General features: G+C 75.5%; 48 protein-coding genes (1 of these 48 running past the window's edge). 15 read left to right on the top strand and 33 right to left on the bottom strand.

What is annotated here, in order from left to right:
• Positions 1-331, top strand: partial view of a serine hydrolase domain-containing protein gene (locus tag ACFY61_RS26720; RefSeq protein WP_389475897.1) — the end only. The gene continues 746 nt to the left of window position 1, outside the view; the window shows 331 of its 1077 coding nt (coding positions 747-1077); its start codon lies beyond the left edge, outside the window; it ends in the stop codon at positions 329-331.
• Positions 332-338: 7 nt separating this feature from the next.
• Entirely contained in the window at positions 339-1100 is a 762-nt protein-coding gene (locus ACFY61_RS26715; RefSeq protein WP_389475896.1) for an SDR family NAD(P)-dependent oxidoreductase, read from the top strand.
• A 513-nt stretch (positions 1101-1613) separates the two neighbouring features.
• On the opposite strand, the gene ACFY61_RS26710 is transcribed toward ACFY61_RS26715, so the two are convergent.
• From ACFY61_RS26710 to ACFY61_RS26645, 14 genes are all read right to left on the bottom strand, one after another.
• Complete coding sequence (locus ACFY61_RS26710) at positions 1614-2471, bottom strand: class I SAM-dependent methyltransferase (RefSeq protein WP_389475894.1); 858 nt, start codon at positions 2469-2471, stop codon at positions 1614-1616.
• Positions 2472-2601: 130 nt separating this feature from the next.
• Entirely contained in the window at positions 2602-3285 is a 684-nt protein-coding gene (locus ACFY61_RS26705; RefSeq protein ID WP_389475893.1) for an indole-3-glycerol-phosphate synthase, read from the bottom strand.
• Positions 3282-3950: an N-(5'-phosphoribosyl)anthranilate isomerase gene (locus ACFY61_RS26700; protein WP_389475891.1), complete on the bottom strand. Its 669-nt coding sequence runs from the start codon at positions 3948-3950 to the stop codon at positions 3282-3284. Before ACFY61_RS26700 ends, ACFY61_RS26705 begins: the two co-directional genes overlap by 4 nt.
• Positions 3950-4663: a transglutaminase family protein gene (locus tag ACFY61_RS26695; protein WP_389475889.1), complete on the bottom strand. Its 714-nt coding sequence runs from the start codon at positions 4661-4663 to the stop codon at positions 3950-3952. Before ACFY61_RS26695 ends, ACFY61_RS26700 begins: the two co-directional genes overlap by 1 nt.
• Positions 4664-4700: 37 nt before the next feature.
• Positions 4701-5840: an acyl-CoA dehydrogenase family protein gene (locus tag ACFY61_RS26690; RefSeq protein WP_389475887.1), complete on the bottom strand. Its 1140-nt coding sequence runs from the start codon at positions 5838-5840 to the stop codon at positions 4701-4703.
• Positions 5840-6214, bottom strand: a complete 375-nt coding sequence (locus tag ACFY61_RS26685; protein WP_389475885.1) for an ectoine synthase — start codon at positions 6212-6214, stop codon at positions 5840-5842. Before ACFY61_RS26685 ends, ACFY61_RS26690 begins: the two co-directional genes overlap by 1 nt.
• Positions 6215-6239: 25 nt before the next feature.
• A complete protein-coding gene (gene trpA, locus ACFY61_RS26680; protein ID WP_389475883.1) occupies positions 6240-7082 on the bottom strand; it encodes a tryptophan synthase subunit alpha in 843 nt (280 codons plus the stop codon).
• Complete coding sequence (locus ACFY61_RS26675; RefSeq protein ID WP_389475881.1) at positions 7075-8118, bottom strand: anthranilate phosphoribosyltransferase; 1044 nt, start codon at positions 8116-8118, stop codon at positions 7075-7077. The genes trpA and ACFY61_RS26675 overlap by 8 nt, the downstream gene beginning before the upstream one ends.
• A gap of 2 nt (positions 8119-8120) precedes the next feature.
• Positions 8121-8384: a phosphopantetheine-binding protein gene (locus ACFY61_RS26670; RefSeq protein ID WP_389475879.1), complete on the bottom strand. Its 264-nt coding sequence runs from the start codon at positions 8382-8384 to the stop codon at positions 8121-8123.
• A gap of 1 nt (position 8385) precedes the next feature.
• The gene (locus ACFY61_RS26665) at positions 8386-9924 is read right to left on the bottom strand and encodes an AMP-binding protein (RefSeq protein ID WP_389475877.1); all 1539 of its coding nucleotides are present in this window, start codon (positions 9922-9924) and stop codon (positions 8386-8388) included.
• A 333-nt stretch (positions 9925-10257) separates the two neighbouring features.
• Positions 10258-10521: an acyl carrier protein gene (locus ACFY61_RS26660; protein ID WP_389475875.1), complete on the bottom strand. Its 264-nt coding sequence runs from the start codon at positions 10519-10521 to the stop codon at positions 10258-10260.
• An 85-nt stretch (positions 10522-10606) separates the two neighbouring features.
• Entirely contained in the window at positions 10607-11875 is a 1269-nt protein-coding gene (locus ACFY61_RS26655) for a ketosynthase chain-length factor (RefSeq protein WP_389475873.1), read from the bottom strand.
• Complete coding sequence (locus tag ACFY61_RS26650) at positions 11872-13137, bottom strand: beta-ketoacyl-[acyl-carrier-protein] synthase family protein (RefSeq protein ID WP_389475871.1); 1266 nt, start codon at positions 13135-13137, stop codon at positions 11872-11874. The genes ACFY61_RS26655 and ACFY61_RS26650 overlap by 4 nt, the downstream gene beginning before the upstream one ends.
• A 216-nt stretch (positions 13138-13353) precedes the next feature.
• Positions 13354-14313 (bottom strand): aromatase/cyclase, encoded by a 960-nt coding sequence (locus ACFY61_RS26645; RefSeq protein ID WP_389475869.1) that lies wholly within the window; start codon positions 14311-14313, stop codon positions 13354-13356.
• 203 nt (positions 14314-14516) lie between these two features.
• On the opposite strand from ACFY61_RS26645, the gene ACFY61_RS26640 reads away from it, so the two are divergent.
• Positions 14517-14972: a nuclear transport factor 2 family protein gene (locus tag ACFY61_RS26640; protein WP_389475867.1), complete on the top strand. Its 456-nt coding sequence runs from the start codon at positions 14517-14519 to the stop codon at positions 14970-14972.
• 76 nt (positions 14973-15048) lie between these two features.
• Here ACFY61_RS26640 and ACFY61_RS26635 read toward each other — a convergent pair whose 3' ends face one another.
• The 6 genes from ACFY61_RS26635 to ACFY61_RS26610 all read right to left on the bottom strand — a co-directional run bounded on the left by ACFY61_RS26635 (position 15049) and on the right by ACFY61_RS26610 (position 20811).
• Entirely contained in the window at positions 15049-15510 is a 462-nt protein-coding gene (locus ACFY61_RS26635) for an ester cyclase (RefSeq protein WP_389475865.1), read from the bottom strand.
• 38 nt (positions 15511-15548) lie between these two features.
• Complete coding sequence (locus ACFY61_RS26630) at positions 15549-16619, bottom strand: alcohol dehydrogenase catalytic domain-containing protein (protein ID WP_389475863.1); 1071 nt, start codon at positions 16617-16619, stop codon at positions 15549-15551.
• Positions 16616-17476: an NAD(P)H-binding protein gene (locus ACFY61_RS26625; RefSeq protein WP_389475861.1), complete on the bottom strand. Its 861-nt coding sequence runs from the start codon at positions 17474-17476 to the stop codon at positions 16616-16618. Before ACFY61_RS26625 ends, ACFY61_RS26630 begins: the two co-directional genes overlap by 4 nt.
• Positions 17477-17699: 223 nt before the next feature.
• A complete protein-coding gene (gene rsgA / locus ACFY61_RS26620; protein WP_389475859.1) occupies positions 17700-18812 on the bottom strand; it encodes a ribosome small subunit-dependent GTPase A in 1113 nt (370 codons plus the stop codon).
• A complete protein-coding gene (locus ACFY61_RS26615; protein ID WP_389475857.1) occupies positions 18809-19015 on the bottom strand; it encodes a hypothetical protein in 207 nt (68 codons plus the stop codon). The genes rsgA and ACFY61_RS26615 overlap by 4 nt, the downstream gene beginning before the upstream one ends.
• Entirely contained in the window at positions 19012-20811 is a 1800-nt protein-coding gene (locus tag ACFY61_RS26610) for a prolyl oligopeptidase family serine peptidase (RefSeq protein ID WP_389475855.1), read from the bottom strand. Before ACFY61_RS26610 ends, ACFY61_RS26615 begins: the two co-directional genes overlap by 4 nt.
• 298 nt (positions 20812-21109) lie before the next feature.
• Here ACFY61_RS26610 and ACFY61_RS26605 point away from each other — a divergent pair, with 298 nt between their 5' ends.
• Positions 21110-21865: a 2OG-Fe dioxygenase family protein gene (locus ACFY61_RS26605; protein WP_389475853.1), complete on the top strand. Its 756-nt coding sequence runs from the start codon at positions 21110-21112 to the stop codon at positions 21863-21865.
• Here the strand turns inward: ACFY61_RS26605 and ACFY61_RS26600 are convergent.
• Genes ACFY61_RS26600 through ACFY61_RS26585 form a run of 4 tightly spaced genes read right to left on the bottom strand, consistent with a single transcriptional unit; the run spans position 21847 to position 39953 of the window.
• Positions 21847-23289 carry a cation:proton antiporter gene (locus ACFY61_RS26600; protein ID WP_389475851.1) on the bottom strand — a complete coding sequence of 481 codons (1443 nt, stop codon included), beginning with the start codon at positions 23287-23289 and terminating at the stop codon, positions 21847-21849. The two genes, ACFY61_RS26605 and ACFY61_RS26600, sit on opposite strands and share 19 nt — an antisense overlap.
• A 25-nt stretch (positions 23290-23314) precedes the next feature.
• Positions 23315-26611, bottom strand: coding sequence for an amino acid adenylation domain-containing protein (locus ACFY61_RS26595; protein ID WP_389475849.1), 3297 nt, complete (start codon positions 26609-26611; stop codon positions 23315-23317).
• Positions 26608-32646: an amino acid adenylation domain-containing protein gene (locus tag ACFY61_RS26590; protein ID WP_389475847.1), complete on the bottom strand. Its 6039-nt coding sequence runs from the start codon at positions 32644-32646 to the stop codon at positions 26608-26610. Before ACFY61_RS26590 ends, ACFY61_RS26595 begins: the two co-directional genes overlap by 4 nt.
• On the bottom strand, positions 32643-39953 hold the full coding sequence (locus tag ACFY61_RS26585) for an amino acid adenylation domain-containing protein (RefSeq protein WP_389475845.1): 7311 nt from the start codon (positions 39951-39953) through the stop codon (positions 32643-32645). The genes ACFY61_RS26590 and ACFY61_RS26585 overlap by 4 nt, the downstream gene beginning before the upstream one ends.
• On the opposite strand from ACFY61_RS26585, the gene ACFY61_RS26580 reads away from it, so the two are divergent.
• Positions 39918-40319, top strand: coding sequence for an ACT domain-containing protein (locus tag ACFY61_RS26580; protein WP_389475843.1), 402 nt, complete (start codon positions 39918-39920; stop codon positions 40317-40319). The genes ACFY61_RS26585 and ACFY61_RS26580 overlap by 36 nt on opposite strands.
• Positions 40320-40326: 7 nt before the next feature.
• Here the strand turns inward: ACFY61_RS26580 and ACFY61_RS26575 are convergent, their stop codons facing one another.
• From ACFY61_RS26575 to ACFY61_RS26550, 6 genes are all read right to left on the bottom strand, one after another.
• Positions 40327-41409 carry a hypothetical protein gene (locus ACFY61_RS26575; protein ID WP_389475841.1) on the bottom strand — a complete coding sequence of 361 codons (1083 nt, stop codon included), beginning with the start codon at positions 41407-41409 and terminating at the stop codon, positions 40327-40329.
• Positions 41410-41491: 82 nt separating this feature from the next.
• Positions 41492-41614 (bottom strand): hypothetical protein, encoded by a 123-nt coding sequence (locus tag ACFY61_RS26570; protein ID WP_389475839.1) that lies wholly within the window; start codon positions 41612-41614, stop codon positions 41492-41494.
• Positions 41615-41678: 64 nt separating this feature from the next.
• Entirely contained in the window at positions 41679-41876 is a 198-nt protein-coding gene (locus ACFY61_RS26565) for a hypothetical protein (protein ID WP_389475837.1), read from the bottom strand.
• Positions 41873-42559 (bottom strand): hypothetical protein, encoded by a 687-nt coding sequence (locus ACFY61_RS26560; protein ID WP_389475835.1) that lies wholly within the window; start codon positions 42557-42559, stop codon positions 41873-41875. Before ACFY61_RS26560 ends, ACFY61_RS26565 begins: the two co-directional genes overlap by 4 nt.
• Positions 42556-44121, bottom strand: a complete 1566-nt coding sequence (locus ACFY61_RS26555; protein ID WP_389475833.1) for an amino acid adenylation domain-containing protein — start codon at positions 44119-44121, stop codon at positions 42556-42558. The genes ACFY61_RS26560 and ACFY61_RS26555 overlap by 4 nt, the downstream gene beginning before the upstream one ends.
• Positions 44121-45998 (bottom strand): B12-binding domain-containing radical SAM protein, encoded by a 1878-nt coding sequence (locus ACFY61_RS26550; protein WP_389475832.1) that lies wholly within the window; start codon positions 45996-45998, stop codon positions 44121-44123. Before ACFY61_RS26550 ends, ACFY61_RS26555 begins: the two co-directional genes overlap by 1 nt.
• 292 nt (positions 45999-46290) lie before the next feature.
• Between ACFY61_RS26550 and gntD the strand changes: the two genes are divergently transcribed.
• From gntD to ACFY61_RS26535, 3 genes are all read left to right on the top strand, one after another.
• A complete protein-coding gene (gene gntD, locus ACFY61_RS26545; protein WP_389475830.1) occupies positions 46291-47373 on the top strand; it encodes a guanitoxin biosynthesis L-enduracididine beta-hydroxylase GntD in 1083 nt (360 codons plus the stop codon).
• 115 nt (positions 47374-47488) lie between these two features.
• Positions 47489-48880, top strand: coding sequence for an MFS transporter (locus ACFY61_RS26540; protein WP_389475828.1), 1392 nt, complete (start codon positions 47489-47491; stop codon positions 48878-48880).
• Entirely contained in the window at positions 48877-50511 is a 1635-nt protein-coding gene (locus ACFY61_RS26535) for an MBL fold metallo-hydrolase (RefSeq protein ID WP_389475826.1), read from the top strand. Before ACFY61_RS26540 ends, ACFY61_RS26535 begins: the two co-directional genes overlap by 4 nt.
• Before the next feature lie 187 nt (positions 50512-50698).
• Here the strand turns inward: ACFY61_RS26535 and ACFY61_RS26530 are convergent, their stop codons facing one another.
• Both ACFY61_RS26530 and ACFY61_RS26525 read right to left on the bottom strand, forming a co-directional pair.
• Complete coding sequence (locus ACFY61_RS26530; protein WP_389475824.1) at positions 50699-51166, bottom strand: NUDIX domain-containing protein; 468 nt, start codon at positions 51164-51166, stop codon at positions 50699-50701.
• A complete protein-coding gene (locus ACFY61_RS26525; protein WP_389475822.1) occupies positions 51153-51914 on the bottom strand; it encodes an XRE family transcriptional regulator in 762 nt (253 codons plus the stop codon). Before ACFY61_RS26525 ends, ACFY61_RS26530 begins: the two co-directional genes overlap by 14 nt.
• 163 nt (positions 51915-52077) lie before the next feature.
• On the opposite strand from ACFY61_RS26525, the gene ACFY61_RS26520 reads away from it, so the two are divergent.
• The 6 genes from ACFY61_RS26520 to ACFY61_RS26495 all read left to right on the top strand — a co-directional run bounded on the left by ACFY61_RS26520 (position 52078) and on the right by ACFY61_RS26495 (position 54652).
• Positions 52078-52293, top strand: coding sequence for a hypothetical protein (locus tag ACFY61_RS26520; RefSeq protein ID WP_389475820.1), 216 nt, complete (start codon positions 52078-52080; stop codon positions 52291-52293).
• Positions 52280-52501, top strand: coding sequence for a hypothetical protein (locus ACFY61_RS26515; protein ID WP_389475818.1), 222 nt, complete (start codon positions 52280-52282; stop codon positions 52499-52501). Before ACFY61_RS26520 ends, ACFY61_RS26515 begins: the two co-directional genes overlap by 14 nt.
• A complete protein-coding gene (locus ACFY61_RS26510) occupies positions 52494-52775 on the top strand; it encodes a hypothetical protein (RefSeq protein WP_389475816.1) in 282 nt (93 codons plus the stop codon). Before ACFY61_RS26515 ends, ACFY61_RS26510 begins: the two co-directional genes overlap by 8 nt.
• Positions 52772-53059, top strand: coding sequence for a hypothetical protein (locus ACFY61_RS26505; protein ID WP_389475814.1), 288 nt, complete (start codon positions 52772-52774; stop codon positions 53057-53059). The genes ACFY61_RS26510 and ACFY61_RS26505 overlap by 4 nt, the downstream gene beginning before the upstream one ends.
• A 256-nt stretch (positions 53060-53315) precedes the next feature.
• The gene (locus ACFY61_RS26500; RefSeq protein WP_389475812.1) at positions 53316-53480 is read left to right on the top strand and encodes a hypothetical protein; all 165 of its coding nucleotides are present in this window, start codon (positions 53316-53318) and stop codon (positions 53478-53480) included.
• Positions 53477-54652, top strand: a complete 1176-nt coding sequence (locus tag ACFY61_RS26495) for a methyltransferase domain-containing protein (RefSeq protein ID WP_389475810.1) — start codon at positions 53477-53479, stop codon at positions 54650-54652. Before ACFY61_RS26500 ends, ACFY61_RS26495 begins: the two co-directional genes overlap by 4 nt.
• 120 nt (positions 54653-54772) lie before the next feature.
• Here ACFY61_RS26495 and ACFY61_RS26490 read toward each other — a convergent pair whose 3' ends face one another.
• Positions 54773-55294, bottom strand: coding sequence for a MarR family winged helix-turn-helix transcriptional regulator (locus tag ACFY61_RS26490; protein WP_389475808.1), 522 nt, complete (start codon positions 55292-55294; stop codon positions 54773-54775).
• Positions 55295-55512: 218 nt separating this feature from the next.
• Between ACFY61_RS26490 and ACFY61_RS26485 the strand changes: the two genes are divergently transcribed.
• Positions 55513-55887, top strand: coding sequence for a cupin domain-containing protein (locus tag ACFY61_RS26485; RefSeq protein WP_389475806.1), 375 nt, complete (start codon positions 55513-55515; stop codon positions 55885-55887).
• Positions 55888-56038 lie beyond the last annotated feature (151 nt).

The raw sequence follows: 56038 nt of genomic DNA, 5'->3' as shown, positions 1-56038 counted from the left end.
CGACCTGGACACCTTCTTCTCGGCGCTGTTCTCCGGCAAGCTGCTGGACGAGGCGGAGTTCACCGAGATGACCACCGCGCTGCCCCCGGAGATGATCGAGAACCTCCCCATGGGCATCGGCTACGGCCTGGGCATCATGAAGCTGGAGAACGACGCCGACCTCGACCTGTGGGGTCACGGCGCCGGCATCCCCGGGTACGCCACCTTCGCCGCCACCACCCGCGACCTGTCCGCCCGCGTGCAGCTGTCGTTCACCATCGGCGACAAGGACTTCGGCCCGGAGGCCGAGCAGGCCGTCATCCGCGGCGTCAACATCGCCCTGTGCTCCTGAGGCGACGATGACCCAGACGCATTCCGACGGCAAGGCCGTCATCGTCACGGGCGGCGGCACCGGCATCGGCGCGGCCACCGCGCTCGCGTTCGCCGAGGACGGCGCGCAGGTGCTGGTCGTCGGCCGCACCGAGGCGACGCTGAAGGAGACCGCGGCCGGTCACGAGCGGATCCGCACCCTCGCCGTGGACATCCACGACGAGGACGCGCCCCGGCTGATCGTGGACCGGGCCCTGGAGGAGTTCGGCCGGCTCGACGTCCTGGTCAACAACGCGGCCGTCACCGGCTTCGTCGCCCTGGACGGCCTGCGGCGGGACGCGGTACGGGCGCAGCTCGGCACCAACCTGATGGCGCCGGTCTTCCTGACGCAGGCCGCGCTGGACGCCCTGGAGGCGGCCAAGGGCGTGGTCGTCAACGTCAGCTCGGCGGGCTCGCTGGGCCTGCGGGCGTGGCCGGAGAACTCCGTCTACGGCATGGCCAAGGTGGCGATGGACTTCCTCACCCGCACCTGGGCGGTGGAGCTGGCGCCGCGCGGCATCCGCTCGGTGGGCATCGCGCCCGGTGTCGTCGACACCGGCGTCGGTGTCCGGGCGGGCATGCCCGAGGAGGCCTACCGGGGCTTCCTGGAGCAGATGGCCGGGCGGATCCCGTCCGGCCGGGTGGGCCGCCCGGAGGACATCGCCTGGTGGATCGTGCAGCTGGCACGGCCGGAGGCGGCGTACGCGAACGGCACGGTGCTGGCGGTGGACGGCGCGCTCTCGGTGACCTGACCGCTTCCGCCGGCCCCGGCCGGCGGAAGCGGTCACGCGGCGCCCCGGCCGGACCACCGGCCGGGGCGCCGCGCCATGCCCCGACCCGGGCGCCGGTCGGCGACGCCTCCGCCAGGTCCTCGGGCGGGGCGCGGGCCGGACCCGCTCAATCGCCGCTCGGGCTGGAATGGGCCGACCAGGTCTGGCCCTGCGAGCCGGCTCCGGTGGGCAATCCAGCCCCGCCGGCGATTGAGGCGCAGGGTACGGGGCGGAGCCCCGTGTCATCGGGCGGAGCGCTGCCCGCGCGGCCGTGGCTCCGCCGGGACCCGCTCGAACGCCGCTCGGGCTGGATGGCGCGACCCTGCTTCATCGTGCCCCGGGCCGGGGCCGGGCCCGCTCGAACGCCGCTCGGGCTGGATGGCGCGGCCCCGTTTCGCCGCCCCGGGCCGGGGCCGAGCACGCTCGAACGCCGCTCGGGAGCGACGGTGCAGGGCGGCGCCCCCGGGGGGTGCCGCCCTGCAGGTGGGGTGGGGGTCAGGCCGCGGTGGCCGTGACGTAGCGGACCGGGACCTGGATGTTGACCGGGCCGCCGTCGGCGCGCATGGCGTCGAGCGCGGCGATGAGACGGGCGCGCAGCGCCGCGGCCTCGTCCTCGGGCAGGTGCTGCCACAGCAGCCGCATGCCCTGGGTGTGCGACCAGTCCACCCAGGCCTCACCGGACACCGCGGTCATGTGGACGTCCTCGTCGGTGATCCGGACGTCCTTGAAGCCGGCCTTCTCCAGGGCGGCCGTGAGGTCCGCCGGGTCCTCCAGCCAGGAGTGCAGCTGGCGGTGGAGCTGCTCGGGGTGCCAGGCCTCGGGCAGGTGCTCCAGCAGGGAGAGCGGGATCAGCTCGGTGAACATCGGGGGCAGGAACGGGAAGGTGTCGCGGGTGAAGACGGGGCTGGTGAACGCGATGCGGCCGCCCTCGCGCAGCAGGCCGGCGTAGCGGGCGAGTGCCGCCCGCGCGTCCGGCAGGAAGATGACGCTGTAGCTACCGAGCACGAGGTCGAAGGAGCCCGCCGGAAGGTCGGGGTGCTCGCCGTCCATCACGCGCAGTTCGACGTTCCCGATGCCCTGGCGCGCGGCCTCGCGGCCGGCCTCCTCGATCATCGCCTCGGCGATGTCGATGCCCAGCGCGGTGCCCTCGGGGCCGATCTCGCGGGCGGCGGGCAGCAGGGTAGCGCCGAGACCGCAGCCGACGTCCAGGAGCCGCTGTCCGGGCTGCGGCTCGGCCAGTTCCACCAGCCGCCGGCCCATCGGCGTGAAGAACTCCACGCCCAGCCGGTCGTAGGTCGCCGCTGCCCCGTTGAAGGCGTCGGTGACTTTCGTCTTGTACAGCGTGCTGTCCACATTCAACTCCGGATGGTCATGGTGGTCGGGCGCCCACGGCGGGGGAACCACTGCTCGCCCCATCCTGCGGACCGCGGCACGGGGCGTACTGGAGCGTTCGTCGAGGCGCGGTCGACGCGCGCCGGGCGGTTCAGGCGCGGGCCTCGTCCAGCCGCGCGCACCAGTCGGTGAGGCTGGGGGCGCGCAGCAGGCCGGTGCCGATCAGCAGGCCCTGGAACCCGGCGTCGAGCAGCCGGGCGGCCCGTACGGGGTCGGTGATGCCGCTGGCGCTGACGGCGCAGCGGGTGCCGGTGCGGCGGACGGCGGGCAGCAGGGCGGTGCTGCGGTCGAGGTCGCCGGGGAGCCGTTCGCGGGTGGCGATGTCCTTGTTGTTGACGGCCACCACGCAGTGCGGTCCGGGTGGTACGGCGGCCGCCTCCGCCTCGTCGGCGATCTCCACGAACGGGGTGAGGCCGAGGTCGAGGGCGTGCCGGGCCAGCCGGGCCAGTACGCCCGCGGGCAGCAGTTTCGCGGTCAGCAGCACCGCGGAGGCGCCGAGTTCGCGGGTGCGGGCGAGCTGGGCGCGGCTGGTGACGAAGTCCTTGCGCAGCAGGGGCAGGTCGGTGAGGGCGGCGACCTCGGCGAGGAGTTGCTCGGTGCCGCCGAACCAGTGTCCGGTGACCACCGAGACGCAGGGCGCGCCCGCCTCCTCGTAGCGGGCGACGACCTCGGCGACGGTGCGGCCGCCCAGCAGGTCGTTGCCGTCGGCGTCCTGCCGTTTGACCTCCATGATCAGGGGGCGGGCGGCCGAGGCGAGGGCTTCGGTGAAGCTCATGGTGTCCTCCAGGCGCGGACCAGGTCCGCCGTCCGGGCGGCGTCGAGCAGGCCGGCGTCCCCGCGGGCGGCGGAGTCGGCGTCGATGCCGAGGAAGCCGGGGTGCGCGAGGGTCGCGGGGTAGCGGTCGCGGTTGTCCGGGCGCAGGCCGCCGGCGAGCAGGAAGGGGCGTTCCATGCGGTCGGCCAGGGCGGCCGCGACGGAGTCGTCGAGGGTGTGGGCGGTGCTGCCGAGGCGGCCGTCGGCGGTGGTGGCGTCCAGCAGGAACAGGTCGGTGCCGGCGCGTTCGTAGGCGCGGATCAGGCCCGCTTCGGGGCTGGTGTCGCCGTGGACGTGGAGCACCTTGACGATGCGGGTCCCCTCGGGGAGTTCCGCGCGCAGGGAGCGGACCAGGGCGGGCCGCTGGTAGCCGTGGAGCTGGATCCAGCCGGTCCCGGCGTGGGCGGCGGTGGCGGCGAGGGCGGCCGCGTCGGTGCCGAAGGTGACGAGTACGGGTTCCAGCCGGCCGGTGGCGCGGGCGGCGGCGGCCAGTTCGGCGAGCCGGTCCGCGGGCAGGTCGGCGCGGCCGCCGGGGACCTCGTGCCACAGGCCGAGGAGGTCGGCGCCGGCGTCGGCGACGGCGTGGACCTCCTCGGCCGTGGTGGCACCGCAGATCTTGACGAACACTAGGCCGTCGCCGCCATGTCGCGGGCGTCGCGGACGAGGGAGCCGCCGGCGAACCGGACGCCGTCGCCCTGGAACAGCCCGGGGTGGGCGGCGCGCAGGTCGGCGACGACCCATTCGTAGGGCAGGTCGTCGAACTCGCCGTGGAAGCGGAGGAACTCCATCTGCTTGCGTCCGTGCTCGTCGAAGGGGTGGTGCAGGCTGTCGGCCGTGCCGTCGAACTCCAGCGGCGCCATCCGGTACAGCCGGCACAGGGTGCGGTTGAAGACGGGGGTCGCCTTCACCCAGCGGCCGTCGAGGTGGACGGAGGTCAGCCCGTGCTGGTGGAAGACGTCGCCGCCGAGGAGCTGCTTGAGGCGGTCGGAGGCGAGGTGGTTGCGGACGTCGGTGAGGACCAGGCGGGCCGGGATCCCCAGCGAGCGCAGTCCGGCGGCGTACAGCACCGACTTGTGGAGGCACATGCCGGAGCCGGTGGCCGCGACCCGGCCGGCGCGCAGCCCTTCCCGGGAGAGGTCCGCGCCGTACACCTCGTAGCGGATTCCGTCGCGGACGGCGTAGTACAGGGCCACCGCCCGCTCGGTGGGGGTGGTGGCGCTCGCCGGGACGGCGTCGCGGACGAAGGCGCGGACCTCGGGGCTCTCGTGGTCGATGAACTCGGTCGCGGCGAGGGCCTCGTCGGGCACGGCTGCGGTGCCGGTTCCGGACTGGGGGTTCATGTGGCGTGATCCGCTTTCCGTCGGGGTCGGGTCGGTGTCAGAGGCCGAGCATCGAGGCGATGCGGTTGCGCTGGATCTCGGAGGTGCCGGAGTAGATGGTTCCGCCGACCGAGTTGCGCAGCTCCTTCTCGATGCCGTACTCGGCCATGTAGCCGTTGCCGCCGAAGATCTGTACGGCGGCGAGTGCGGACGCGAGGTTCGCCTCGCTGGTGACGAGTTTGGCGATGGCCACGTCCTTGGCCGCGTTCTCGCCGGCGACGAGCTTGCGCGCGGCGGAGTACAGCCAGTGGCGGGCGGTCTCCACGCCGATCTCCATGTCCACGAGCTTGTGGGAGACGGCCTGGTAGGTGCCGATCGGTTTGCCGAACTGGGTACGGGTGCGCGCGTACTCGGCGCACCGGTCGGCCCGGTCGCGCATCTCGCCCGCGTTGACGGCGAAGGAGCAGAGGATCTCCCAGCGCATCACGTGGTCCAGGACGAGGAAGCCGCCGCCGGTCCGGCCGAGCACCCGTGAGGCGGGCACGCGGCAGCCGTCGAGGAACAGCTCGCACAGGGGGGAGGTGCGCAGCCCCATCTTGGGGATGGGGTTGCCGAACGTCAGGCCCGGGGTGTCGCGGTCCACGAGGAACGCGGTGATGCTGAGGGGTCCGGGCCGGTCGCTGGTGCGGGCGTAGACGGTGATCAGGTCGGCGACGGGCCCGTTGCTGACGAAGGCCTTGCTGCCGTCGAGGACGAAGGTGTCGCCGTCGCGGACGGCCCGGGTGCGCATGGCGAGCGCGTCGGAGCCGCTGTCCGGCTCGCTGATGGCGTGGGCGCCGATCAGCTCGCCGGCGCACAGGCGCGGCAGCAGGGCCTCCTTGAGGGCGTCCGAGCCGAACCGCTGGAGCGGGACTCCGGTGCTGACCATGTGGCTGGTCACGGAGAAGTTCAGCCCCGCGTCCCGGCAGCCCTGTCCCAGGCCTTCCAGGACGTACATGGTGGTCACCAGGTCCTGGCCGAGTCCGCCCCAGCGCTCCTCGAAGGGCAGGCCGAGGATGCCCGTGGCGGCGAGCAGGTCCCACTGCTCGCGGGGGAAGACGGCCCGGGCGTCGCGTTCGACGTGCCCGTCGCTGATCTTGCCCAGCAGCGGCTGCAGGCCTTCCCGCAGCCGCTGCTGGTCTTCGGTCCAGTTCGTCATCAGTACTGGGAGAACTCGGGGGAGTCGAGGTTGTGGACCTCGTCGCCGCGCAGCGCCGGGGTGAACATGCAGACCAGGCGCAGGTCCTCGTGCGGGCTGGCGATCAGCCAGTGGGCGTCGTGCTTGTCGAGGGCGTAGAGGGTGCCGGGGGTGATGGGGTGGGAGTCGCCGGCCATGTCGACGACCTCGCCGCTGCCCTCGATGCAGTAGCAGGCCTCCAGGTGGCGGCGGTACTCCAGGCGGGACTTGGTGCCGGCGCGGACGATGGTGTCGGTGACGGTGTAGCCGAGGCCGTCGGACTCGGTGAGGAACCGGCGGCTGAGGCCGTTGCCCCAGTCGACGCAGCGGACGTCGTCGAGCTTGCGGACGATCATGATCGGGTTCCTTTCGCGGGGGTGGTCAGGGTGAGGGGCGGCGCAGTTCCCGTACGAAGGAGGCGAACTCCCCTACGGCGTCGCGCCCTTCGGTGACGGCTCGTTCGATGCGGGCGACGCCGGCGCTGCCGACGACGGCCGCGTCCGCGCCGAGCTGTTCCAGCGCGGCGATGTCGGCCCGGGTGCGGATGCCGAAGCCGACCGCCACGGGGGCGGTGGCCTCGGCGCGCAGCGCGGCGAGCGCGGCGGCCAGGCGGTCCGGGTCGGCGGCCGCGGTGGTGCCGCTGCGGCCGTAGTGGGCGACCAGGTAGACGTAGGCGGAGGCGTGCCGGGCGGCTTCGGAGACCGTCCCCGGGTCGGAGACGGCGTAGCAGGTGGTGACGAGGGGCAGTGCGGCCGCGCGGGCCGCCTCGTAGTGGGCGGTGCGCAGCCGGGGCGGCAGTCCGTGCAGCAGCAGTCCGTCGCAGCCTGCGTCGGCGACGGAGCGCGCGAAGTCGCCCAGGTCGGTGCCCTTGACGCTGTGGCTCCAGTCGGCGAGCAGGGCGATGCGCAGCCGGCGCAGGCCGGGCCGGACGGCGGCCACCGCGTCCAGGACGGAGCGCAGGGTGGTGCCGGCGGCCAGTGCGCGGTCGGCGGAGCGGCGGATCACCGGGCCGTCGGTGACGGATCCGGGGAACGGGACGGCGAGCTCCAGGCAGTCGACGTCGTTCTCGTCGAGCATGGCGGCGAGTTCCGGGAGCGCGGCGAGCGGGGGGTCGCCGGCGTTGGCGAAGACGGCCAGCCCGGGCCGCCCGGGGCGCCGCCCGGCGAAGAACGCGGGGCGGGTGCCGGGGTCGGCCGGGGCGGTGGCGGGCACGGCGTCAGGCATGGACGGCCTCCAGGGACCGCAGCCGTTCGACCCGGGCGAGGGCGGAGCCGTCGCGCAGGGCGGCGTCCGCGGCGGCCAGTGCCTCGTGCCAGTCGCCGGTGAGCCGTCCGGCCACGGCGAGCGCGGCGGCGTTGAGGCAGACCGTCTCGCGGACGGCGGGGGCGCACCGGCCGGCGAGGACGTCGAGGAAGAGTTCGGCGGCCCGGTCGGCGCCGCCCGTGGGGACGGCGAGGTCGGGCAGGGCGCCGGTGCCGAGTCCGAGGGCGCCGGGGAGCAGTTCGAACTCGCTGTCGGCTCCGTCCTCGTAGGCCCGGACCCGGTTGGCGGTGAACCCGAGCAGCTCGTCGGCGCCGGCGTCGTTGGAGACCAGCCACACGGTCCGGCCGGTGGTGCGCGAGACGTGGGCGGCGGCGTGCTGCAGTCCTTCCAGGTGCCGGGGCCGGGAGACGCCGGTGACCTGTGCGCGGACCGGCATGTCGGCGAGGAGGGGGCCGAGGGTGTTGACGAAGGAGCCGAGGCGGCGCATGTCGAGCGGCACGGAGGCCCGGGCGAGCAGGCCGATCTCGGCCGGGTAGACGAAGAAGCCGGCGAAGGCGATGCCGCAGCGGTCCAGGACGTCGCGGGTGTGCTCGTAGGAGGTGGTGGGCTTGATGCCGAGCCGTTCGAGCAGGTCGATGGAGCCGAGGCGGCTGGTGTAGGCGCGGGAGCCGGTCTTGACGACGGGGACGCCCATCGCCGCGGCGACGAAGGCGGCCGCCGTGGAGATGTTGAGGGTGGCCGGGCCGCCGCCGGTGCCGACGATGTTGACGGCACCGGCGAAGGCGTCGGCGGGGCGGGGCGGCCGGCGCTCGTCCAGCGACTCCAGCAGCCCGTGGAGGGTGACGCGGTCGGGCATCCGGGTGGAGAGCGAGGCCAGCAGGGCCGCGGCTTCTCCCCGGAGCAGGTCACCGGCGTGCAGCCGGTCCCAGAACGACCGCCACACCGGCAGTTCCACGGGACGGTCGCGGCCGATGAGCGAGACGACGGCCTCGTGCATGGCTACGCGGCCCCCGCGGTCTTGGGCGCGGACTCCTCGATGAACGCGGCGATCGCCGCGACCGTGGTGAAGGACTCCGGGTCGAGGTCGACGGTGTCGGCGTCGATGCCGTAGCGGTCCTCCAGCCAGGCGATCACCTTGAGCAGCCCGAGGCTGTCGACGACGCCGTTCTCCAGGAGGTCGTAATCGTCGGCCAGTTCGCCGGCGGTCACGTCGGGCAGGAACTCCTCGACGATGAACGCCTTGACGGCCTGGGCGTGGGTCATGTCAGTTCTCCTTGGTGAGGTGGGCCTTGGCGACGAGGTCGCGGTCGACCTTGCCGGTGGAGGTCCGGGGAAGCGGATCGTCGGTGATCCGCAGCGTCGACGGGACGGCGGCACGGGGCAGCCGGCGGGCCAGGTGCCCGCGCAGCGTCAGGCTGTTGAGGCCGGAGCCGGGGGTGCGCCGTGCGACGGCGTGCAGCAGGCGTCCGGCGACGGGGTCGGGCAGGGCGAGCACGGCCGCCTCGGTGACGTCGGGGTGGGCGAGCAGGACGCTCTCCACTTCCTGGGCGTTGACGCGGACGCCCCGGATCTTGACCTGGTAGTCGGTGCGGCCCTCGAGGGTGAGGGAGCCGTCGGGGTGCCTGCGCACGAGGTCGCCGCTGCGGAAGTAGCGGCGGGTGTCCGCGCCGTCCGGACGCGGTGCGAAGACCTGTGCGGCGGCGGCCGCCCCGAGGTAGCCGTCGGTCTGGAAGGGGGTGGAGACGAGGAGTTCGCCGGTGCCGGGTCCGGTGAGGACGCCGCCGTCGCCGTCGGCGAGGAAGTGGTGCACGCCGGGGAGGGGGCGGCCGAGCGGCAGCGGGGCGCCGGCCTCGGTCCGGGCGTCGGTCACCTCGTACGCGAAGCTGTCGTTGGTCTCGGTGCACCCGTAGACGTTGTGCAGCCTGGCGGCGGGCATCAGGTGCGGCAGCCGGGCCAGCACCGGCCCGGGCAGGGTGTCGCCGGTGAAGACGGCGTGGCGTACGGCGGGCAGGACGGAGCCGGTGTCCTCGGCGGCGTCGGTGACCAGCCGGAAGAACATGGGGACGCCCTGCACGACCTCGGCGCGGTGGCGTTCGAGCAGGGCGAGCAGGCGGGGGCCGCTCAGCGCCTGGTCGGGGTCGACGAGGACGACCCGGCCGCCGTGGGCGAGGGTGGCCCAGACGTCCAGCAGGCACAGGTCGAAGTTGAGCGGGGCGTAGTTGAGGACGGTGGTGCCGGGGCCGATGCCGAAGGCGTCGGCGGCCCAGCCGGTGAAGGCGTCGACGGCGTCCGCGCCCAGCGGGACGATCTTGGGGAGTCCGGTGGAGCCGGAGGTGGTCAGCAGGAGGGCGGGGCGGCCGGCGGGCGGCGCGGGCGGCCTTTCCGTACCGGTGTCGGTGCCGGTGGCGGGGCCGGCGGGTGCCTCCGGGTCCAGCACCGCGTCCACGCCGGCCTCGGCGTACAGGCGCTCGAGGGCGTCGGCGCCGAGGGTGGCGGAGGGCAGCAGGACCGGCCGGCGTTCCAGCAGGCAGGCGAGGACCAGCGCGACCGTGCCGGGCGACTTCACGGCGGGGACGCCGACCGGCCCGTCGCCGGGGGCGGCGGCCACGCGGGCGCGGAGGGCCTGGGCGCGGCCCAGCAGGGTGCCGTAGTCGGTCTCCTCGTCGCGCCAGACCAGGGCCGTCGCACCGGGGTGCCGGCGGGCGTGGGCGAGGAATCCGTCGACGAGGCCGCCCGGGGTGGTGGTCCGGGCCGTCCCCTCGGCCCCGTAGGTGTCCGGCACCGTGTCCGTGCTGCTGCCCACAGCCCCTCCCCCCTCGTCACAAACCGGTCGTAGGAATCCGATGGTGGTTTTGCGGTCTTGAGGCCGAATGGAGCCCTGCTGAACTCCTGTGCGGCCGAGTCCGGTGCCGTGTCCGGTGCCGTGTCCGTGCCTGTCCGGTGCCGCGGCCGGGCACGGCGGAGCGGGCGGCCCCCCGGTTCGGGGGCCGCCCGCTCCTCGCCGCGCGGGGCGGCACGGCCTCGGCGTGCCGCGGCCCGCGGGGCGGCGTCCCCGGTCCGGGGCGGCGGCCCCGGCGGCCGGACGACCGCTCGCGGCGGTCCCCTGCCGGGGGCCGTCGCCGCCCCCGGCGGGAGTTCAGGCGGCGGTGCGCTCGGACAGGGCCCGGTTGACGAGCTCCAGGTACTGGCGCGGGGTCTCGGCCTCGGAGACGGCCTCCTCGTCCAGGAGGACCTCCCACTCGCGCTCCACGCGGCCCGTGGTCTGGAGCATGGCCAGCGAGTCGTAGCCGAGGTCGGCGAACGGGACGTCCTGGATGTCGCCGTCCAGGTCGACGCCCTCGTCCTCGCCGGCGCACTCGCGCAGCAGGGCGGTCAGGTCGGTGAGTTCGAACCGGGTCACGTCATACCTCGTGTTTCGTCTGTACGGACGCGCGGGCGTCCGTGGCGGTCTGCTTCGGTACGGCGGGGGTTGGCGCCGGCGGGGTTCAGGCGCGGACCACGGCGGCGGCGTTGAAACCGCCCCGGCCGCGCGCCAGTACCAGCGCCGTCCGCAGCTCCACACCGGTGCGGGGGGTACCCGTGACCAGGTCCAGAGGGCAGTCCTCGGCCGGGCGGTCGGTACCGGTGGTGGGCGGGATGACCTGGTCGCGCAGCGAGAACAGGGCCGCGGCCAGGTCGAGGGAGGACCCTCCGGCGGAGAGCCGGCCGGTCATGCTCTTCGGAGCGGTGACGGGCACGCCCCGCTCGCCGAACAGCTCGGAGATCGCGCGCGCCTCGGCACGGTCGGCCTCCCGCTCACCGGCGGCGTCGGCGAAGACCACGTCGACCTGGTCGGGCCGTACCCCGGCGTCGGCGAGGGCGAGCCGGGCCGCGGCGCCGAGCCGGCTGCCGCCGCCGGCCTGCGGGGAGGGGTCGAAGGTGGCGGCGTAGCCGGCGACCGACCCGTAGACGCGGGCGCCGCGGGCGCGGGCGGCCTCGGCGTCCTCCAGGACCAGGAGCGCGCCGCCCTCGCCGGGCACGTACCCGGAGGCGTCCTCGGAGAAGGGCAGGAAGGCGCGGTCGGGGTCCTCGGTCGTGCTCATCCGCCCCTCGGCGACGTGCGCGACCCAGCCCCACGGGCACAGGGCGGAGTCGACGCCTCCGGTGATCACGAGCGAGGAGCCCTTGCGGAGCTGGCGGCGGGCCTGGGCGACGGCGTCGAGGCCGCCGGCCTGTTCGGTGACCAGGACGCCGCTGGCGCCGCGCAGCCCGTGCCGGATGGAGATCTGGCCGGTGTTGACGGCGTAGAACCAGGCGAAGGACTGGTAGGCGCTGACGTACTGGCCGCCCTGGCTCCAGAGGGCCTGGAGCTCGCGCTGGCCGAACTCGAAGCCGCCCGCGGAGCTGGCGGTGACCACGCCGCCCGCGTAGTCGGGGAGTTCGGCGGGGTCCACGCCGGCGTCGTCCAGGGCCTCCTGCGCGACCGCCAGGGACAGCCGGGTGACCTGGTCGGTCTGGGCCATCAGCCGGCTGGGCACGTGGTCCTCGGCGACGAAGCCGGGGACCTCGCCGGCGAGCCTGGCCGGGTAGCCGGAGGCGTCGAAGCGGGTCAGCGGGCCGATGCCGTTCTCGCCCCGCAGGACGGCGTCCCACCAGGCGCGGGCGCCGAGGCCGTTGGGGGCGGCGACGCCGATGCCGGTGACCACGGCCTGCGGGCGGCGGGCGGTGTCCCCGCCGTCTTCGCGGGTGCGGTCGAGGGTGGACGTGGCGGTCATGCGGTCGCTCCCAGCTGGGGACGGGTCAGGATCATGGCGCTCTGGAAGCCGCCGAAGCCGCTGCCCACGGTGAGGACCGTGTCGGTCTTCTGCTCGCGGGCCACGAGCGGGGTGTAGTCCAGGTCGCACGCCGGGTCGGCCTCGTGCAGGTTGGCCGTGGGCGGCACGGTGTCGTGCGCGATGGCCAGGGCGCTGGCGGCCACCTCCAGGGAGCCGATCGCGCCGAGGGAGTGGCCGATCATCGACTTGATGGAGCTGACCGGCACCTCGTAGGCGTGCCGGCCGAGGCTGCGCTTGAACGCGGCGGTCTCGTGCCGGTCGTTCTGCTTGGTGCCCGAGCCGTGGGCGTTGACGTAGTCCACGGCTTCCGGGTTCAGCCGGGCCTCGTCCAGGGCGGCGGTGATGGCCTCGGCCATCTCCACGCCGTCGGTCCGCAGGCCGGTCATGTGGTAGGCGTTGCTGCGGCTGGCGAAGCCGGCGATCTCGGCGTAGACCTGCGCGCCGCGGCGGCGGGCGTGTTCGAGTTCCTCGATGACGAGGACGGCCGAGCCCTCCCCGAGCACGAATCCGTTGCGGGTGCGGTCGAAGGGCCGGGAGGCGGTCTGGGGCTCGTCGTTGCGGGGGCTGGTGGCCTTGATGGCGTCGAAGCAGGCCACGGTGATCGGGGAGATGGGGGCCTCGGTGGCGCCGGTGACCATGACGTCGGCGCTGCCTTCGCGGATCAGCTCCACCGCGTGGCCGACGGAGTCCAGGCCCGAGGTGCATCCGGTGGAGACCAGAGAGACGGGGCCCTGGGCGCCGGCCAGGTGGGCGACCTCGGTGGCCATCGAGCTGGGCACGAAGTAGTCGAACAGGTGGGGGACGGCCCGGGTGGGATCCAGGACCCAGTCCGCGCCGTTGCGGCTGACCTGGGCGTACTCCACGTCGAGGCCGGTGGTGCAGCCGACCGCGCTGCCCAGGGTGACGCCGGTGCGCAGCGGGTCCAGCTCTCCGGTGAGACCGCTGTCGGCCAGCGCTTCGCGTGCGCTGACCAGGGCGAACTGGGTGGCGCGGTCCAGGCGTGCCACATCGTCGGGGGTGAATCCGTGGGCGGCGGGGTCGAAATCCGCCTCCGCGGCGATCCGCGAGCGGAACTGCGACGGGTCGAACAAGGTGATGCCGCGGGTGGCGGTACGGCCGGAGGTGAGCACCGACCAGAACTCCTTGGTACCCACGCCGCCGGGGGCAACCACTCCGATTCCGGTGATGACTACCCGCCTCATCGGCTGTCCTTCACAGTTGTCCTCCTGAGGTCACGACGACAGTGCGATCGCCGCCGAACACGCGACGCAATCACCGCATGTGTTTCGAAAGGCTCGCCGACGTGCCTGGAGAACGACTCGATCCGGCCGGTCCCCGGCGCCGGCCGGGCACACACGGGGGTGCACCCCGCCGGCCGGGGCCGGCGGGGTGCCGTGGGGGGTGGGAACGGGGGCGGGTCAGCGGCCGGCCGGGGCGGCGGTCTCGGCGAACTTCCTGGCGAGTTCGAGGGTGGCGCCGGAGTTGCGGCCGAGGGCCTCGCGGACGTAGCGGCGGGCGGTGGCGACGTCGGCCTCCGGGCCGAGGATCCGCGCGATGTTCTCCGGGCGCAGGACGACGCCGTGGCGGGAGGTGACGGTCAGGCCGGTTCCGTCCGGCTTCACGGTCCACTCGCCGGTGTGCGCGGCCATCAGGGCCGGGGTGGCGGTCTGCTTGTAGACGATGCGCCGGTCCTCGGGGAAGCAGACGCGGACCGATTCGGTGGTGTGGACCGACCCGTCGGCGGTGCGGGTGTCCATGGACATGACCTGTACGCCGGGGGTCTCCTCGACCAGGTCCAGGCGGTCCACGTGGGGGACGCGTTCGGGCCAGTCGCCCACCCGGTAGAGGAAGTCGTAGACGAGCTCGGCGGGGCCGTCGACGTGCACGGAGTCCTCGAAGTCGAGGACGAGGTCGTCGAGTTCGGTCCAGCGCTCGGCGAGGGCCTTCAGCCGGCCCAGCTCGGCCCCGCTGTTGGTGTCGGTGGCGCGCAGGACCCATTCGACGTCCTCGGCGCGGTCGTCGGCCACGGTGAAGTCGTGGAGCAGGGTCAGCCGGGTGGAGGTCTCGCCGAGCTCCTCGACGATCCAGGTGCCGCCCATGCCGGTCAGCGGCGCGGCCGGGACCTCCTGGCGGAACTCGACGCGGCGGCGGACGGCGTCCAGCTCGCGGCGCGAGGTCCAGGTCTTGACGGTGCCGTTGGCGGTGGCCCAGATGCGCAGCCGCTCGTTGCGGCCGTCGAACTCCAGGCGCTCCACGTGGACGTTGGGCGGGAAGTACAGCGGCCACTTCTCCGTGTCCGCGACGATCCCGTAGACGATCCCCGCGGGTGCGTCGATCTCGACCTCGTGCGACGTGCGGTGCACCTGTTCTGCGGACACCTTCCCCACCCTTCACTGCTCGGCTCTGCGGTGGGTCCGACGGTCCACCGGGCCGCTGGAGGGCGGGCGGAAGGCGGCTGGAGGGGCCGGAGGGGCGGGCGGCCCGGCCGGCCGGAGGGGCGGGGCGGTCGAGGGATCCTCGAAGGGGGTGCGACCCGCGGCGCACAGCATGGGCGGCAACCGAGGAACCGAATGGAGACCACATGACCACCGCGCCCGACCTCGCGACCGGGACCACCGCCTGGACCGCCGAGCTGCACGCCGAGGTTCAGCAGTTCTACGCGCACCAGATGCAGCTCCTCGACCTCGCCGAGGCGGAGCGCTGGGCTGCGACGTTCACCGAGGACGCGACCTTCGCCGTGCCGACCCTGCCGGAGCCCGTGCGGGGCCGCGCCGGGCTGGTCGCGGCGACGAGCCGCAGCCACGCGGAGCTCGCCGCGGCCGGGCAGCGGCACCGGCACTTCATGGGCATGCTGGACGTCCGGCAGCGGCCCGACGGTGCCGTGGACGTCCGTTCGTACGCCATCGTGTACGCCTCCGAGATCGGCGGCGAGTCGCGGGTGCACCGGGTGTGCGTCTGCGAGGACGTGCTGGTCCGCGGCGAGGACGGCGTGCTGCGCGTGTCGGCCCGCGTGGTGACCCGGGACGACCTGGCCTGAGCGGCCGGGGGCGGCGGGCCCGCCACCGACGAGCCCCCGCGGGAACCGGAAGGTTCCCGCGGGGGCTCGTCCGCGCTCAGATGGACATGGCGTCGGCGGGGATGAACTCCAGCTCCTTGAGCATCGGGATGTAGTTGAACACGTCGTAGTGCTCGATGATCTGGCCCTCCTCGTTGAAGCGGAGCTCCTCCAGCATGTACCAGCTGACCTTGCGGCCGGTGGGGGCCTTGCCGAAGAACTCGCCGAGGTGGGTGGCGGTGACGGTGATGCGCAGGATGACGCGGTCGTCCTCGGCCACGGCGCTCTTGACGTCGAGGTGGAGGTCGGGGAAGGCGGCGAGGCCGCCCTTCATGGCGCCGATCATCTGCTGGGTGTCGACGGGGCGGTCCTCGGAGAAGTGCTTGATCTCCGGGTGCCAGTACTTGAGGATGCCGTCCAGCTCCCAGCGGTTCCAGGCGGCGGCGCAGTCGAGCGCGATCCACTTGTTGCGGGCCTGGATGCTGTCGTGGGCCGGAAGCTCGTTCAGCGTTGCGGTCATGGTGGGAGTTCCCTCGTCCGGTACGGAGTTCTGATGGTTCAGGGGGTCAGGACGTGCTTGCCGACGCTGGTGCCGTCCAGCAGGGCGCGCACGGCGGCGGCGGCTCCGCCCAGGGGGTGGCGGCCGGCGATGGCGGGGGTGAGGACGCCCTCCGTGGCGAGCCGGCACAGCTCCGCGTAGTCGGTGTTGAAGTCCGGGCCGGGCTTGACGTAGTACATGCTCATCCGGCGGCCCCCGGTGAGGCCGAGGAGCCGGGCGAAGAAGCGGGCCACGGTGCGGCGCAGGGCCGGGACGTGCGGCCGGAACCACTGCCCGGGGCGGTAGCCGGCCACGGAGGAGTCGAAGGAGACCAGGGTGCCGCCGCGGGCGAGCATCGCCCAGCCGGCGTCGAGGCCTCGGCCGCCGATGTGGTCGAAGACGGCCTGGACGCCACCGGGGGCGAGTTCGCGGACGGCCGCCGCGATGTCGGGGGTGCGGTAGTCGAGCGGTTCGGCGCCGAGCTCGCGCACGGCGTCGTGCTTGGCGGGGGAGGCGGTGCCGATGACCCGCAGGCCGTGGTGGACGGCGAGCCGGGTGAGCAGGGCGCCGACGCCGCCGCTGGCCCCGTGCACGAGGACGGTCTGGCCCGCCTTCAGGCGGGTGAGGCGGTGCAGCATCTGGTAGGCGGTGACCCCGTTGGTGACGAGCGCGACCGCCACGGCCGCGTCCAGCTCCTCGGGGGCGGCGGCCAGGGTCTTGGCGGGCAGTTCGACGAAGCGCTGCCAGGCGCCCTGGCGGGGCATGGCGGCGACGCGGTCGCCGGTCTTCCAGCCGGTGACGCCGGGGCCGACCTCGACGATCCGCCCGACCAGGTCGTAGCCGGGCACGAAGGGGAACTTGGGCGGGAACGGGTGGAGGTGCTGGAGCATCTGCACCTCGGCGTAGGAGACGCCGGCGGCTTCCACCTCGACCAGGACGCGGTCCTTGCCGGCGGTGGGCCGGGGGCCTTCGGCGGTGTGGATGCGCGCCTCGGGCTCGCCGCTGCCGGTCATCCGGACGAACGTGTTGGCGCCTGCGCGGGGGGCGCCGGCGGCGTCCGGGGCGGGGCGCTCGGTGGAGTCGAGGCTCATGCCGCGGTCTCCGAGGACTGGGGGGCGAAGTCGGCGGCGTGGTCGGCCGCCCAGCGGGCGAAGGTCAGGGCGGGGCGGCCGGTGACCTTCTCGACGGTGTCGACCGGGACGGGCGGGTTGGCGACGGCGTCGGCGAGGTAGCCCAGGACCATCTCGACCACCGGGGCGGGCATGGCCTGGCCCATGTACTCGCGGGCCTGGTCGGGGGTGATCTCCTGGAAGGCGACGGGGCGGCCGATGGCCCGGGCGATCTGCTCGACCTGCTCGGCCTGGGTGACGGCCTCCGGGCCGGTGACGACGTAGGCCTGGCCGGCGTGCCCGTCCTGGAGGAGGGCGGTGACGGCCACGGCCGCGACGTCGGCCTCGTGGATGAGGACGCGGGGGGCGTTGCCGTAGGGGGCGCGGACGACGCCCTCGGTGCGGATGGAGTGGGCCCACTTCCACAGCACGTTGGTGGCGAACTCGTCGGCGCGGACGAAGGTCCACTCGATGCCGGACTCCTCGACGGCGCGCTCGACGGCGCGGTGGTGCTCGCCGCTGTGGTTGTCGCCGGAGGTGTCGAGGACCGAGGAGGAGGAGAGGACCACGATGCGGCGGACGCCGGCCTCCTTGGCCAGGGCGACGACCTCACGGGCGGTTTCCGGTACGGGGAAGAGGTAGAGGCGGTCGACGCCGTCGAACGCGGCGCGCAGGCTCTCGGGCTTCTCCAGGTCGCCCTCGAACACCTCGACCGGCTCCGGCAGGCCCGCGGTGGCCGGGGTCCGGGTCACCGCACGTACGGACTCACCCGCCTCGACGAGCCGACCGACCACATGACGGCCAACGGAACCCGTCGCTCCAGTCACCAAGATTGTCACGTGTCTGCTCCACCCTTGTTCGGCCCCGTAGTCCCGGGGGCTCTCGCACGGAAGTGCTGACCAGCCTCGGGCGGGTCGGTGGAGGGGCCTTAGAGGGCGCTTGGAGAGTCGGGCAGGTAACTCTGTACTACGTACAGATTTTCTCGTTACGATGTGCGGAGCCACTGCTGCGGTGACCGTCCCCCGCGTATCCGCAGCAGTGGCTTCCCCTGCGTGCCCCCGCTCAGCGGTGCGGGCGCTTCTTCAGCGCCCGGGCCCTGGTGCGGATCCGCTGCTTGTCCTCGGCACGGGCCCGGGCGTCCTGCCGCAGCTCCAGCATCCGCTGCTCGCGGCGCAGCTTCTCCCAGTTGCCGACCCGGTCCTCGTCCAGGGCTCCCCCGTCGACGGCCGCGCGGACCGCGCAGCCCGGCTCGCCCTGGTGGCCGCAGTCGCGGAACTGGCAGTCCCCGGTGAGGGATTCGACATCGGCGAAGGCCCTGTCGATGCCCTCCTCGGCGTCCCAGACGGCCAGGGCGCGCATGCCGGGGGTGTCGATGAGCAGCCCGCCGCCGGGCAGCGGGACCAGTTCGCGGTGGGTGGTGGTGTGCCGGCCCTTGAAGTCGGAGCGGACCTCCTGGGTGGCGAGCACCTCCTCGCCGCGCAGCCGGTTGGTGAGCGTGGACTTGCCGACGCCGGACAGGCCGACCAGCGCGACCGTGCGGCCGTGGCCGACGTACCGGTCGAGGGCGTCGAGGCCGTCGCCGGTGCGGGACGAGACGGTGTGGACGGGGGCGCCGAGCGCGATGCGCTCGACCTCCTCGGCCGCGGCGGCGGGATCGGGGTGCAGGTCGGCCTTGCTCAGCACGACGACCGGCTGGGCGCCGCTCTGCCAGGCGAGCGCCAGGTAGCGCTCGATGCGGCGCAGCCGCTGGTCGCCGGTGAGGGCGGCGACCACGAAGACGGTGTCCACGTTGGCGGCGACGATCTGCGCCTCCGTCTTGCGTCCGGCGCTGCCGCGGACGAAGGCGGAGCGGCGCGGCAGGATGCCGTGCACCTGGCAGGGGCCCTCGCCGTCCGCGGGGCCGCCGGCCACCGCCCAGTCGCCGGTGGCGGGCTGGGCGCCGCCGAGGAGTTCCCCGGTGTCGCGGAACAGCCGGGGGCCGAAGACCGCGCGGACCTCGGCGTCGGGCAGCAGCAGGGTGCAGGCGCCGCGGTCCACCTGCCCGATGCGGGCGGGGAAGCGGGTCTCGCCGGGCGGGGTCGGGCCGAGCGCGGCGAGGTGTTCGGGCCACGCCTGGGCGAGGTCCTCGCGCCAGCCGAGGCCGGCGAGGGCGGAGAAGTCGGGTTCCGGGGTCATCGGCTGGTCTCCGGGGGTGTCTGCCGGGCGGTCGGGGACGGCTTGCCCTCGCAGCCGCAGCCGCCGCGCTGGACGGCGAAGCGGCGGCGCGGCGCCGGGGCGGCGGCTCCGGCCGGGGCGGCGGGGCTCTCGGCCGCGGGGCTCTCGGCGGCGGCGGTGGTCTCGGCGGCGGTGGCCGCCGCGGTGGCGGGCTGCTCGGTCATGGGTGCTGCTCTCCTGTCGGTACGGGACCGGTACGCGCGGCGGCCGCGGGGCGGTGGCCCGCGGCCGCCGCGCCGAGCCGGCTGCGGACGAAGGCGATCTGGGCGGACATGGCGTCGGCGCCGACCTCGGCGCGGCCGCTGGCGTGGCCGGTGGAACGGAGGCGGAAGTCGACGTCGTGGCCCCGGGCGGCCAGCGCCCGTACGTAGGACTCGATCTGGCCCGCCGGACAGCGCGCGTCACGGTCACCGGCCAGCACGAGCAGCGGGGCGCGGACCCCGGCGGCGTACGTGTGCGGGGAGGCCGCGGCGTACCGTTCGGGCACCTCGTCGGGGCTGCCGCCGAACATGGCCCGGTCCACCCAGCGCAGCGAGGGCAGTTGCTCCCGGTAGGCGGCCGGCCAGTCGCCGACGGCGCCCTCGGCGAGCCCGCAGGCCCACAGCTCCGGCTGGGTGCCGAGCCCGAGGAGGGTCAGGTAGCCGCCCCAGGAGCTGCCGGCCAGCACGCAGCGGTCCGGGTCGGCCAGCCCCCCGGCGACCAGGTGGGCGCGGGCCGCCGCCACGTCGGACAGCTCGGTGTGCCCGACGTCCGCGCGGTGGCCGAACTGCCAGGCGGTGCCGTTCTCCGCGGAGCCCCGGTAGTTGACCCGGGCCACCGCGAAACCGGCGTCGTTCCAGGCCGCCGCGGGGCCGTTGTACTCGTCGCCGTCGGCGGTGTGCGGGCCGCCGTGCAGCAGGAAGACCGTCGGGTAGGGGGCGGTGCCCGCCTCCGGGACGCTGAGGAACACCGGGACGGTCAGCTGCCCGTTCGGCGCGCCGACCGGGGTGACGGGCGCGGCCGGGCGGGCCGGACCGGGTACGGACAGCAGCTCGCGCCCGCCCAGGTCCCGCAGGACCGGCGGGGTGGTGGCGGTGGAGAAGGTGTACCAGACCTCGCCGTCGGGCCGGGGGGCCACGTCGTGCACCGTGCCCGGGGGTACCGGGAGGCGCTCCACGGCGCCGTCCGCCAGGCGGTAGCGGTGGAGTTCGCTGCGCCCGCCGGTGCGGTGGTGCAGCAGCAGGCCGGCGCCGTCGGGCGTGAACTGGGCCCGGACGTCGCCGGGCAGGCCGGCGGCTATCTCCGTGACCTCGCCGGTGACGGGGTCCCACAGCAGGGGCTCCGGCCGGCCGCGGCGGTGGTGGGTGGCCAGCACCAGGCGGCCGCCGGGGGCGAACGGCGAGCCGTAGGGCTGGACGTGCAGTCCGCCCGCGAGCGGGCCGTCGTCCAGCTCCCCGACCACCGCGCCGGAGGTGTCCACCACGCGCAGCGCGGGCCGTTGCGGGTCACCGTGCCCGGCCCGCAGCAGCAGGACGAACTGCTCGTCGTCGCTGAGGCCGCCGAGGCAGAGCGGGGTGTCGGCCGAGGCCAGGAGTACGGCCCGGTCCGCGCCCGCCCGGAACAGGTGGACGCCGGCCCGGCCGTCGGCGCCGGTGACGCCCGCGACGGCCAGGCCCGACGCTCCGAGGGCAAGGCCCTCGGGGGTGCCGGCGGGCACCCCGGGCAGCGCGGGCGCGGCGGGCCCGCCGCGCAGCGGGGACCTCAGCCAGCCGCCCCGCTCGGTGCCGTCCTCGTCGTGGTACCACCACAGTTGGCGCCCGCCCGGGTCGAGCAGGCCGAGTTCGACGCCGTGCGGGGCGTCGGTGAGCTGTCGGACTCCGCCGCCCGCCCGGTCCCACAGGTAGAACTGCGCGGTCCCGGTGGCGTTGCCGCGCAGGGCGCACACCTCGGGCCGCAGCCGGCCCCAGACGGGGAGCCCCACGGACGGCGCCGTACAGCGGTCGGACGGTCTCGACCCGTCTTCGAGCGCGACGGAATATAAAGTCACCAGGCCATTATGCAGACGGCCGGCAAGCCAAGGAAGACCGAATGGTCAATTCACGCCACAGGGCGGCGGGATGAAATTATCCAGCGCCGTTCCTGCGTTCAGTGCATTCTTTTCCCTTTTCGCTCGGGAAATTTCCGGTGCCGGATCCGGCACCGAACGGGCCGAAAAGCACTTGGAATTCGGCGCCGATCCCGAGGAGCTTCGCACCCGGAGCCGACCCAAGGAGGGTCCCATGCCCGCTGTGGCACTTCCCGGACCGCTGACCAGCACGGACGTCGCGGAGGGAATCCGCACCCGGGGCTACGCACTCGCCCCCGGCACCGGTTTCGACACCGGCTGGGGGGCTGATGCGTTCCCGCGGCTGGTTCGCGCCTACGAGGACCTGGAACCGGACGCCTATCTGGCCGACGGCGGAGCGTACCGGTTCCGCCGGCACGTCCGGTTCCTGCACCGCGCGGCCGATGGCGCGGTACTCCGGCCGGAGCCGCCGGGCCCCTACTTCCAGAGCGCCGAGGTGAATCCTTTCGCGGGCGGCTCGCCGCGCTGGTTCGCCCCGGCCGGGCCGGAGGTGCGGGACAACCCGTTCCTGCACCGGCTGCTGCTGCACGGTGCCTCCGTGTTCTCCGGGCTGGCCGGCGCGGAGCCCGGCCGCGGCCTGGACTGGGAGATCGACGTGCACCTGGTGCGCATCCGGGCCCGGGCCGAGGAGCACGGCCTGCCCTCCCCCGAGGGCGTCCACCGGGACGGCTTCGACTACATCGCGCTGCACCTGATCGGCCGGACCGGCGTGACCGGCGGCCGCAGCATCGTCTGCGACCCGGAGGGCCGCGAGCTGGAACGGCCGCTGCTGGCCGCGCCGATGGACTCGCTGTACGCGGACGACCGCCGGATCCTGCACGGCACCGAGCCGGTGCTGGTGGATCCGGCGGCCGGCCGTACGGCCGGCTACCGCGACATGCTGCTGACCAGTTACCGCCGGACCAGCTGAGCGGGCTCGGCGGGCGTCCCGGCCGGGGCGCCCGCGGCGGCCCGCGGCGGGGTGTCCCCGGGCAGGACGTCCCCGGGCAGCGCACCGTGCGGCGGGAGGTCGTGCGGCAGCGCGTCGTGCGGCAGGGTGTCATGCGGCAGCGCGTCCGGCGCGGGCCAGCGCCGCTGGATGAACTCGTACAGCGGGGTGGCGGCCAGCGAGGTCACGACCGTCATCAGGGCGAGGACGGTGTACAGCTCGTCGGTGATCAGGCCCTTCTCCCGGCCGATGTGGAGCAGCACCAGCTCCATCAGCCCGCGGGCGTTCATCAGCGAGCCCAGCGAGGCCGCGTCCCGCCAGCTGCCGCCCGTCGCACGCCAGGCCAGGGCGCAGGCACCGCCCTTGACGGCGAAGGCCACGACCAGGACGAGGACGAGGGCGACCAGGACCGCCGGGTCGAGCAGCACGTCCAGGCGGGTGTTGAGACCGGCGTACACGAAGAACACCGGCAGCAGGATGTGGACCGTGACCGGCTCCAGGCGGGCGCGCAGGTTGTCGGCGAAGGCTCCGCGCGGGGTGCAGACGCCCAGGACGAACGCGCCGAAGACGGCGTGCACGCCGACCCATTCGGTGAAGGTCGCGCAGAGCAGGAGGACCACGGCGACGGCGCCGAGCGCGGCCCCGCTGCCCACCGTGCGGGGCGCGTTCAGCCGGTCGGCGTGCCGGGCCGCCCGCTTCTTCAGGACCGTCAGCACCGCCACGTACACCGCGCTGCCGCCGATGGCCATGACGGCCAGCGCCGGGTCCCCGGTGGTGCCGGCGACGACCAGGGCGAGCAGGATCCACGCGGCGGCGTCGTCGACGGCGGCGCAGGCGAGGGCGACGGTGCCGACGGTGGTGCGGGTCAGGCCGCGCTCGTAGATCATCCGGGCGAGCATCGGGAAGGCCGTGATGGAGCAGGCGGCGCCGACGAACAGCGCGGCCTGCCAGGCCGCGACGCCCCCGGGGAAGAAGGTGTCCCCGTTGCCCGCGAGGTACCAGCCCAGCGCTCCGCCGACCAGCACCGGGGCGACGATGCCGACGACCGAGGACACGGTGGAGGCCTTGAGGTGCCGGGCCATGACGCGGTGGTCGAAGGCGAGGCCGACCAGGAACATGTAGAGCACCAGCCCCAGCTGGCCGACCACGAAGAGGGTGGTGAGCGCCGGGTGCTGGATGGACTGTGCGGTGCCGGGCACGGTCAGCACGCGCGGGAACAGCTCGTCGGACAGGGCCGGGAAGACGTATCCCAGCAGGGTCGGTCCGAGCAGGAACCCGGCCACCATGTCGCCGACGACCTGCGGCTGGCCGAACCGGCGGAACAGCATCCCGACCAGCCTGCACGCGACGAGCACGGCCGTGAGCTGGAGGAGGAACAGCATCATCAGTTCGTTGTTCGTGGGCATGCCGGAGCCCATCCTTCCGGGGGGTTCAGGGCCGGGAGACGTCCCAGGTGAACCCCGCGAACGCCGGACGGCCGGTGGCGGCCCGCCCCGCCGGGACCACGGGGTCGGGCGGGTTGACCGGAGCCTGCGGTCCGGCAACTGCCAGCCGCCTGGCGGCGCGCAGGACCTTGTCCGCCAGTGCGCGTGCCGTGCCAGGTTCGTAGTGTGTGCGGTCGTACTGGAGTAGCAGTTTCAAGCCGGTCGAGGACCGCGCGAACTGGAACGACAGGTCGAACAGCCCCTCCTCCAGCGGGACCGGGCCGCCGGTCAGCCGGAGTCCGCCGGGGCCGCGGCCGGTGTCGATCTCGTCCCAGAGGATCGCCCACACGTCGAAGTACGGGTTGCGCCAGGCGTGCCGCGGCGGGTCGAGCGCGCGGACCACCTCGCCGTACGGCACGTCCGCGTGGTCCATCGCTCCGACGGCCTGGTCGGCGAGGTCGCCGACGAGGTCGTCCCACGACCGGCCGGCGGCCATCTCCGTGCGCAGCACGACGGTGTTGACCAGGCAGCCCACCGTGTCCGGCAGCCCCAGGGCGGGGCGCCGGCTGACGGCCGTGCCCAGCGTGACGTCGGCGGTCCCGGTGACCTCGTGCAGCACGGCCGCGACGGTCGCGGCGAGGACGGCGAACAGGCCGGTGCGCCGGCCGCGGGCGTACTCCTCCAGCGCGGCGAGCGGCTGCGGGTCGAGCTCCGCGGTGACGGTGGCGGTGGCCCGGCCGGGCGGGCCACCGCGCGGGCGGTCCACCGGCAGCGGCAGCGGCGCCGGCGGCGGGGTGAGCCGGGCCCTCCAGTGGGAGAGGACCTCGTCACGGGCGGCCTCACCGGGCGGCCGGGCGGAGTCCTCCGGCACGGCTGCGGGCACGGCTGCGGCCGGGTGGGCCGGCGCCGTCCCCGCCAGGGTCCGGGCGACGACCTCCAGGGAGGTCTGGTCCGCGGCGATGTGGTGGAGGACCACCAACAGGCGGTCGGGGCCGCCCGGACGGCGCAGCAGTGCCGCCCGCAGCGGCGGTCCGGCCGCCAGGTCGAACGGCGCGTGCGCCAGCTCCCGTACGGCGGCCTCCCGGGCCGGCTCGTCGGGCAGGTCCAGCACGTCCAGCGGCACGGGGGCCTCCGCCGGCCGGGGCACCGGTTCGCCGCGTTCCTCGCGGTAGACGGTGCGCAGCTGCGGCTGGGCCTCCTGGAGCCGGGCGAACGCGCGGCGCAGCTCCTCCGGTTCGGCGGGGCCATGGCAGTCCAGCAGCAGCGGGACGTGGTAGGCGGCGGTGCCGGCGCTCCCGCCCAGGGCGGCGCGGGTGCGGTCCTCCAGCCAGAGCCAGCGCTGTACGGGGCTCACGGCGGGCACCGGTGCCGGTGCCGGGTCCGCGGCCGCGTCCGGGCGCGCCGCGGCGGCGGGGGCGGGACCGGTGTCCGCCGCCGGCCGGGAGCGGCCGTCGAGCCGGCCGTCGAGCCGGTCGGCGAGGGCGGCGACGGAGGGGCGGTCGAACACGTCGCGGACGCGGACCGGCAGCCGGAGCCGGCGCGCCGCCTCCGCCGCCACCCCGGCCGCCTTGAGGCTGGTGCCGCCGAGCAGGAAGAAGTCGGCGTCGTCCGGTACCGGCCGGCCCAGGGCCTCCTCGAACAGCTCGCGCAGCACGTTGCGCACGGGGTCGGCGGCCGGGCCGGCGGGGTCCGGGGCGGGGCCGCCGTCCGCCGGCAGGGGCCGGCCCGCGAGGGCCCGCCGGTCGATCTTGCCGTTGGGGGTGGCGGGCAGCGCCGGGACCGGCACGACCACTGCCGGAACCATGTAGTACGGCAGCCGGCCGGCCAGCCGGGCGCGCCAGTCGGCGGGCAGCGCGCCGTCGGTGACGACGTATCCGGCGAGCAGCGGCTCGGGGGTGCCCTCCGGCACGACCACGGCGGCGGCCGCGACGCCGGGCAGCGCGGCGAGGGCCGCCTCCACCTCGCCCGGTTCGATGCGGAAGCCGCGGATCTTGACCTGCCGGTCGGCGCGGCCGCGGAAGTCCAGGGTGCCGTCCGGCCGGTGCCGGGCGAGGTCGCCGGTGCGGTAGAGGCGGGCACCGGGCCGGGGGTCGTCGGGGTCGGGGAGGAAGCGTTCCGCGCCGGCGTCGGGGCGGCCCAGGTAGCCGCGCCCCACGCCGGCGCCGCCGATCCACAGTTCGCCCTCCTCGCCGGGGCCGACGGGCCGGCCGGAGCCGTCCCGCACGGAGTACCGCAGGTTGGCCATGGGGCGGCCGATGGTGGGCGGCTCCCCCGGTGCACCGGGCGGGCAGCGGTGCCAGGACTGGAAGACGGTGGCCTCGGTGGGGCCGTAGACGTAGATCAGGTCCCGGCCGGGTGCCCAGCGGTCCACCAGGGCCTGGTTGAAGGCCTCGCCGCCGGTGACGACCGTCCGCACGCCGGGGAAGGCGGCCGGGTCCAGCTGGGCCAGCAGCGCGGCGAGCAGGAAGACGGTGTCCACGCGGCGTTCGCGCACCAGGGCGGCGAGGACCCCGGCGGAGGCCACGGGTTCGTCGAAGACCACGACGGCCGCGCCGGCCCACAGCGTCGCGAGGACCTCCCAGACCGAGACGTCGAAGGCGGGGCTGGCGAACTGCAGCACCCGCCGGCCGGGGGCCAGGCCGAACGGGACGGCGGTGGCCTCCAGCAGGTTGGTCAGGGAGCGCTGTTCGATGGCCACCCCCTTGGGGCGGCCGGTGGAGCCGGAGGTGTGGATGACGTACGCCAGGTCGTCCGGGCCGGGCTGCGGCCCGGCGGCCGGCGGCACGGCCCGGGTCGCGCCGGCCGGGGTCGCACCGGCCGGGGAAGCCGCCCCGGCCGCAGCCGCGACCGGGGCGACCGGGGCGTCCAGGTCGACGGTGAGCGCGCCCGTGCCGGGGAAGTGTCCGGCCAGCGCGGCGGTGGTCAGGGTGAGCGGGGCGGGGGCGCTGTCGGCGAGCTGGGCGAGCCGCTCGGCCGGGTGGTCGGGGTCCAGCGGTACGTACGCGGCGCCGGCCCGCAGCACCGCCAGTACGGCCACGACCAGTTCCGCGGAGCGGGGCAGGCAGATCCGGACGAGCGTGCCGGGTCCGGCCCCGCGGGCCCGCAGCCGGGCCGCCAGCTCCTCGGCCCGGCCGTGCAGTTCCCCGTGGCACAGGGTCCGGTCGCGGGCGATGACGGCCGGCAGGCCGGCGACGGGGCGCGCCCGCTCGGCGAGGAGCGCGGCGACCGGCCCGTCGGGAACGGGCGCTGCGGTGTCGTTGAGTGCGGCCAGGGTCCGCCGCCAGGAGTCCGCCGCGGTGGTCACGGGCGCTCCCGCCAGGGTGCGTCGGGGCGGGTGACGAGGGTGGCCAGGGCCTGCCGGGTGCGGTCCACCAGCCGGTCCGCGGTGCCGCCGTCGAACAGCTCGCCCTTGTAGGTGAGCACGCCGTCCACGTCGTCCTCGCCGGTGCGGACCGACCAGACCAGGTCGAAGGCGGTGGCGGTGGGACGGGCCGCGGCGACGGTGCCGTCCGGGCGGAACAGCGCCCCGGGGGCGGGCGGGTTGTCCTCCTGGGCGACGACCAGCACCTGGCTGAGCCGGGCCCGGTCCACGCCGAACTCGGCTTCGGCGAGCGCGGCCACGGCGTCGAGTCCGGCGCCGGGCCGGTCGTGCGCGGCGAGCAGGGCGTGGGCGACGGTCCTGGCCAGCTCCCGGTACGTACGGGCGGCGCCGGTCTCGACGCGCAGCAGGGCGGTGCCGGTGAGCGGGCCCACGACCTCCGCGAGGCCGGGCGCGGCGCGGGAGCTGAGCACGGTGGCCAGCCACACCTCGTCCGGGGCGTCGCCGTCCGCCGCGCCCCCGGAGAGGGCGGCGACCAGGGCGGTCAGGGCGAGGGCGAACGGGCTCAGGCCGTCGGCGCGGCCGAAGGCGCCGGTGCCGGGCGCGGGGAACGCGAAGGGCAGTTCGGTGGGCATCAGCGCGCCGCGCACCAGGCGGGGCCGGTCGTAGGGCAGCGGCAGCTCGGGGGGTCCGCCGGCGGCGAGCACGCGGCCCCAGGTGAGGTCCTCCTCGCCGGCCGTGGTGCGGGTCCGCTGCCAGCGGGCGACGTCGGCGAGCCGCAGGGGGGCGGGCCCGGCGGGTTCGGCGGGCCGCCGTCCGGCGGCGAACTCCTCGTAGGCGGCGGCGATCTGGGCGATGAGCAGTTCCATGGAGCGGCCGTCGACGGCGATGTGGTGGACGGCGAGGAGCAGGACGTGCTCCTCCTCGGCCAGCCGCACCAGCCGGGCCCGCAGCAGCAGGCCGGCGGCCAGGTCGAACGGTTCCTCGAGGTGGCGCTGGGCGAGCGCGTCGAGGGCGGGGTCCCGCCCGGCCGGGGGCAGGCCGGTGAGGTCGGTCTCGTCCCAGCCGGTGCGGGGCACCGTGAGCGGTATCCACCGCGGCTCGCCCCCGGCGGTGGTGACGAGCCGGGAGGAGAGGGCGTCGTGGCGGGCGGCGGTGTGCTCGACGGCCTGGCGCAGGGCCTGCGGGTCGATGACGCGGCCGGTGCTGCGCAGGGCCTCGAACACGGTGAACGCGGCGGGGGGCGCGCCGGCCAGCAGGGCCCGGTGGATGCCGGCCTGTTCGGTGGTCAGCGGGGCGGGTGCGCCGGCCGGGCCGGGGACCGGGCGGTCAGCGGTGTCCGGCGCGGCGGCCGGAGTCGGCACGGCCGCGGCCGCCGCGCCGATGGCCTCGGCGATGGCCGCCGGGGTGCGGGCGTCGAAGACCAGGCGCGGGGACACGTCCCGGCCGAGCGCGGCCCGCAGCCGCCCCGCCACGTCCACGGCGTCCAGCGAGCCGCCGCCGAGCTGGAAGAAGTCGTCGTCCGGGCCGACGCCGGGGTGTCCGAGGGAAGCGGCGACGGCTTCGGCGACCGCCTGGACGACGGGGTCGGCTGCCACGCCGGCCGCGGGACCCGCGGCGGGGCCGGGTCCGCCGGAGCTCGGCACTCCCCCGGTCCCGGCCGGCGCCGGGTCCGCCGCCGTGTCCGGCGCCGCGCCCGGTGCCGCGCCCGGTGCCGCCGGCGGCCCGATGTGGACCGTCGCCGGCGCCAGGCGGGCGGGCAGCGCGCGGCGCACCAGAGTGCGCAGGGCACCGGCCGCCGGGGCCTGACCGGGGCGCGGGGTGACGTGCGCGGTCAGCGGCCCGGGTTCGCCCGGGGCCGCCGGTCCGACCTCGGCGTCCCGTACGGACGGGTGGGCGCGCAGCACCCGTTCGGCCTCGGACGGGTCGAGGCGTGCGTCCGGGCGGGCGGGGTCGGGGACGAGCCGCCCGGCGGGGCCGCGGAGCACCAGCTCGCCGCGCTCGGACCAGTGGGCGCGCAGTCCGGCCGGCCCGGAGCCGGTGTGGAGCTCGCCGGGCACGCCGACGGGAACGGGCCGGCCGGCGGGGTCGGTGATCCGGGCGCCGGGGTGGGTGGCGCAGCTCTCGGCCAGGGCGGCGAGCTCGGTGGTCTCGGAGTCCGGCAGGGGGGTGCCGGCCGGGGTGCGGGCGGGGTCGGCGGCGGCCCGGAGCAGCAGGTCCGCCCAGTGCCGCAGCAGCCGGGTGGCGCGGGCGGCGGTGAACAGGGCGGTGTCGTACTCGGCGCTGAGTTCCACCGCTTCGCCGGAGTTGTCGAGGTGGAAGCTGAGCTCGAACTCGCTCGCCCCGTCGCTGAAGGGCTCGCGCCGTACGGTCAGCCCCGGGCCGGCGTCCAGGCCGGTGCCGTCGCCGGTGCCGGCGGCGCCCGGCTCGTCGGCGGTGTACATGACGGTGAACAGCGGGGTGCGGCCGCCGTCGCGGGCCCCGGGGAGCTCGGCGACCAGCCGGGCGAACGGGTAGGCGCGGTGGGCCATGGCCCGGGCGACGGTGGAGCGGGTCGCGGCGGCGCGCTCGGCGAAACCGGCGCCGGGCGGCACCTGGCAGGCCAGGACCACGGTGTTGAGGAAGGGCCCGATGACGCCGGCGGCCTCGGGGGTGTCGCGGCGGGTGACGGGGGTGCCCAGCAGGACGCGCTCCTCCCCGGTGAACCGGGCCAGGAGCTCGGCCAGGGCGGTCAGGCCGGTGCCGTACGCGCTGGTCCCGCAGGTGCGGGCGAGGTCCCGTACGGCCCGGCTGTCCTCGGCGGTGAGCCGGATGCGGCTCTCGCCGCCGGGGCCGGGCGGTGCGGTGCGGTCGCCGTCGGCGGGCAGCAGCGGATAGGGCAGCGGGGCGGCGAGCTCGCGGTGCCAGTGGTCGCGGGCCCGCAGCTCCGCGGGGCTGCCGGCGTCGGCCTCCTCGCGGGCGATCTGGGCGAGGTAGCGGCCGGCGGCCGGGCGGGGGGCGGGAGTGCCGGTGCGCATGGCCCGCAGCCGGGCGAAGAGCCGTTCGACGAGGAGGGCGGCCGATTCGCCGTCGCAGGCGATGTGGTGGACGGTGACGGCGAGCAGCGCGCTGGTGGCGGACAGGCGGAGCAGTACGGCGCGCAGCGGCGGCTGGTGCTCCAGGTCGAAGGGCCGGCCGGCCTCCTCGCGGAGCAGGGCGGCGGTGTCGGTACCGGGGGCGGGCCAGAGCACGGTGAACGGGGGGCGGTCGCCGTACACGAAGCGCTGGCGGGGCTCCCCGTCGCGGAGGAGGAAGCGGGCGCGCAGCAGTTCGGCGTCGGCGGCCTCGTCGGCGAGGGCCTGGGCGACGAGGCGTTCGTCGAGGGAGCCGTCGATCCGGAAGACGTCGGTGAGGTGGTGGACGGTGTCGGCGCCGTCGTCGAGGCGGGACAGGGTCCACAGCTGGCGCTGGGCGGCGGACAGCGGGTGGTCCTGCCCGGCGGCGGAGTCGGGGCCGTCGGCGGCGGACGGGCCGGCGTCGTCGGCGCCGCGGGCGCGCAGGGCGGCGCAGGCCTCGCGGACGGAGGGGCCGTCGAGGAGTTCGTCGATGCCGAGGACCAGGCCGTGCCGCTGCTCCAGTGCGGTGATCACGTCGACGGCGAGCAGACTGTGGCCGCCGAGGGCGAAGAAGTTGTCGTCCAGGGCGAGTTCGGTGAGGTCGAGGACCTCCCGGAACACGGCGCCGACGCGCTCCTCGAGGCTCTGCGGGGCGTCGCCGGCCGCGGGCGTGCCGCCGTCGGCGGCGGGGGTGGCGGGGGCCTCGGGGCGGGCCCGCCGGGCGAGTTCGGCGAGGGTCTGCCGGTCGGTCTTCCCGCTGGTGGTGAGCGGGACCCGGTCCAGCGGCAGGATCCGGTCGGGGACGAGGGGGGCGGGCAGCACGGCGGCGGCGTGGGCGTGGACGGCGGCGGGGGTGACGGCCGCGGCCCCGGTGACGAAGGCGACCAGCGAGGGCTGCCCCGAGGCGCCGGCGCAGACGACGGCGACGGCCTCGTCGACGGCGGGCAGGGCGGTCAGGGCGGCTTCCACGTCGCCGAGTTCGACCCGGTTGCCGCGGATCTTTACCTGGTCGTCGGTGCGGCCGAGGAACTGCAGGGTGCCGCCCGGCTGCCACCAGCCGCGGTCGCCGGAGCGGTAGCGGCGGCCGCCGGGCACCCCGGGCGCCTCCGGGAAGGCGTCCCGGGTGAGGTCGGGCCGGTGCAGGTAGCCGTCGGCGAGGCCGGGGCCGGAGAAGTGCAGCTGGCCGGGGAAGCCGGGCGGGACGGGCCGGTCCGCGGCGTCCAGCACCTCGACCACGGTGTGGGACAGCGGCCAGCCGATGGGGGTGCCGGGCAGCGGGTGCGCGGGATAGTCGAAGGCGGTGGCGCCGACGGAGTTCTCCGTGGGGCCGTACTCGTTGACCAGCCGGGTGCGGGGCATCAGCGCCTGGTGGCGGGCGACGAGTTCGGCGGGCATGGCCTCACCGGCGACGGTGACCACGCGCAGGGTGCCGGCCGCGGCCAGGTCGTCGATGACGGCCCGGTAGAGGCTGGGCACCAGGGTGACGTGGCTGGCGCCGTGGCGCGTCGCCAGGTCCCGCAGGTGTGCCCCGTCGAGCCGGCGCACACCGTCGACGAGGACCAGGGTGCCGCCCGCGCCGAGGACGGAGAACACGTCCGAGACGGAGCTGTCGAAGGACAGCGCGGGCACCTGGAGCAGGCAGGTGTCGGGGCCGAGCCGGTGGTAGTCGTGCTTCCAGGCCAGGTAGCTGTCGATGGCCGAGTGGCGGATGACCACGCCCTTGGGGCGGCCGGTGGAGCCGGAGGTGTAGATGACGTAGGCGGGGTCCTCGGGGCGCGGCGGCTCCGGGTCGTCCTGCGGCAGCGCGGCCAGGTCGGGGCCGTCGCCGGCGAGTTCCGCGGCGGACAGCGCGCGGACGCCGGTCCGGGCGGCCAGGGCGCGGGCCTGCTCCGCGTGTTCGGGCTCGGCGACCAGCAGGGCCGCGCCGACGTCGGTGAGCACGGTGGCGAGCCGGTCCTCCGGCTGCGCGGGGTCGAGCGGTACGTAGGCGGCGCCGGAGCGGACGGTGCCGAGCAGCGCGGCCGGCGCGTACCGGCCCTTGCCGGCGAGCAGGGCGACGCGGTCGCCGCGGCCCACGCCGTACGCGTGGTGCAGGCGGCGGGCGGCGCGGACGGACTCGGCGCGGAGTCCGTCGTGACCGAGTTCGGTGCCGTCCGCGGTGACGACGGCGGGGCCGGTGCCGGCGGCGCGGGCGCCGCGTTCGAGGCGGTCGAGCAGGGTGCCGGGGGCGGCGGGCGGCCAGAAGCCGGTCCGGCCCCAGCCGGCGACGAGGTCCCGGTCGGTGGCACCGGCCGGTTCGAGGGTGTCGAGGGTGCGGGACGGGTCGGTCAGCCCGCCGAGCAGGTGGGCGATCACGCGCAGCACGGTGTCGGCGAACCACGGCTCGCAGCGCTCGGTGTCCGCGTCCGCGTGCAGGCTCCGCTCCGCGGAGACGGCGCCGGCGGCGTCGGCCGCGCCGGGGGCGCCGGCGGCGTCGAGGGTGATCAGCAGGGTCTCGCCGTCGGGCGCGGGCGCCGCGGCCGGGCCGGCGGCGACGGTGAGGGTGCCCGCCCGCGGGCCGGCGGGCCGGGCCGCGAGCAGCTCTTCACGGACCCGGCCGAGCAGGGCCCCGGCGGTGGTCCGCGCTCCCTCGGGCAGGTCGGCGGTGACGGTGACGGGTCCGGCGGGCCCGGCGACCGTCAGGGCCGGGCTCTCGGTGTCCTCGGCGGCGGCCAGGGCGATCAGGGCCGCCGCGGACAGCAGGACGAGTTCGTCCATGGGGTGGCCGGCGGCGGCGGTGACCAGCGCGTCTCCGGCGGGCCGGGGCAGCGGGAGGGTGCGCCGGGTCCGCCCGGGGACGCCCTCGCGGGTGAGCCGGGTCCGCAGCGCCGTGGCGGCGGTGGAAGTCTCCCGCGTCACGGGGAGGGGCAGCGGTGCTGCGGTCATGTCCGTACGCTCCCTGCGGGTTGCGGTGTGTCGGTCTCGGCGGGGTCGCCGGCCGGGCGGGCGGACCCGCCGGCGAGGTACCAGGACGGGTGGCAGCGGAGCGCGCCGACCACCTCGTCCAGCAGGCTGCGGGCGGTGTCCTCGGTGAACAGCGCCCGGTCGTAGGCGAGTTCGAGCAGGACGGTGCCCTGGCTTTCGCTCGCGTAGATCCGCAGGTCGTCGGTGAGCGGGACCTGGGCGGGATCGGCGGGCAGGAACCGGGGGCCCTCGCCGGGCCGCTCGGCGGTCTCCCAGCTCAGGCCGGCGTCGTAGACGGGGCGCCGGCCGCGGGCCGGGCGTTCGGCGATCTCGACGACGGTGGTGTCGAACGGGAACCGGGCGTGTTCGTAGGCCTCGGCCAGCCGGTCGCGGACCTGGGCGAGGAGTTCCGCGGGGGTGTGCGCGGCGCCGGGCGCGAGCCGGACCGGCATCGCGTTGACGAAGCAGCCGACGACCTCGGCCAGCCCGGTGCGGTCACGGGTGCCGGCCGGGCAGCCGACGATCACCTCGGAGCTGCCGGAGCGCCGGTGCAGGGTCAGCGCCCAGGCGCTCAGCAGGGCGGTGAACGGGGTGGCTCCGCAGCCCTCGGCCGCGGCGCGCAGCACGGCGGCGGGCAGGGAGCGCCGGACGACGCCCGCGCCGAGCCGGCCGGCGTCCGCGCGGGGGCCGGTGCCGGGCAGGTCCAGGCGGGGCAGCGGTCCGCCCAGGGTGCGGGTCCAGTAGGCGCGGCCGCGGTCGGCGTCGGGCCCGTCCAGCCAGGCGGCCTCCTCGGCGACCCAGTCGCGGTAGGGGCGGGCCGGGCGGCCGCCGAAGGGTTCGCGGCCGGCGGCCAGGTCGTCGTAGGCGGCGAGCAGGTCGCGGGCGACCAGGGCGGCGCTGTCGCCGTCGTACACCAGGTGGTGGGCGGTGATGACGAGGACGTCGCCGGCGGGCCGGCCGGTCAGCAGGCGGACGGCGAACAGCGGTCCGGTGGCCAGGGCGAAGGGGGTGGCGTGGGCGGCGCGGACGGCCGCGGCGACCGACTCGTCGGTCCCGTCGGTGGGTTCGCAGGTCAGCGGCGGCCCGTCGGGGAGGCGGTCCATGACGACCTGCCGGGCGGTGCCCTCGATGACGGCGACCCGGGTGCGCAGGGCCTCGTGCCGGGCGGCGAGGGCGGTGACGGCGGCCCGGAGCAGGCGCGGGTCCAGGGGCCGGCCGGCGTCGACGGCGTCGCAGATGTTGAGGGCGACCGGGCTGGGGTTGGTCCGGGCGGCCATCCAGATCCGGCGCTGGGCGCGGGACAGCGGCAGGACGGTGCCGTCGGGCGCGGTGGGCAGCGCGGTCTGCGCGGCGGGCGGTCGGGTGCCGTCGCCGGCCGGGGGCCGCGGCCGGTCGGACTCGCTGCGGGCGGTGCCGCCGGTGGCGGTTCCGTCGGGGGCGGTGAGGACGGCGGTGAGCGCCCGTACGGTCTGCTGCCGGAAGACCGTGGCCAGGGGGACGCGCACGCCGAACTCGTCCTGGAGCGCGGCCGCGAGGCGGGCGGCGGTCAGGCTGTGCCCGCCGACGGAGAACAGGTCGGCGTCCGGGTCGGTCACGGGCAGGCCGAGGACCTCCTCCCAGACCCGGGCCACCCGCTCCCCGACCGGGCCGAGGCCGGTGTGGGGGACGGACTCGCGGCGGGGCGGGGCGGGCAGCGCCTTCCGGTCGAGCTTGCCGTTGGGGTTCAGCGGGAGTTCGGCGACCTCCACGTACGCGGCGGGGACCATGGCGGCGGGCAGCCGTTCGGCCAGCCACGGCCGCAGCTCGGCCGGGTCGGCGGTGCCGACCGTGTAGGCGGCCAGGGAGGGCTCGCCGCGCTCGTCGGGTACGGCGACGACGGCGCAGCGGAGCACCCGCGGGTGGCCGGCGAGGACGGCGGCGACCTCGCCGGGCTCGACGCGCTGACCGCGGATCTTGACCTGGTCGTCGACGCGGCCGAGGAAGAGCAGGTTGCCGTCGGGGCGGCGGGCGGCCCGGTCGCCGGTGCGGTACATCCGGGTGCCGGGGCGCTGCGGGTGGGCGGTGAACCGCTCGGCGGTGAGGTCGGGGTTGCCGAGGTAGCCGCGGGCCAGCCCGGCGCCGGAGACGCAGAGTTCGCCGGGGACGCCGACGGGGGCGAGGTCGCCGTGGGCGTCGAGGACGTCGACGGTCTTGTTGGCGATGGGGTGGCCGATGACGATGTCGGCGCCGGGGTCGGTGATCCGGTGGACGGTGGTCCAGACGCTGTCCTCGGTGGGCCCGTACTCGTTGTAGAGGACGGTGTCGGGCAGCAGTTCGGCGTGCCGGGCGGCGAGGGCCTCGGGGAGCCGTTCGCCGACCAGGACGATCTGGCGGACGGAGCCCAGGCTGGGCGCGCAGCGGTCCAGCATCAGCTGGTAGAGGCTGGGCACGAGCATGATGTGGGTGACGGCGTTCCGCCGGATCTCCTCGGCGACGTGCTCGACGTCGAGGAGGCGGTCCTTGCCGAGGACGACGACCGCGGTTCCGGCGACGAGGGCGGAGAAGACGTCGTTGACCCCGCTGTCGAAGTGCAGCGGCGGTACCTGGAGCACGGCCGCGTCGGCGCCGAAGCCGTAGTAGCCGGCCCGGTAGTGGACGGTGTTGACGATGCCGCGGTGCTCGATCATGACGCCCTTGGGGCGGCCGGTGGAGCCCGAGGTGTAGATGACGTACGCGAGGTCCCGCGGCCCGGCCCGGCGTGCGGGCGGCGGTGGCACGGGGGCGCCGCCCCCGGAGCCGGCGGCGGAGTCGGCGGCGCGCGGGTCGAGGACCGGAAGGGCGGTCAGGGCACTGACGGCGGCGTGGTGGCGGCCGTCGGCGAGGACGGCCAGGGCCCCGCTGTCGGCGAGGGCGAACGCCAGCCGGTCGGCGGGCTGTTCGGGGTCGAGCGGCAGGAAGGCGGCGCCGGTCTTGAGCACGGCGAGGGCGCTGACCACCATCCACTCGGTGCGTTCCGTGACGACGGCGACGAGCTCGCCGGGACCGGCCGCGGAGGCGGCGCGCAGCCGGGCCGCGACGGCTTCGGCGTGGGCGTCGAGCTCGGCGAAGGTCAGCCGGGTGGAGCCGTGCACCACGGCGGTGCGGTCAGGTGCGGCCGCGGTCTGCGCCTCGACCAGGTCGAGGAGGGTGCTGTCCTCGGGGAAGGGGGCGGCGGTGTCGTTGACCTCGTCGAGCAGGAACCGGCGTTCGGCGGGCGGCAGGACGGGCACCTCGGCGAGCGGGGCGTCGGGGGCGTCGAGCAGCCCGGCGAGCAGGTGGAGCAGGCGCTCGCCCATGCGGTGGGCGGTGGACCGGTCGAAGAGGTCGTCGGCGTAGCCGACCCACAGTTCGGCGGGGGCGCCGGGGCGGGCGTCGCGGAAGGCGAAGGACAGGTCGAAGTCGCTGACCGGCTGTTCGAGGTCGAGGTGGCGGACGGCCGGTCCGCCGGCGGGGCCGGTGACGGTGTCGTCCAGGACGGTCTCGACGAGCACGTCGAAGACCGGGTTGCGGCTGGGGTCGCGGGGCAGTTCCAGGTCCTCGACGAGCTGCTCGAAGGGGTGCTCCTGGTGGGCCACGGCCTCCTGGGCGGTGGTGCGGGCGGCCGCCAGCAGCTGCCGGAAGGTGCCGGCGGTGTCCACCGGGGTGCGCAGCACGACGGTGTTGGCGAACAGGCCGACGGTCTCGGCGGACCGGCGGTCGGGGCGGCCGGCCACCACGGTGCCCAGCAGGGCGTCGGGTTCCCCGCACAGCCGCCACAGCAGGACCCGCACGGCGGCGGTGAACCCGGTGAACGGGGTGGCCGCCTGGTCCCGGCACAGTGCGCCCAGGGCCGCGGCGACACCGGCGTCGAGGGTGAGGCGTACGGTGCCGCCGGAGGCGCTGCGGGTGGCGGGGCGGCGCCGGTCGGCGGGCAGTTCGAGGGGTTCGGGCAGGTCGGCCAGCCGGTCGAGCCAGTAGGCGCGGGCGGCCTTGCCCTCGGGGCCGGCCAGGCGCGCGGCGAGGCGGGCGGTGTGCTCGGTGTACGAGGGGGCCGGGCCGGGGCCGGCCGCCGGGTCGGCGAGCAGGGCGAGCAGGTCGCGCATGAGCAGGGCGAAGGACCAGCCGTCGCATACGGCGTGGTGCACGGTGAACAGCAGCACCCCGCCGGGCGCCGGGGCGTCGGCGGCCGGGGCGTCGGGCAGCCAGCGCACCTGGGCGAGGGGGCCCTCGGCGAGGTCGAAGCGGTGCCGGCAGGCGCGGTCGAAGGCCTGGGCGGGGGTGCTGGAGCGGTCGGTCACGAGGACGCCGGCGGGCGGGTCGAGGACCGTCTGCTCCAGGCCCCGGGGGGTCTCCCGGAGCACGGTGCGCAGGGCGGGATGGCGCGCGACCAGGGCGTCGACGGCGGCGGCGAGGCGGTCCTCGTCGACCGTGCCGTCGAACCGGTAGGCCTCGACCATGGTGTAGGGCGGGACGGGCGAGGTGTCCAGGTGGTCCAGCAGCCACATGCGGCGCTGTGCGTTGGAGGCGGGGAAGGTGGTGCCGGTCCCCCCGCCGGGGGGCGCGGGTACGGATGCTGCGGGTGCGGGGTCCGGCGCGGTCGGTCCGGGCACGGCTCCGCGCTCGCGCAGGACGGCGGCCAGCGCGGCCGGGGTCCGCAGGTCGAGCACCTCGTGGACGCGGGCGGCGTCGGGGCGGCCGGTGCCCTCGCACAGGGCGGCGGCCAGCTGCACGGCGGCCAGGCTGTGGCCCTCGGCCCGGAAGAAGTCCTCGTCGGCGGAGTGCGGCGGGCGGCCCAGCACCTCCGTCCAGGCCCGGGCGACGAGTTCCTCCAGGGCGTCGGCGGGCCGCCAGCCGGGGCCGGTGCCCTCGCCGGCGGCGGGGAGGGCGAGCAGGGCGGCCCGGTCGACCTTGCCGTGCACGGTGAGCGGGAGGGTGTCCAGCCGGTGGAGGGCGGCCGGGAGCATGGGCGAGGGCAGCCGCGCGGCCAGCCAGTCGGCGGCCTCGGCCGGGCCGAGGGGGGCGGCTCCGGTCTTCCCGGGGCGGGCGACGTACCAGCCGTGCAGGGTGACGGTGCCGTCGCCGGCGGTGCGCGGCACGACGACCGCCTCGACCACGCCGGGGTGGCCGATCAGTGCCTGCTCGACCTCGCCGGTCTCCACGCGGGTGCCGAAGACCTGCACCTGGCCGTCCGCGCGGCCGAGGAACTCCAGTTCGCCGTCCGCGTTCCAGCGGCCCTGGTCGCCGGTGCGGAAGACGGGGGCGTCCCCGGCGTGCGGGGAGGTGCCGAAGCGGGCGGCGGTGGCCGCGGGGTCGCCCCGGTAGCCGGCGGCCACGCCGGGGCCGGCCAGCTGGATCTCGCCGGGGACGCCGGGCGGGGCGAGCTCTCCGGAGGGGGTGACCACGAAGACGCCGTAACCGGGCGAGGGCCGGCCGAGGGGCACCCGGTCGAGCCGCTGGGCCGGGGCACCGTCCCGGATGAGCATGGTGGCGTCGACGGTGGCCTCGGTCGGCCCGTAGAGGTTGGCGAACGTGCCGATGCGGAGCCGGCCGCGGGTGCGCGGGAGCAGGCCGCGGGGGACGGTGTCGCCGCCGAGGAGGAGGTGGCGCAGCGGCAGGCCGGCGTCCGGGGGCAGGGCCCGCAGCAGCACCGACAGCAGGCCGGGCACGCAGTTGACGAGGTTGACCTCGCCGTCGCGGACCCGCTGCCACAGGGCGGGCGCGTCGAGCCGGTCGGGGTCGCCGACGGCGACGAGGGTGCCGCCGGCCAGGAGGGTGGCGAAGACCTGGAAGGCGGTGGCGTCGGAGGTGGTGGCGGACAGCAGGGCGGTGCGGGTGCGGGCGTCGATGCCGAGGGCGCGGGCGCCGGTCAGCACCTTGTGGGCGAGCTGGTCGTGGTGGACGGCCACCGGGCGGGGGGTGCCGGTGGAGCCCGAGGTGAACAGCAGCAGGGCGGGGGCGGCGGGTTCGGCGGCTCCGCCGGGGGGCTCCTGCCCGTCGGCGGGCGCCGGGATACCGGCGGGGGCGGCGGACTCGGTCAGCAGTCCGGTCAGGCCGGCGACGGGCAGCGGGAGTTCGGCGTCGGCCGGGCCGTGGCCCTCGGCGCGCAGCACCAGGCGGGCGCCGCTCAGGCCGGCCAGCAGGGAGATCCGGGCGGCGGGGTGGCGGGGTTCGAGGGGGACGCAGGCGGCGCCGGTGCGGAGCACCGCGAGCACGGCGGTGACGAGGTCGGCGCCCCGGGGGGCGAGCACGCAGACGGCGTCGCCGGGGCCGGTGCCGTGGCGGCGGGTGAGCAGGGCGGCGGCCCGGGCGGCGTCCTCGGCGAGCTGCCGGTAGGTCAGGGTGCGGCCCTGCCCGGTGACGGCGACGGCGTCGGGGGTGCGCCGGGCGGCTTCGTCGAACAGGGCGGTGAGGGTGGCGGGTTCGAAGGCGGCGGGGGCCGGCAGCCCGGCGAGGGCCAGCAGCCGGGCGCGCTGTCCGGCGCCGAGCACGTCGGTGTCGGCCGGGGTGCGCCGCGGGTCCTCGGCGAGGGACTCCAGTACGGCCGCGGTGCAGGCCGGCAGGGCCGGGGCGAGGGCGGCGGTGCCGCGGGCGGTGACCAGCAGGCCGCCGCCGGGCTCCGGTTCGACGTGCAGCACCAGCGCGGCCGGCGGGTCGGGCGGGGTGTCGCCGTACAGGCCGGGGCAGACCACGGCGAGCTGGGACAGGGCCGGGCCGGCGCCCGGTGCGACGGCGTCCAGCCGGTCGGCGAGGGCCTGCCGGTCCGGCCAGGGCCGGGCGGCGGCCCGGTCGAGTTCGGTGTGCAGGGCCTGGAGGAAGGCGGTGGCGGGGGCGGCCGGGTCGAGGGGCTGGACCAGGGCGAACTCGGCCGGTCCGGGGCCGGCCCCGAAGGCGGGCACGACCACCGGCAGGGGGCTGCCGGACACCGTGCCGGCGGTCGTGGTGAGACCGGCGAGGGCGATCCGGGCGGCGGCCACGGTGAGCAGCAGCAGGCCTTCGGGGGCGTCCTGGGCCATGGCGCGCAGGGTGGTGGCGGCGGCCGGTGCCACGGTCGCGGATCCGCCGGTGCCGGTGCCCGCGGCGCCGGTGCCCGCGGCGCCGGTGCCCGCGGCGCCGGTGCCCGCGGCGCCGGTGCCCGCGGCGCCGGTGCCCGCGGCGCCGGGCTCCAGCAGCGGTTCGGGGCGGATCCCGTTCAGCCGGGGCAGCCAGTATCCGGCCGCGGCGGCATCGTCCGCCCGCGGGGACCTAGGGTCGTCCCCATGGCCGAGCTGTCCGTCACCGTCGTTCCGCAGCACCTCTACGTCCTCCCTGACCTGTTGTGGGTGCACCGGCTGCCCGTGGACGCCGCCGTGCCGGTCATGCCGGGCCGGCCGTGGTCCTCGGTCACCCGGGCCCGGGACGGGCTGACCGTGGTGTGCGCCGGCCGGCTGCCGGGCGTGGAGCCGGTGAGCGGCCCCTGGCGCGGGCTGTACGGGGCCGGTGCCCACGCCCTGGACCTGCCCGGCATGCTGGCGAGCCTGCTGGTGCCGCTGGCCGCGGCGGGCATCGGGGTGTTCGCCGCGTCCACCTTCGACGCGGACCTGGTGCTCGTTCCGGCCGGGGAGTACGCGCGGGCCCGGACCGCCCTGGAGGCGGCCGGGCACGCGCTGGGCTCGGACTGAGCCGGGCTCAGACCCCGGCGGGCTGCCGGGACGGCAGGAGTCCCAGGGCCGGGAACAGCTCGACGTCACGGCCTTCGACGCCGCGCATCACCACGTCGATGGCGGTGCTCATCAGGTCGATGTGGAACTGGGTGAAGGTGCCCAGGCCCAGGCCGAGGTGGACGCCGGGGTGCCGCTCGTTGGCGAAGTAGTTGCCGGGGAGCAGCGGGGCGCAGGCCGCGTTGGTGCCGAAGCCGATCTCGTGCAGCTTGGCGTAGCGGTCGTCGCGGGCGAGCAGGCGTTCGAGGTTGGCGGCGAACTCGGTGCGGCCGGTGATGGCGGGGCGGACGGCGGTGATGCGGCCCTCGGTCAGCGTGACGATCGCCGGCTGGTCGGCCATCGGGGCGAGGTCGCGGTACACCTGCTCGGTCTCGGCCAGGCTGGTCTCGTGGCCGCCGCGGTGCACGATGGGCGCGCCCTGGAGGGTGATCTCGCCGTTCAGCGTGAAGTGGGTGTCGAGCTCGAACTCGCCGGAGGCGTTGACCAGCGAGCTGAGTTCGCCGGTGGGCAGGACCACCTGCTGGCCGGGCTGGAGCGGGCCGTGCAGCGAGAACCAGTGCTCGGAGAACTGGTGCCGGAACACGGCTTCGGTGCCGAACTCGCGGCCGAGGAAGAGCATGTCGTCGGCCTGGTCGAGGAGGGTGAGGAACTCCTCCTCGATGCCGATCTCGCGCTCGTAGTCGACGGCGGCGACGATGGCGGCGGTGTTGCGGAGGGTCTCCTCGGAGAAGGGCGCCGAGAAGCTGGAGAAGGCGCCCATCCGCATGCCTTCGAGGTCCTCGTCGTCGAAGTGGACGAACTCGTCGTCGGCGATCCACAGGACGGAGGCGCGGCGCCCGGACGCCCGCAGTGCGGCCATCTCGGCGATGAGGCCCGCGCGGGCCTCGGGGCCGGTCCAGTCGAACTCGCGGACCGGGACGCCGCTCTCCTCGACGGTGAGCGCGCTGCGCACGCCCGGCGACGTGACCAGGAGGAACACGTCCCCGAGGTCTCCTCCGAACAGCTTGCGGAACTGCTCGGGGCTGATCGGTACGGGCTGTGCGACGCTCATCGTCTACCTCCGTCGTGGCGAGCCGGGGTGCGCAGCCGTGCGCGGCGCACCCCGGAACGAGGGCTCACCCCGGTGCAAGGGCTCAGCCCTGGAGCCGGTCGTACTTCCCGTACTTGCTGATGCGGGAGCTGATCGACGGCTTGTCCTGGGCGGCCGTCTTCTTGTCGGCCTGTACGGACTGCTGGTCCATCTTGTTCTGGGTCATGTCGACTCCTCGTCGTGTTCTGGTGGAGCTCCGGGTCCGCGGGGTGCGGGCCCGGCGTCTGGGGTCACGGAGCGGGATGTTCCGCTGCCGCGAGGCGGAGGAGGGCGGCCGCGTCGGCACCGTGTGCGCGCAGCCGCTCGGGGTCGAGCCCGGCACCGAGCCGGGCCGCCGCTCCTCGGGCGAGTTCCACGGCGGCCTCCACGAGGTGGCCGCCGATGCTGACGGGGTAGAGGGTGGTCCCGAGCGTCTGGCTGGTGATCACCGGTCGGCTCCTTCCAGGGCGCGGGCGGCGTCCGCCGCCAGGGTGCGCAGGGCCTGGGCGGCCTGCGCGGCGTCCGGGTCGGTGTCCAGCTGTTCGGCCAGCGCGGCCAGTCCGAGGACGGAGCGGCGGCGCGGGGCGGCCGGGAGCCGTTCCAGTTCCGCCGCGATCCAGCGGGCCTGTTCCTCGGCGAGGACGAGCCGGCCTTCGTCGTCGGTGAGCTGCAGGGCGGCCCGGCCCACCAGGGGCGGGGCGCCGCCGTTGACGGCCTCGAGTACGGGGGCGAGTTCGGCGCCGCAGGCCATGACGGCGCCGGCGGCGCGGGCCCCGCCCGGGACCTGCTGGAGGCGGACGCTCAGGTTGAGCAGCAGGACGACGGCGGCCCGCAGCAGGGCGGGGTCGGCGATCCGGCAGAGCTCCTCGTAGAGCCGGGACACCGCGTCGGGCACGAGGCCGACGGTGGCGTCCTCGCCCTCTCCCTCGACCTCGATCCAGCCGGGGACGGGGGCGGGTTCCTCGGGCCGGGCGGTGGCCGTGTCCAGGGCGTCGGCGAACGCCGCGAGCTCGCGGGCGGCGTCGGTGGAGCCCGCCTGGCGCAGGCCGTCGGCGAACTCCCGCACGGGGGCTCCCGGGGAGGGGGCCGGCGAGGGTGGGGCGGCCGGCGGGTTCGTGGTGGTGGCGGTCACCGTGTCTCCTCTCGGTCGGTGCGGGCGGCCGGGGCGGCTGCCAGGGCGCGGTGGTCGACCTTGTCGTTGACGGTGCGGGGCAGCCGGGTGTGGAACTCGACCCGGGCGGGCACCATGGCGGCGGGCAGCCGGCCGGCCAGTTCGGCGCGCAGGGCGCCGGCCGCGGCGGATGGTTCGGCGGGCGGTTCGGCGGGCACCACGTGGGCGACCAGGCGGGCGCGGTCGCCCGCGCCGGCCACGGTGACCGCGGCGGCGGCGACTCCGGTGCAGGCGGCCAGCGCCGCCTCGACCTCGCCGGGTTCCACGCGGACCCCGGAGATCTTCACCTGGCGGTCGCGGCGCCCGTGGTAGACGAGGACCCCGTCGGCCCCGCGGGTGACCAGGTCGCCGGTGCGGAAGGCGCGGCGGCCGTCGGGCAGCGTGGGAAAGGCGCGGGCGGTGGCCGTCCCGTCACCGGCGTAGCCGTCGGCCAGGCAGGGTCCGGTGACGTGGAGTTCGCCGGGGACGCCGGCCGGTACCGGGCGCAGGGCGTCGTCCAGGACCAGGGCGGAGCGGCCGTCCAGGGCCCGTCCGATGGGCAGGGTCTCGCCGGCCGGGAGGGCCCCGGTGGCGCGCGGCACCTCGTACAGGGTGGAGGTGACCACGCCCTCGGTGGGTCCGTAGGCGTTGAGCAGGCGGACGGTGCCCATGGGCGAGTCCAGCCAGCGGCGGGCGGCCGCGGTGGTGGCGGCCTCTCCTCCGATCAGGACGAGGTCCAGGGTGGCGGGCGGGCGCAGGTCCTCCCGTGCGGCGGCTTCGGCGCCGAGCAGGGTCCAGTAGGCGGTGGGCAGCTGCCACATGGTGATGCCGTGGGCGTCGGTGACGTCGAGCAGCTCGGGCAGCGACCACAGGCCCCCGTCGCGGAGCACGACGCGGCCACCGGCCAGCAGGGTGGGCCAGATCTCCTCCAGCGCGACGTCGAAGCCGGGTGAGGCGAACTGGAGGGTGACGCTGTCCGGGGTGAGCCGGTAGGCCCCGGCGGCGACCTCGCAGTGCCGGGCGAAGGGGCCGTGGGAGATCCGTACGCCCTTGGGCACGCCGGTGGAGCCGGAGGTGAAGAGCAGGTAGGCGGGGTCGTCGGCGGCGGGCGGGCGGGGGAAGCCGGCGGGCGTGGCGTCCCCGGTGGCCGTGACGTCCACTTCCAGGGCGGCGGCGCCGAGTTCGGCGGCCCAGAAGGCGGCGCGCCGGGGCGAGGCGACCAGCGCGGTGCGGGCTCCGGCCAGCTCCATGGCGCGGCGCACCCGGGCGGGCGGCTGGGCGTCGTCGAGCGGGGCGCAGACCAGTCCGGCGCCTGCGGCGGCGACCAGGGCCACGACGAGTTCGGGCACGGACGCGGCGACCAGTGCGACGGTGTCTCCGGGGCGGGCGCCCCGGGCGTGCAGCCGGCCGGCCAGGGTGCGGGCGGCGGCGGCCAGGGCGCCGTAGGTCAGGGTGGATCCGGGGGAGCCGGGGAGTTCGACGGCGGTGCGGCCGGGTTCTTCCGCCGCCCTGGTGAGGACGCGGCCGGCGAGGTCGGGGGCCATCAGCGCATCCTCGCGGCGGGCGGTTCGAAGCTGGTGACGTGCACGCCGGGGTTCAGGCCTGCGGCCGGGGAGCGGAAGTAGCCGGCCCAGTCGTGGGTGAACAGCTCGACCCGGGTGGTTCCGGACTCGGCGACGGTGAACACGGAGGCGCGCTGGTAGCGGAGCAGTTCCTCCAGCCGGTCGTCGATCTTCACCCCGGCGTCCTGGAGGTGGTCGCGGAGTTCGGCGTGGAAGGCGTCGAGTTCGTTCTGGACGCAGGCCCACACCCACTCGTAGATCAGCCAGGACTCCTTGCCGGGGACCCAGCGTTCGAGCTTCTCCATCATGTCGGGCTGGGAGGCGACCTTCCCCTCGTTGGGGACGGCCGGCGACTCCAGGTAGGTCCACAGCAGGGCGCGGGCCCGCTCGACGGCCCGGCCGAGGACGGTGCCGGCGTCGGCGAGGGCGGCGTCGGCCAGCGAGCGGTAGAGGTCCTCGTAGCCGAGGACGCCCTCGTGGTGCAGGTAGATCGCCAGCTGCCGGGTGATGCCGCGGTTGTGGAGGGCCTGGAGCACCGCACCGAAGAGGTACATGCGCACCCAGTCCTCGCGGGTCATCGTGGAGTGGGCGACGACGACCTCGACCTCCTCCACGTCGTCGGGGAGGTAGGTGCGGGTGATGGTCTCCAGGGCGTACTGCTCGCGGTGGGCGGCGCTGCCCATCTCGGCGTTGGGCAGCAGCACGCACTCGTAGATCATGATGTCGTCGTGGATGCCGATCTCCAGCATCCGGCACAGGCCGCGGGCGAAGGTGTCGGGGGTCTCGTGCGGCAGCCCGATGATCACTTCGGTGTAGGTCTCGACGCCGCGCTCGCGGAAGCCCTCGGCGAGCTTCTCGTAGTTCTTGGCCGGCATGTTGGAGCGCTTGACCTGTTCCAGCACGTCGGAGGTGCCGCTCTGCATCGCGAGGATGGTCCCGTTGGACATCCCGTTCAGCGCGAACATCGAGCTGATCTGCACGATCCGGTCGTTGGCGTTCTTGGCGTAGCTGGTGACGAACTTGCCGGGGAATCCCGTCTCCTGCTTGTTGCGGACGAGGTGCTCGGCGAGGCCGACGTCCCGCGGGAGGATCCCGAAGTTGGCGTCGGCGCACAGGATCGCGGACACGTTCTGCTCGGTGAAGAAGTCGATCTCGGCGTGCAGCCGGTCCTCGTCGAACTTGCGGATCTTGGACTGGTTGGCGGAGCCCCAGTCGCAGAAGGTGCAGCTGTAGGGGCAGCCGCGGTTGGTCTCCCACAGCACGGTCGGCTTGTAGCCGGCCGCGCGGGCCGCGTCGAAGGAGGCGTCCATCAGGCCGGTCAGCCAGGGGCTCGGCACGTCGATCTCGCGGGGCAGCTGCCCGCCGAGCGGGTTCCGCCGGACCTTTCCGTCACGGTCGCGCCAGCTGAGCGACGGCACCGAGGAGAAGTCGGGCTCGTCCTGGAGGAGGGCCCGCAGCAGTTCGGAGAACGGGGCCTCGCCCTCCTTGTGGACGGCGAAGTCCACGTACGGGTGGGTGCGGAGGAACTCGGTCGCGTTGTCCGGGACGTGCGGGCCGCCGACGACGGTGACCACGTCCGGGAAGCGCTCCTTGACGGCACGGCAGGCCGCCATGTTCTTGTTGAAGTTCCACAGGTAGCAGGACATCGCGAAGACCGCCGGGTCATCCATCCGCGAGGCCGGGTCGGCCGCCTGCTCGGGCAGGAAGAACGGCTCCTCGAAGGCGTAGGCCTCGACGAGGTCCGGCTGCGTCTCGGCGTAGCTGCGCAGGGCGCCCCAGACGACGGGGAGGTAGGCGGACCGGCTGAAGGCGGACATGTAGATCCTGCGCTTCGCGGCGTTCACCGTGGCCGTACGCACGTTGGCTCACCTCATCCCGCTCGGGGTCGGTCCGTCTTCCGCCGGACCGCTGGTTCGACGTGAACAGGACAACGCCCCCGGCTCAAGCGGCGCTTGACAACCGCCGGAGGTGGCGGCGGCCGTCCCGGGCCGCGGCTTGACAGCGACCGGGTGAGGCGACCGCCCGCACGCCCTCCGCCCGCTCCCGCCGACCTCCGCCCGGCCCCCGCGGGGGCTCCCACCAGCGTGTCGACCGACATTCGAGTCGCTCCTGAGAGGCTGCGGCGACCTCTCGTTCCGAAGGGGAGCCACCATGCAGACCATCGCACCGCCCGCCGCGGCACCCGCCGCGGCACCCCCGGCGGGACCCGGCGTCCCGCGCATCGTCCTGCTGCCCGACGAGCGCCACCGGGTCGCCGCGCTCGCCCACGAGTTCGCGCGCGCCTCGGCCTCGCTCGACGCCCAGCGGACCCTCCAGCTCGCCGCGCTGATGGCGCACGAACTGCCCCGTCCGCTCCGCCGGCTGATGACCGAGTTCCGGCTGGCCGGCGTCCCGCACGCGGGTTTCCTGATCAGCGGACTGCTGGTCGACGGCGACGCGCTGGGCGCCACCCCGCGCAGCTACACCGAGCGCCCGGACCGGCCGGAGCTGCGGCACGCCGACGCGGTGCTGTGCCTGGTCGGCTCGCTGCTCGGCGAACCGTTCTCGTTCAGCAGCCAGCAGGGCGGACGGCTGATCCTCGACCTGTTCCCGGTGCCCGGCCACGAGTTCGACCAGCTCGGCTCGGGTTCCACGGCCATGCTGGACTGGCACACCGAGGACGCCTTCCACCCGCACCGGGCGGACTGGATGGTCCTGCTGGGCCTGCGCAACCACGACGGGGTCGCCACCACCTTCGCGGCGATGGAGGACATCGAGCTTTCGGAGGAGCACCGCGCGGTGCTGTTCCAGAAGCGGTTCGCGATCCTCCCGGACCAGTCGCACACCCAGGGCTTCAACCTGGCCACGGGCACCGACGGCGCGGGCGAGGACGAGCGGTTCCGGCGCATCGACGCCATGGCGGGCCGGCCCGAGCCGATCGCCCTGCTCGAAGGGGATCCGGCCGCGCCCTGGCTGCGCGTGGACCCGCCGTTCATGCACACCAACCCGCTCGACCCCGAGGCGTCCGAGGCGCAGGACGCGCTGCTGGCCGCCATCGAGGCGAAGCTGACCGACGTGGTGGTCGGACCCGGCGACCTGTTCGTCATCGACAACAAGCGCGCGGTGCACGGCCGGCGGCCGTTCGCGGCCCGCTACGACGGCACGGACCGCTGGCTCAAGCGCATCAACCTCACCGCCGACCTGCGGCGCAGCGCCGGCTCACGCGGCGGCGACCACGGGCGGGCCGTGCTCTGACCCGTCGGGCCGCCGGCCCCGACCGCGGTGTGCCCGGTCCACCGCCCGACCGCTCCGCCCGTCCACCCGCCGCCCCCGTTCCCTCCGCTTCGCCGCCCCGAAAGGACCGAAGGTCTTGGCCGCAGAACCCAATCTGATCCGACGCCACCGCCTGTTCCGCCGCTTCTGGCTGGCCCGGGCGGTCTCGCTGATCGGCGACGGCGCGGCCATGGTGGCCCTCGTCCTCCTGGTCAGCCGGGGCGAGCACGCGGGCACCGCGGTCTCGCTGATCCTGCTGGCCGAGTCCGTGCCGCGGTTCTTCGGACCGCTGGCCGGGGCCCTCGCCGACCGGATGGGCGTACGGCGGCTGCTGATCGCCGCCGAGCTGGTGCAGGCCGCCGTGTTCGGCACGATCGTGCTGGCCCGCCCGGGCCTGGCGGTGCTGGTGCCCCTGGTCGCGGTCGCCGCCGCCGCGTCCACCGTGTTCTCCGCGGCCGGCCGTACCGTCGTCCCGCGGATCGTCGACGACGCCGACCTCATGCCGGCCAACGCCTGGCTGGGCACCGCCTTCAACCTCCAGGCGGCGCTGGGCCCGGTGCTCGGCGGCGTGTTCTCCGCCTGGGGCAGCGAGTACGGGGCGCTGGCGGTCAACGCGGGCAGCTTCCTGTTCTCGGCCCTGCTGCTCACCGGCATCCCGGCGCTGGAGCCGCTGCGCACCGGTGAACGCCGGACCCTGCTCGGCGACACCGTGGAGGGCCTGAAGTTCGTGCGGCACCACCGGGTGGCGCGGGCCATCGTGCTGCTGCTCCTGCTCGGCCTGTTCTTCGGCTCGCTGGACAACCTGGCGCTGGTCTTCCTGGCCGAGCAGTCGCTGGGCACCGGCGAGACCGGCTACGGCGTGCTCGCGGCCTCGTTCGGCGTGGCCATGGTGGCCGCCTCGCTGTGGCTGGTCCGCGCGGCCGAGAGCCGCTCCCCGGTGTGGGTGCTGCTCGCGGGCTGGTTCTTCACCGGGCTCGGGCTGCTGCTGACCGCGGCCGCCCCGGTGCTGCTGGCCGCGGTCGCGATGCAGCTGATCGCCGGCCTGGGCAACGGCGTGGCCAACGTCGGCGAGGAGACCCTGCTGCAGAAGGCGGTGCCCGCGGAGGTGCTGGGCCGGGTCGGCGGCACGCTGTCGTCCGCCGCGTTCTTCGGCAGCACGGCCGGCTACCTGGCCGGCGGCCTGCTCGGCCCGGAGGACAACGCCCGGCTGGTCTTCGTGATCGCCGGCGGCGGGATCTTCCTGGCCCTGGCCCTGTGCGGCCCGGCCCTGCTCTCCGCCCGCGCCTCGCTCGCCGCGGCACCGGACCCGGAACCGGGCGTGGACGACGCCGCCACCGGAACCGCCACCGAGGCCGACGGCGACGCGGTCATCGCGCCCGCCGGTGGCACCGCGCCCGCCGCGCAGGCCGGTCCGGCGGCGGCCGGCGGTTCCCCCGCAGCCAAGCCCGCCCCGGCGGGCTCCGTATCGCAGTCCGGAGGTACCACGTGAGTTCCGTCCTCAACGGACGCCCGGTGAAGGGATACCTCAGCCCGGCGGCCGTCCCGCAGCCGCTGCTGCACCGGTGGTACGCGTGGTGCCACCTCGTGCCGCCGCACACCGCCGCCCTGAACCTGCGCGAGCGGTACCTGCCGCAGCTGCGGAGCTACCTGCGCTCCCCCCAGGTGCACGCGTCGGCGCTGGCCAACCCGGCCCGTTACGGCGGACCGTTCCTCGCCCCGTACGGCGGGGAGCCCGCCGACGCCGAGGCCCTGCTGACCGGCACCGAGCGGGCCGCGGCGGGCCTGCTGCGGCTGGCCGAGGACATCAAGGCCGGCCAGCGGATGCTCGCCGAACAGGCCGACGGCCGCCCCATGGAGTCGCTGTACGCGCGGCTCCCGGAGAGCCTGCGCGGTCTGGTGGAGCTGGTCTACGACACCGGCAACCGGCCCCGGCTGCGCTTCTTCGAACCGCTGGTGCACCGGGCGTTCGCCGCCGAGCTGGCCGCGGGCCAGGAGGTGTCCCTCGCTCCGCGCACCGACCTGGAGCAGCCGTTCACCTTCGGCAGCCCGGTCCTGCGCAACCCCCGGCGGGTGGACCTGAAGGTCCCGTTCGCCGACCCCCGCCTCGACGAGCTGTTCGCGGCCCGCCGGACCGCGGCCGACGTGCCGGCCCTGGCAGAGCTGCTGCTCGGCGACCGTCCCGAGGAGGAGCGCGTGGCCGCCTTCGCCGGGCTGTTCACCGAGACCGCCCCGGCGCCGTACGAGCCGGCCCCGGCGGGTGCGGTGCGGATGCGCTACCTCAACCACGCCACCGTACTGCTGGAGACGGGCTCCACGGCGGTCCTGCTCGACCCCCTGCCCGGCTACGCCGACGACGGCCACCGGCACTTCACGCTGGCCGACCTGCCCGAGCGGCTGGACGCGGTCGTGCTCAGCCACCTGCACTGCGACCACGTGTCCGTGGAAGCGCTGCTCCAGCTCCGGCACCGGGTGGACACCGTGGTGGTCCCCCGGGGCGGCGGCGGCTCCCTGGAGGACCCCAGCCCCAAGCTGCTGCTCCAGGCGCTGGGCTTCACCTCGGTGGTGGAGCTGGGCGAGATGGAGTCGGCGGCGCTGGGCGAGGACGCCGAAGTCACCATGCTGCCGTTCCTCGGCGAGCACGGCGACCTCGACATCCGCTCCAAGGCGGTGCCGCTGGTGGAGATCGGCGGCCGGCGGGTGCTGTTCGCCACGGACGCCGTGGACATCGACCCGGACCTGTACCGGCGGGTGCGGGAGAGCACCGGTGACGTGGACACCGTCTTCATCGGGCTGGAGTGCGTGGGCGCGCCGATGTCCTGGCTGTACGGGCCGCTGATGGAGGGCGCCCAGGACCGGGCGCACGACCAGGCGCGCCGGCTCAAGGGCTGCGACGCCGACATGGCGGAGCGGCTGGTCAAGCGGTTCGGCGCGGACGAGGTCTTCGTGTACGCGCTGGGCCTGGAGCCCTGGTTGCGGCACCTGACCGGGTCCAGCTACGAGCCGGAGTCGGAGCAGATCCGGCAGACCGAACTGCTGCTGGACCGCTGCCGGGACCGGGGCGTTCCCGCCGAGCTGCTCTACCTGCGCGGCGAGCGCCTCTGGCCCCGACGCGCGGCCTGAGGCCGGCGGGGGTCCCGGCCATGTGCCGGGGTCCCCGCGCGCTCCGGGACGTTCCAGGGCCTGGGCCTGCTTGCCTGCCGGGTGACCCGACGGGGGATTCGGCTGGGGGCGCCCCCTCGGGGCCGCCGGAACGGCACGAGTCGGCGCCGCTGGTGGCCCGGGCCCGAGGTCTGGATCGGCACGGCACTCATCGGACCACCGGGCCGGCACCGGCCCGCCAGTCGTCGATCCGCTTGCGGATGCTCGAAACCATGGGCAGGTCGTCGATCGCCTCAGGGGCGAACCACGCCACCTCGAAGGACTCGTCCGAGGCCCGCAGCGTGCCGCCGGTGGGGCGGGCGAGCAGACAGATGGAGAATTCCTGCCGCACCTCGCCGTCTTCGTACGCGAACACGTGCCCGGGGTTGGTGTACGTCCCCACGATCCCTGTGATCTCCACGGTGAGGCCGGTCTCCTCCAGCGTCTCCCGGCTCGCGCACTGCGCGATGGACTCCCCCAGTTCCATCACTCCGCCGGGCAGCGCCCACATTCCGTTGTCCGTGCGCCGCTGCAGTAGGACGCGGCCGGCGTCGTCCACCACGACCGCCGAGGCCGCGGGAACCAGGCTGTTCGCCTTCGGGGCGTTCGGGTCGTCTTCATAGTCACGCCTGGGCATTGTCGGCGGCCTCCCGGATGTCGCGTCCGCGGCTCCACAACTCCTCGACGTGCGCGGCGAAGCGGTCGAACACGCCGTCTGCCTGACAGCGTCGCAGGTGCATCATCGGTGAGTCGTGCCCGACCTTGCGGGCCAGGTGCGGCGTCACGATCATCTCGTCGTCGAAGCGAAAGACGGAAAGACCGACGTGTCCCGTCTCCAAGCGGCCCTCGATCTGGGGCACGTCCTGGAGTTTCGCCAGCTCGGCGAGGGTGACGGCGATCCGCGTCGACAGGGTGAGCGGCACGCCCTCCTCTTCCTCGCGTGCGGCCGTCACCGGACTGTCAGGGTCGCCGATCAGGAAGCGGATTCGGCATCCGGTGTCAGCCTTCCGCCGCAGGGCGCCGCTCAGGTTCGCCTGCTCCAGCCACAGGAAGTAGTTGGTGTACCCGGCGAAGACCAGTTCCCGTCGCGCCTTGGTGATCAAGGAACGCCAGAGGCTCGCGGGTGCCGCCGAGCGGTACGGGTAGACCTGGACGAGTTCGCGGTTGGGCCCCGTCGTGACAGCCGAACGGATCGCAGTGGGCCACAAGTTCTGTTCCTCCTCGCGTAAAGCCTCGCAGGCTGCCCACCGGTGCCGGGCGTGAGGGATGCGGTTGGGCTCGGTGATCCAGCGCGCCACCGTCTTGGCGTCGACCCCGCAAAGCTCTGCGAGCTGCGTTTCGGTCATGTTCGCATCGGCCATGGCCCGACGCAGGGCGTGATTCATTGTTCGCCTCCCGGGGACGTACGGCCCTGTGCGAACGCTAGCCAGGGAACGTCCCAAACGTCCTGCGAACGGGGTGGGAACGCCCCCTTTGACGTCGCAACATCATTACCGCACCGGCACGGAGAGTCATCAAACCTGCAAGACGGAAGGGGGCACGGCGGCCATGGCGCAGGAGCTTCCGAAGCGCGTACGACGGCTGAGCGAGCTGGACGTCGCCATAGCTCGGAAGGCGTTCCACAGGCTGGGGCGGGAGGACGTTCCGCTGCCGGAGTGGGTGCCGGTCTACGCGGCGCCGGTCCGGGCGACGGTCGGGGCCTCCCCGGCGATCCTGCGGGCCCTGGCGGCCGGACTGGAGGGACTGTCCGATGAGCAGCAGTGAGACGGGAGCGCCCCCCGTGCTGCGCACACCGGACCTCGAACCCGTGCCGGTGCCGGGGTGCCCGGTCTGCGAGGCCGCGGCCCGGCACCGGGAGACGGTCCGGCTGCTGGGTAGCGCGATCAGCTTGTACACCGCCAACAAGACGATCCGGCAGCACCCGCACCGCCGGGCGGCCGGCTGCGAGGCGGGCGGTGGGGCCGGTGGCTGAGTGCTTGGACTACGTGCGGTTCCCGACGGCACTGGCCGAGCAGATCGCGCGGCGCCGGCCGGTGAACGACGACCGCTCCGACGCACCGTACATGGACCTGCTGTGCCACGGCGGCCCGCACCTCGCGCCGCGGTTTCCCCTGGGCGGCCGGTGCCCGGTGACGGTGTGGGTGCGGTGGTCGAGCGCGGTGGCACCCGAGCTGACCGAGCCGGCGCACTGCCGAGGACCCCACGCGGGAGGCGCCTTCCCGCTGCACGCGGAGGCGGCGCGGTGAAGCCGGATGAGGTCTTCCGGTTCACGGCGGCGGAACGCGAGCAGCTGGAACGGGGGTGGGCGGAGATGGTGGCGGAGCGCGAGGTGGAGCAGTGGAGGGCCGCCATCGGCGCGGCGGCTCCCGGGTTGGTTGCGCAGGCGGTGAAGGCGTCGCGCGTGGCGGGCCGGCGGGGCCGGATGCGGCGGGCGTACGGCTACGCGACCCGGTTCGCGGGGGTGCTGACGGTGTGTGTGGTCGCCGGCAGTGTCGGCTTGTTCTTGGCGGCGGCGGTGGCGGCGCGGTGAGGCAGCCGGCGCTGCCGGGGCGGGGGTGCGGGTCCCCGCGTCCTCGCCGGCCGAGATGGTGCAGGGGGCGTGATGGCCGCGTGCGCCCCGCGGTCCCGCTCGGTCCCGCTCGGTCCCGCTCGGTCCCGCTCGGTCCCGCTCGTCCGCTCACCCCTCGGGCGGGCGGGACCGCCCCCGGACTCCGGCCCGGTCGCTTCGAGGATGAGCGGTCGTGCCGGCCTGCAAGTACCTGGTCGTTCGAGACGAAGGAGTACCCGTGCGCATCGAGTTCATGACGGCCGCCGACGGCGGCCTGCACGGCAGTGGCGGAGGCGGCGGTCAGGGGGGCGACGGGCACCCGGGCCAGCCGTGGACGCCGCCGCAGGAACCGCCGAACCCCGACGGGTCCACCCCGCCCGGCGACGGGACGCACCGCAAATGACGCACGACGCTCGTGTGGACCGCCCCAGCCGTAAGGAGCTTGGGCGGCTCCTGATGGAGACGCGCGCGATGTCGTCGGACTGGGCGCCGACCTTCGCGACCGTGGACCGCGCCGCGTTCCTGCCCGACCTGATGTGGCCCTTCGACGTCGCACGGCAGAGCAGCACAGTCGCGGACCGCGCGGAGGACCCCGAGGGCTGGTTCGCGGCGGCGGACGCCAACGATCCGATCGTGACGCAGTGGGACGACGGCCGACACCGCGGCCGGGAGCCTGGGAGGGTGTCGACGTCGTCCTCGTCGATGCCGTCGGTGGTGTACTCCCTGCTGCAGGACCTGGACGTCGACGACGGCATGACGGTCCTCGACGTGGGCACGGGGACGGGTGAGACGGCCGGGGCGCTCGCGCACCGGCTGGGCGGCGGCAACGTGACGACGATAGAAGTGGACCGCGCCGTGTCCGCCCATGCCCGTGAGCGGCTGTGCACGCTGGGGCTGTACCCGCGGGTCCTCGTGGGGGACGGCTTCGGGGGCGACCCGGCGGGCGGCCCGTACGACCGGATCCTCGCCACGGTCGGCTTGCGCTGCTTCCCCGGCGCGTGGGTGGAGCAGGTCCGCCACGGGGGGCTGATCGTCGCCCCCTGGGGGACGCACTTCACCTCCGGCGACGCCGTCGCCTGCCTGCGGGTCAAGGGCGGGGAGGCTTCGGGGCGGTTCACCCGGCACGTGGAGTTCATGAAGCTCCGCGCGCAGCGGGTGGGGGCACGGCCACACGCCGAGTACCTGGAGGCGGGCGCGTTCGCGAACGCGGTGACGAGCACGACGGAGGTGGCCGAGGCGGATTTCGTGACCGGCCGGTACACCGACCTGCCGTTCGTGCTCGGGCTGCGCGTGCCGGACGTCGTGCAGGCCGTCGCGGACAAGCGGGACGGTTCGCGCCCCGTGTGGTTCTACAGCCGCTCCGACCTGTCTTGGGCGTGCGTGATGTTCCGCGACGGCCGCGAGCACGCGCAGGTGTGGCAGTCCGGGCCGCGCCGCCTGTGGGACGAGGTCTTCGAGGCGTACGGGTGGTGGTTCCGCCAGGGCCGGCCCACCGTGGAACGGTTCGGCCTCACGGTGGGCCCCCACGGGCACCGGGTCTGGCTGGACCACCCGGGCAGCCACTGGGCCGTGTGAAGGCAGAAAGGCGCCCCCGCGCGACCCCGTGAGGGCGGTGCGGGGGCCGGCGGCCGGACGAGAAGACGGTCAGGAGGTCCGTCGGACAGAACCCGGGCGCCGCTCCGGGCCCGGCCCCCGTCACCACAGGGGACGCAGCGGTGGTAGGTCGTCCCCGTCCGTCATCGCCCTGATGAGGGCGGCGAGTTCGGTGCGCGGGATCCTGCGGTCCTGGGCGCCGAGCCGCTGTTCGAGCTCGCTCTCCAGCTCGAAGAGGATGCGTCCGGCGACGGCCAGGTGCCGCATCGCCTTGTCGGTGAGGACGACGAGCTTGCGCCGCCCGCCCGCCGGGTGGGGGCGCCGTTCGACGTAGCCGCGGCCGGCGAGGTCGTCGACGATCTGGCCGGCCGCCTGTTTGGTGACGCCGAGGACCTCCGCCAGCTCGCTGCTGGTGGCGCCGGAGCCGTGCAGGGCCTGGAAGACCAGGCCGTGGACGGGCCGCAGGTCGTCGTAGCCGGCCGCTTCGAGGCGGCTGACGAACTCGGACAGGACGAGTTGGAAGGACATGCCGAGCAGGTACGTCAGCTCGGCCCGGGCCAGCGGGTCCCCGGGCTGCCGCGCTGGCGTTCCGCCGGTCGGTGCGGTCTGCGCTGTGGACTCCATCGGGTCATGCTCGCACACCTTGGAAAGACGCTTTACTCCCATACGCCCACCCTTCTTCCGTGCCCCGGGACCCCCCGCTCCAGCGGGACTCCACCGGAATCCGACCGCACGGGGGCAGATTCCCGGGGCGGCCCCGTCCATCCGTTTGACACCCGCGAATAAAGCAGCTTTACTCATGCCGCTAGCCCAAGTAAAGCTTCTTTACACAGGAGGTCGCCATGAACGTGGTCAGCGAGAGCGAGCAGCGGACCACCCGCACCCCGTCGGGCGCGATGTTCGGACTCGCCGCCCCGAGCACGGGCAGCACCGAGGTCAGCACGTGGCGCGTGGAGATCGGCGCGGGCTCCTCGACGCCGGCCCACATCATCGACCGCGAGCAGATCTGGATGCCGCTCACCGGCGCCTTCGACGTGACCGTCGACGGCGAGGCCGGTCAGGTCAAGGCCGGCGAGGCGCTGGTCGTCCCGGCCGGCGTGGTGCGCCAGCTCACCGCGGTCGGCGACACCCAGGCGCTCGTCGCCATGGCGGTCGGCGGCAAGGCCAGCATGCCGGGCAACGAGGACAACAAGATCCCGCTGCCCTGGGCCGAGTAATCCCGAGCGGCCCGGCGGCCAGGGCCGCGGGGGGGGGGGCGGCGGGGGGGGGGGGGCGGGGCCCCCCCCCCCCGCGGCCGGCCCCCCCCCCCCCCGCCGGGGGCGGGGCCCCCCCCCCCCCCCGCCCGCCCCCCCCGCCGGCCCCCCCGCC

The organism is Streptomyces sp. NPDC012888 (assembly GCF_042900645.1).
GTDB lineage: Bacteria > Actinomycetota > Actinomycetes > Streptomycetales > Streptomycetaceae > Streptomyces.
The sequence above is the reverse complement of the archived record's forward strand: the minus strand, read 5'-3'. Positions and strand labels throughout refer to the sequence as shown.

What these genes read in the sequence shown, in the direction of transcription:
- ACFY61_RS26690 (WP_389475887.1), bottom strand. Translation starts at nt 5,840, where the DNA reads ATGACGAACTGGACCGAAGACCAGCAGCGGCTGCGGGAAGGCCTGCAG.
- ACFY61_RS26525 (WP_389475822.1), bottom strand. Translation starts at nt 51,914, where the DNA reads ATGAATCACGCCCTGCGTCGGGCCATGGCCGATGCGAACATGACCGAA.
- ACFY61_RS26600 (WP_389475851.1), bottom strand. Translation starts at nt 23,289, where the DNA reads ATGCCCACGAACAACGAACTGATGATGCTGTTCCTCCTCCAGCTCACG.
- gntD (WP_389475830.1), top strand. Translation starts at nt 46,291, where the DNA reads ATGCAGACCATCGCACCGCCCGCCGCGGCACCCGCCGCGGCACCCCCG.
- ACFY61_RS26590 (WP_389475847.1), bottom strand. Translation starts at nt 32,646, where the DNA reads ATGACCGCAGCACCGCTGCCCCTCCCCGTGACGCGGGAGACTTCCACC.
- ACFY61_RS26705 (WP_389475893.1), bottom strand. Translation starts at nt 3,285, where the DNA reads ATGAGCTTCACCGAAGCCCTCGCCTCGGCCGCCCGCCCCCTGATCATG.
- ACFY61_RS26520 (WP_389475820.1), top strand. Translation starts at nt 52,078, where the DNA reads ATGGCGCAGGAGCTTCCGAAGCGCGTACGACGGCTGAGCGAGCTGGAC.
- ACFY61_RS26655 (WP_389475873.1), bottom strand. Translation starts at nt 11,875, where the DNA reads ATGACCGCCACGTCCACCCTCGACCGCACCCGCGAAGACGGCGGGGAC.
- ACFY61_RS26630 (WP_389475863.1), bottom strand. Translation starts at nt 16,619, where the DNA reads ATGAGCCTCGACTCCACCGAGCGCCCCGCCCCGGACGCCGCCGGCGCC.
- ACFY61_RS26605 (WP_389475853.1), top strand. Translation starts at nt 21,110, where the DNA reads ATGCCCGCTGTGGCACTTCCCGGACCGCTGACCAGCACGGACGTCGCG.
- ACFY61_RS26495 (WP_389475810.1), top strand. Translation starts at nt 53,477, where the DNA reads ATGACGCACGACGCTCGTGTGGACCGCCCCAGCCGTAAGGAGCTTGGG.
- ACFY61_RS26570 (WP_389475839.1), bottom strand. Translation starts at nt 41,614, where the DNA reads ATGACCCAGAACAAGATGGACCAGCAGTCCGTACAGGCCGACAAGAAG.
- rsgA (WP_389475859.1), bottom strand. Translation starts at nt 18,812, where the DNA reads ATGACCCCGGAACCCGACTTCTCCGCCCTCGCCGGCCTCGGCTGGCGC.
- ACFY61_RS26580 (WP_389475843.1), top strand. Translation starts at nt 39,918, where the DNA reads ATGGCCGAGCTGTCCGTCACCGTCGTTCCGCAGCACCTCTACGTCCTC.
- ACFY61_RS26555 (WP_389475833.1), bottom strand. Translation starts at nt 44,121, where the DNA reads ATGGCCCCCGACCTCGCCGGCCGCGTCCTCACCAGGGCGGCGGAAGAA.
- ACFY61_RS26640 (WP_389475867.1), top strand. Translation starts at nt 14,517, where the DNA reads ATGACCACCGCGCCCGACCTCGCGACCGGGACCACCGCCTGGACCGCC.
- trpA (WP_389475883.1), bottom strand. Translation starts at nt 7,082, where the DNA reads ATGCCTGACGCCGTGCCCGCCACCGCCCCGGCCGACCCCGGCACCCGC.
- ACFY61_RS26675 (WP_389475881.1), bottom strand. Translation starts at nt 8,118, where the DNA reads ATGCACGAGGCCGTCGTCTCGCTCATCGGCCGCGACCGTCCCGTGGAA.
- ACFY61_RS26670 (WP_389475879.1), bottom strand. Translation starts at nt 8,384, where the DNA reads ATGACCCACGCCCAGGCCGTCAAGGCGTTCATCGTCGAGGAGTTCCTG.
- ACFY61_RS26695 (WP_389475889.1), bottom strand. Translation starts at nt 4,663, where the DNA reads ATGAACCCCCAGTCCGGAACCGGCACCGCAGCCGTGCCCGACGAGGCC.
- ACFY61_RS26515 (WP_389475818.1), top strand. Translation starts at nt 52,280, where the DNA reads ATGAGCAGCAGTGAGACGGGAGCGCCCCCCGTGCTGCGCACACCGGAC.
- ACFY61_RS26485 (WP_389475806.1), top strand. Translation starts at nt 55,513, where the DNA reads ATGAACGTGGTCAGCGAGAGCGAGCAGCGGACCACCCGCACCCCGTCG.
- ACFY61_RS26635 (WP_389475865.1), bottom strand. Translation starts at nt 15,510, where the DNA reads ATGACCGCAACGCTGAACGAGCTTCCGGCCCACGACAGCATCCAGGCC.
- ACFY61_RS26615 (WP_389475857.1), bottom strand. Translation starts at nt 19,015, where the DNA reads ATGACCGAGCAGCCCGCCACCGCGGCGGCCACCGCCGCCGAGACCACC.
- ACFY61_RS26490 (WP_389475808.1), bottom strand. Translation starts at nt 55,294, where the DNA reads ATGGAGTCCACAGCGCAGACCGCACCGACCGGCGGAACGCCAGCGCGG.
- ACFY61_RS26715 (WP_389475896.1), top strand. Translation starts at nt 339, where the DNA reads ATGACCCAGACGCATTCCGACGGCAAGGCCGTCATCGTCACGGGCGGC.
- ACFY61_RS26575 (WP_389475841.1), bottom strand. Translation starts at nt 41,409, where the DNA reads ATGAGCGTCGCACAGCCCGTACCGATCAGCCCCGAGCAGTTCCGCAAG.
- ACFY61_RS26650 (WP_389475871.1), bottom strand. Translation starts at nt 13,137, where the DNA reads ATGAGGCGGGTAGTCATCACCGGAATCGGAGTGGTTGCCCCCGGCGGC.
- ACFY61_RS26685 (WP_389475885.1), bottom strand. Translation starts at nt 6,214, where the DNA reads ATGATCGTCCGCAAGCTCGACGACGTCCGCTGCGTCGACTGGGGCAAC.
- ACFY61_RS26530 (WP_389475824.1), bottom strand. Translation starts at nt 51,166, where the DNA reads ATGCCCAGGCGTGACTATGAAGACGACCCGAACGCCCCGAAGGCGAAC.